The sequence below is a fragment of the Pedobacter sp. Hv1 genome, from assembly GCF_001412215.1.
Taxonomy (GTDB): domain Bacteria; phylum Bacteroidota; class Bacteroidia; order Sphingobacteriales; family Sphingobacteriaceae; genus Pedobacter.
Genome location: NZ_LLWP01000001.1, coordinates 1 through 57,671, shown reverse-complemented (window position 1 = coordinate 57,671; position 57,671 = coordinate 1). Strand labels below are relative to the sequence as shown.

Genomic DNA, 57,671 nt, shown 5'->3' with positions numbered 1-57,671 from the left:
AATATTTTTACTTCTCAGGGATACTTTGTTTTTTTACCAGATATCTCGCTTGAGAAAGGATCTCCAGGGCTTTCCGCAGCAGACTGTGTTATTTCAGCTACAAAAAAAATCATTGAAAAAGGTCTGGTAAACCCAATTAAAATCGGATTGATTGGACACTCATTTGGCGGGTACGAAACTGCATTTATTATTACACAAACGCAATTGTTCGCTACTGCGATAGCAAGCGGTGCAATAACTGACCTTAACAGTTTTTATCATACGCTAGGTCAGAGATCTGGAAGGCCTGATATGTGGCGTTTTGAAGGTGAACAATGGAATATGGGAGGAACGCCATATGAAATACCCTTGGCATATCAAGCTAATTCTCCTATAGCCCATGTTCAAAATATTCGTACCCCAGTTCTTTTATGGAGTGGGCAAAATGACCTTCAGGTTGATCCTCACCAAAGTATGGAATATTATTTAGCGCTTCGAAGACTAGGAAAAAAAAGCACCATGTTATTATATCCAAACGAAGGTCATGTTATAAGCAATCCAATTACCCAGCAGGATATTACAAGTCGAATAGAACAATGGTTTGATTATTATTTAAAAGATGAGAAGCCAGCCGACTGGATTTCAAAAGGTAGTAAGTAACAAGAATCGGTTGAGCCAAAGATTGCAAAATGATTAAACGAATAAAACTGACCAATGGCTAAATATCAAAATCTAATATTGAATTAAAATAGCATGAAAAAAAATATTATAAATCGCTGTTTACAGACAGCTAAGCTACTGCTTTGTCTTTTTGTTTTCTATTGTTCAAGTTGTAAGAGCTTAAGACGATTTGATCAAGGGGCGCTTGAAACTTCAAAACCAATATTACAAGTCGCAGTTAGAGAAAGTGACCTCCCTTTCTTTATAGAAAAAATTCAAGAACTAAATTTGGTTCCGATAGATTTTCAACAAAGAATGCCAGATACACAGAATGGGGAAACTAAAGAATTTTGGATAACATTTCGATTTTTTACAAAAAATGCCTTTTTGGTGGGACGTTCAGAAATTATGACGACTGGATTGGTGAGCAAAATAATTCATTGAGAGTGAGAATAAATTAGGTTATAATAGTTAATAGTTAAAGGGGAAACTGCCAGGATTGGTAAGTCCCTTTTTTGATAAGTTCTTTTACTTAATCCTCACCTACATGAAAAAAGCAAATTTGAATGATAAATCTTTGGTAGCCGATATTTTAACAGCTGCCTTTTTACATAACAAGAGCGTGAACTATCTGATTCCCCAAGATGGACTGAAGATGTTTCGCATTCATGAACTGATGCAGTATTCCTTTGAAATTTGCCGTCTTTTTGGCGAGGTATTTCTTTGCGACGACCGTAAGGGGTGTGTATTGCTGCTATATCCAGAATTAAAGCGGACAACATTCAGGTCGGTGTGGCTGGATCTGAAACTGATTTTTAAAGGAATAGGTCTTAGAAATGTGTTCAAGGCAATTAAACGTGAAAGCAGGATAAATGATGTACGCCCTGATCAACGAATGGCCTACCTATGGTTTATTGGTGTGGTGCCGGAATATCAGCATTTTGGCTTGGGCAAGAGGTTAATGGAAGAGGTGATCGTTAAAACTGTATCAGAAAATCGACAGATTTTCTTGGAGACTTCAACCATCGAAAACCTCCCTTGGTACAGAAAGTTTGGTTTCGAGGTTTACGACGAACTTACTTTTGGCTATACCTTATTCTTTTTGAAAAGGTAGCCCCAGTTATTGCAATCAATATGTTTTTTATCTGCCAAATATACGACTATGCTCATACCAGGAACACAAATGTTCGTTTTGACCGCTATTATTATTTCTTTAGAACTTCTCTTTTTCTTTCATCAGTTCATTTACTATTTATATCGACCATCAGAGAAATGCAGGTTCTGGTATCTGATTTTGCTTGGTCTACTTATCTTCTATAACACAACGGGCGGATTTTTCCCTGATCCAAATATCAGATTTATTTCAGTTCAGTTTCAAAATATCATTGCCTACGGTGCTGGATTTTTGATGGCATCCTATTTCCCGTTTTTCTTCTACAAATGTTTCAACCTGAAAAGCCTCCGTTTCCATGCCCTATATGGGGTTCCTCTTTTTCTATTGCTTCCCTACCTGATCTTCTTCGGGGTAATATACCTTGCTAAGGGCGATCTGGAATATGCCATACGCTATGGAATGATTGTGCCGTTCTTCTATTCTTTTGTGATCATTATAGCCATCTTGAAAGCGATCAGAAGACAGTTTGCCGCATATAATGAAAAGGGATATGTAATAGACAGGTTGGAAATCATAGCGGTATACTGTGCGGTTATTCCCTGGGTAAGTATGTCGGTTTTCGCTTATTTTCATGTTTCCCAGCTCATAGAAGCTATTGTGACCAATCTTGGTTTTCTACTGGTTACGATAATATTTTTTGTCAGATCAGTTCGACGGGCAAGAATTATTGACTTAAGGCTGAAGGCTGGTGAGCTGGCTATTCCTTATGAGGAGATTTTCGAAAAAAATCTATTGAAATATCCATACACGCCAAGAGAAATAGAGGTCATTAGATTACTTAGACAAGGTCTGACCAAGGAACAGGTTGGAGAAAAATTGTTTATTGCAACTTCTACGGTTTCCCGCCATGTACAAAATATCCACTACAAAACCGATGTTAGTAACAGACTTGAGCTGATGCGGAAATTAGAGACCGAATAGTTTTAGCAATTTTCTTTTAAAATTCTAATAGTTTGGATGGTTCGACTTCCAAACCCTGCGCCAGAGCCACGATGGTTGTTAGCGCCAAATCAACTTGCCCTTTCGATATTCTCTGCACTTGACTATATTCCAGATCTGCCCTCACAGAGAGTTGCCTTAACGATGGTTTTACTTTATTTTTCTCACCGTATTCAGCCAATAATTTGAGTAGGTGATTTCCAAAATTAAGTTTGGTTTCCTCTTTCCAGTCCATGATGGAAAATTCGCACAACCCTTGCGATTTAATGACGTATGTACATACGTCAAATAAAAATTATTATTTAGAATTCCAATTTTAATCGTCAAAAAATATAAGGAGAATGATCTGAAAATGCGCTTGGTATTGGTTTAAAAGAGCCTTTTCATAAAATGCTTCCAAAGATGTAGTGGAAATACACCCTTTTGTGTAGGGATTTTTAGGTCTTACCGGACACATTTGCCATACCTCGATGAGGTTGTAATGAGCGGTTTAAAAACAAAAAGGCCTATGGTTAAATGATACTAATTTTCTGCCGATCGGTTAGGGCATTCAGGTGAAATGTCCATCGGCGGGGCTTACTTAAATTTATCCCTATGCGTAAAAATAATGCAAAGCAATCCTTCCGTAACCTGCGTTCAAGGTTAAAAACGATCACTAGCTCCGATAAGCTCGGCCTTGTTGAAAAGTTTAGCCAGTGCCTCAGTTTGATCAACGATTTTTTGTTGGAAGTCCGTTTGGAAGTGACTTCGGTAGCTTTCAAGGACAAAATGGAAGAGATCTATTTCTTCAAGTTTGAAAAACCTGAATATTATGCATTAAAAATTTACCATGTTTCTCTTTTCACCCTGCTTCACCAAAAGCCCGTGGGTACAGATGATCAGCTTCGTGAATTCTATCTGGAGGAATTGCATTTTATCGGCAGGTTCTTCCGCCAGCACGCTTTCCATTACCAGTATTACAGAGCTGGGTATACTGAAATGGACGATACCCTTTTTCTTCGTGGAGTAGAGACCAAGCCATTTTACCTTTCTGAAATCCCAGAACTTGATCCCGATTTTTCAACCAATGGCGATTATCTCTTTGCGCAGTTCATTGCCTACGAACTTTTGCAGGAGTATATCCTTGAAGCTATAAAAAGCCTTGATAACGAAGTAACTGGAAATGTGACTTTACCCTTAAACAGAGGTAAAAAATGGTTTGACTGGACGGGAGAAATCGTCAATCTGGTTGAACTCGGTTATGCCATATATCTATCTAAACAGGTAAATGACGAAAAGGCATCGTTAGCGGACATCTTTCGCTGGCTAGAGGAAAGCTTTGGTGTAGAAATTGGCATCCCGGCCAATCGGTTCCGTGAGATCAAGCGGCGCAAGCGCTTAAGCCGTACCCATTTTCTGGAAATTATGCAACGGGCTATGATCTCCTACATGGAAGAGGATGATCATATATGATCGATTCTAAGCTTTTAAAGCTGGTTTTAAGATTTATTTATCACTACTAGAGATAAAGGATTTTTGGGTCTTTGAACCTTTGCTTTCACAATTCCCGTGGCAATGAAGCTGCGGGAAATAAAGCAAAATAGTATGATAAATTTATTTTCATCGCAGACCTGTATACTGGCTGCGGTCATCATCGGACTACTCTGGCTGTTTCTGGTCTGGCTTTTTTACCGAAAGAAATCAACGGATAGTTCTCATTCACTTCCACATAGGTGGGATAGCAAAGTAGACAAGCTGGAAGCAGAAGAGCTGATGGGTAAAAGAGCACTGGAAGATGGCGTTAGCGTAGTGGAAGCAGATGATTTTAGCTTCGTTATTGCTGATGATCCTAACAAGGCTGAAAAGCTTGGCGATCTGTCGGATGTACAACAGGAAATCAAAGAAATCTGCAAAGTACTGGAAGAACAAGATGGTGGCAAGGATGATTTTCTATCCATGTTTAGACTGGTCAGGGAGAAATACCCTAAAGTGGCGGAAAGTAATTCGGTTGGGCTGTTGAATGAGTTTATCCGTGAACACGTACCCTTTCATCTTTCTGCCGAGGAGCTTGAAAACCTCTGGCACTAGCAAGCTAATTTTTTATCCATTCACCTTAAATCTTTTCAATGAATAGCAATATCAATAACCAGCATAGCCCTCAAAAAAAGAATTTCGCCAAGTTCCTGCTTTTTTCGTTTATCCTTGGTGCCTATAACCTGCTTTGTAGCATTTCCCTTTTTGCCCAGGATGGAAATTCTGGCATACAGGAAGCAACTAATAAAGTAAAGGGATATTTTGATTCGGGATGCGACCTGATGTATGCCATCGGTGCAGTAGTGGGCGTGATCGGGGCAATTAAGGTTTTCAATAAGTGGAACGCTGGAGAACCCGATACCAACAAAGTTGCCGCTTCTTGGTTTGGCTCCTGTATATTTTTAGTGGTAGTGGCCACCGTACTTAAATCATTCTTCGGCATATAAATTCATAACCCTCGATCTTCTATCGCTTTGGATTACATAGCGCATGATCCCATAAATTCTATAAGCCGTGTTGTAGGTCATTGCGGTAAGATCAGGGATTTAAAACATAAAATATGAGTTCAGTATATCAAATCAATAAGGGCGTAAATAAGCCCATCGAGTTTCGGGGATTATATGGGCAGTATATTGCCTATTTGGCTGTAGGTTTAGTGATGCTACTGCTTATCTTTGTGACACTCTACATCTCCCACGTACCGTTGTATGTGATACTACCAACGATACTAGGTCTCGGTAGTGGTCTTTTTTATACCGTATTCGGCCTATCTAAACGCTTTGGTGTACACGGCCTATTAAAGTGGACAGCAAAACGTGGACTCCCCAAATACATCAGGTTCAGTTCAAGAAGGGTTTTCACTTCGTTAAAATACAATGGGAGGACTGGGATATGATAGATATCGAAAAAATCCTACCAATATGGAAAGTTGAAAACGGTACGATGATCTCCATGCAAGGTGATGCAACGATTGCTTTTAAGCTGGAGCTGCCAGAAACCGGAACACTTTCAGCCGATTCCTTTGAGGCGGCACATCAGTCATTTGTAAAAGCAATCAGGGTCTTGCAGGCTGGAATGATCGTTCACAAAGCGGACTGGTACCTAAAGGCAAAAGTAAAGGCGGATTTTATTTCAGTCAGTGAAAGTGCATTGTCTTTTGCTTCAGAAAAGCATTTCAATGAAAGGCCATATCTGGATCATAGCTGTTATATTTTTTTGACCCAGCAGCCATTAGACCGCAAGCTTGCTACTTCTGCTTACTGCAATATCCTTCGCAAATCGGTTGCACCTGCTGGGTTAATGGATGATCGGCTGTTTAAGAATTTTCTTTCCTGTTGCGGTCAGTTTGAAAGTATATTGACAGATAGTGGACTTTTTACCTTGAAAAGGCTTAACGATGATGAGTTGGCGGGCTCGGCAAATTCGCCAGGAATCATCGAAAAATATTGCTTTTTGCTTGGTGCAAATGAAGCCCCAATGATCCGTGATGTACATATCAAAGATGGTATTCGTGTTGGGGATAAACAGGTAGAACTCTATTGTCTTTCTGATGCGACTGACCTGCCCACTTTCTGTGGTAGCCGTATCAATTATGATAAATATTCGACCGACAAGACCAAATACAGTATCGGTTTTGCTTCACCATTAGGGCATTTTTTGGACTGTAACCACATTTTTAACCAATTTGTATTCATTAGTGATGGTCAAAAAACACTAAAAGCGCTGGAAGCCAAAAAGCTCCGTTTACATTCCCTCTCTGCTTATTCAAGAGAAAATTCGATTTCCCGTGATGCCTGCAACGATTTTCTAAATGAGGCCATCGGTCAGCAGCGTTTGCCCGTAAAGGCTCATTTTAATGTGATGGCCTGGTCGGATGATCCTACGGAACTCGCTGGACTGAAAAACAAGGTGGGTTCTGCAATGGCGGCTATGGATGCAATCTGTAAACAGGAAACCGATGGAGCGGCGCAGCTCTGGTTTTCAGCAATGCCAGGCAATGCAGGTGATTTCCCAATGAACGACACTTTTGATACGTTCGCCGAACAGGCCAGCTGTTTTTTCAACATGGAAACCAGTTACCGTTCTTCCATATCCCCATTTGGCTTGAGGCTCGGTGATCGTACTTCGGGCGTACCACTTCAAGTGGATATTTCAGATGAACCGATGAAAAAAGGGTTCACCACCAACAGGAACAAGTTTGTGATCGGTCCGAGTGGTTCGGGAAAAAGTTTTTTCACCAACCACATGGTGCGAAGTTACTACGAACAGGGTGCCCATCAGGTAATCGTCGATGTTGGTCATAGCTACAAGGGGCTGTGCGATCTGGTCGGAGGTTATTACTTTACCTATTCAGAAGATAATCCGATCCGTTTCAATCCATTTTTTATTGGAGAGGGCGATGAACTGGACACCGAGAAAAAGGAAAGTATCAAAACCCTTTTGATCACCCTTTGGAAAAAAGACGATGAACCTTATACCAGGGCAGAATATGTTGCGGTTTCCAACGCTTTGACCCTTTATTATGAATACCTGAACCTGCATAAAGAAGTATTTCCATGTTTCAATTCATTCTATGAGTTTTTGATGGAGGAATACTTGCAGGTACTGGAAAATGGAAAGGTACAGCAGCGCAATTTCGACATCGATAATTTTCTGTACGTGCTTAATCCATACTACAAGGGTGGCGAATTTGATTACCTGCTCAATGCGACCGAGAATCTTGACCTATTACACCAAAGGCTAGTCATTTTTGAAATTGATAAATGTAAAGACCATCCTATTTTGTTTCCGGTCATTACGATCATTATCATGGAAATGTTCATCAGCAAGATGCGAAAACTGAAGGGCATCCGTAAAGTGCTACTTCTGGAAGAAGTATGGAAAAGCATAGCAAAGGATAGTATGGGTGCCTATATCCAGTATCTTTTTAAAACAGTGCGCAAGTTTTTTGGCGAGGCGATCGTGGTTACTCAGGAGATCGAGGATATGCTCAGTTCCGCCATTGTAAAAAAGGCGATCATCGGTAATGCGGACTGTAAGATACTGCTTGATCAGAGCAAATACCAGAACAAATTTGATGATGTACAGGCGCTATTGGGACTTAGCGATATGGAAAAGGCTTTGGTTATGTCGATGAATAAGGCCAACGATCCCACCAAAAAGTACAAGGAGGTATTCATTTCACTCGGTACACAGTGCTCCAAAGTTTACCGAACAGAAGTGAGTTTAAATGAATACTTAGCCTATACGACCGAAGAAAGCGAAAAGATGATGGTGCAGGCCTATGCCGACAAGTACGGCGATATCGCCCGTGGCATCGCCGTACTTGCGGCGGAGCTCCTTAGCGGAAAAAAGATTTTTTAACCATTTAATTCTATCAATCATGGAAACATTCAAAAACAAATTCAAATCAATCGGCTCTTTTACGCTTATTGTTTCAGCTCTGTTATTTTTTGTCCGTTGTGCTGGAAGTCCCGATCAGCAAATGGCAGGTATCTATGTGAACTCGGCAGGTAGCGAGGCAAGTACCGCAAATGATACCCTTCGCGTGGAATTGGATCATGACCAGCAGTATAAAATTTTCAGAAGTACGGGGTTCCGTCTGATCGATGACGATGGTAAACAGGGAGAACTGAAGCATGAAACCGAAATATGGACTGCAAGCTATGATCCTGCAACACAAGTGATGACCGAAAGCCGTAATGGCAAGGTAATCACCTTTGATGGGCATAAAGAAGTAATGACGGTTGGGAAACGCAAATACAAACGAATTAAAAACGATTAGCCAATGCTATGAAAAAATTTAAGAATATGATAAAAACCTATATGGTCGTACTGCCTTTAAGTGCGACGGTCTTGCTTACCGCTTTGCCCACTGGGGCAAATGCGCAGTTTGCGATTGCCGAGGTGATTAAGGCGGGCGTAAAAAAAGTGATCAAGGCGATCGACCTAAAGGTTCAGCGCCTCCAAAATGAAACAATCTGGCTACAGAATGCTCAAAAAGTAATCGAGAACCAGCTCAGTAAATTCAAACTGGACGAAATTTCGGACTGGACAAACAGACAGCGCAACCTCTATGCTGGATACTATGATGAACTGGTCAGGGTAAAATCAGCCATCTCTACCTATAAACGGGTGAAGGATCTGGCAACAACACAGGCGGAAATCCTGCAGGAATACAAATGGGCAATCTCATTGTTCAAGCGAGACAAGCATTTTTCTGTTGATGAAATTCTGCATATGGAAGAAGTCTACAGGGGTATTTTGGAAACCAGTGTAAAAAATCTGGATCAGGTATTTATGGTAGTGAGTTCTTTTAAGACCCAAATGGACGATGCCAAGAGACTGGAACTGATTGGCGAGGCGGCAAGCAGAATGGATCAGAATTTTTCTGATTTGAAGCAGTTCAACGACCAGAACATTACCCTTTCCATCCAACGGGCAAAAACGGCAATCGAAATTAAAACCTTAAAAGAACTTTATGAAATCAATTAAAAAAACAAGTATTGCACTGTTATCCTTCCTGTTTTTAACGGCATCAATGACCAGTGCAAATGCACAAAATTTTTCGGAATGGTTCAGGCAGAAAAAGACCCAACAGAAGTATCTTTTAAGCCAGATTGCTGCGCTTCAGGTCTACATCGGTTATGCAAAGAAGGGGTATGAAGTGGTAGGTTCTGGACTTTCTACCATCAAGGATATTTCTAGTGGTGAGTTTAACCTGCACAATGCCTTTATTTCTGGGCTAAAAAAGGTCAGTCCCGCAGTTGCAGGTGATTTCAGGATTGCAGAAATACTGGCTTACCAGCTGGAAATCGTCCGATCATTTAATACATTGCGAAGAAACGGCCAGCTTGGAACTGAACATTTAAGTTATCTCTCGCTGGTTGCAGATGGCATTATTGACGCCTGTTACAATGATCTGGGAGAACTATTGTTGGTAATTACCTCGGGAAAACTTGAAATGGAAGACGGTCAACGGATGCAGAGGATTGCTGCAATCCATGAGAGAATGATGGACAGGTCGGCTTTTACGCAGGATTTTTGCAATGATGCTACTCTTTTAATCAAACAGAAGCAGATCGAACAACGTTCCATCGAAAACTTGAGGAGGTATTATGAAATCAATTAGCTATCTATTTATGTTTTTGGTGATATTTTGTATTAACCTATGTTCTGCCCGTGCGCAATCACAGGAAGCACAGCAACTGTTATTGAACGTAGAGAAATTGGCGCAGCTCAAAAACATTCTTTCTGATATGAAGAAAGGGTATCAGATCGTTTCTAAGGGCTACAATTCGGTCAAGAATATTGCGCAGGGTAATTTCTCTTTGCATGAGGTCTTTCTGGATGGACTGATGTTGGTCAGTCCAGAGGTTAGAAAATACTACAAGATTGCAGAGATCATTTCCGATCAGAAGGATATGGTATCTGAATACAGGTCGGCCTTGAAACGGTTTAGTTCGGGTGGTAATTTTAACGCAACAGAACTGAATTATCTGGGTAAGGTTTATGGCAAACTGGCTGACGAAAGCTTGGATAATCTCGATTTGTTGGCAACTGTGATTACTGCAAATAAATTGCGAATGGATGATGATGAGCGCTTGCAGGTCATCGACAGGCTCCACGCCGATACGCAGGATAAACTCATTTTTTTAAGAAGTTTTAATCGAAAGACGAGTATCCTTAATGTTCAAAGGCAAAGGGAAAAACTTGATGTTTCGGGGCTTCAGCAATTCTATAAACCTAAATAACCAGCTATGAAACGAACAATTAAAATAACCGCATTACTTGCGGTTCTAGCCATGCTTTTGCCCAGTATTTCTAATGCGCAGGGTGTTGCAGGTAGTATATCTGGAATGCAGTCCGTTCTTGACAGGGTGTACAACGAGATGTTGCCACTGTGCGGCAAACTGATTGGTGTTGCAAGGGGGCTAGCTGGTTTTGGTGCGTTATGGTATATCGCTAGTCGGGTATGGCGCCACCTTGCCAATGCCGAACCTGTTGACTTTTACCCATTGTTGCGCCCCTTTGCACTCGGCCTTGCGATCGTGCTATTTCCAATGGTGATTGCTGTAATGAATGGTGTACTCCAACCAGTTGTTTCTGCAACTGGAAGTATGGTCAAGGATAGTGATAAAGCGATTGCCGCCCTTCTCAAACAAAAGGAAGAAGCAGTCAAAAAATCGAAGGCCTGGCAGATGTATGTGGGGGACAGTGGAAATGGAGATTCTGATAAATGGTATCGGTATTCACATCCAAAAGATCCGGATCGGCAGGAAGAAGGTATGTTCGAGGGATTGGGCAACGATATCAAATTCGAGATGGATCGAATGAGCTACAATTTCCGTAATAACATCAAACAATGGATGTCAGAAGTCTTGCAGGTCTTATTCGCAGCTGCCGCACTTTGCATCAATACCATCCGAACTTTTTACCTGATCGTGTTGGCCATTCTCGGCCCATTGGTGTTCGGGTTTGCGGTTTTTGATGGCTTTCAGCATACGCTAACAGTTTGGATCGCCAGATATGTCAATATTTTTATGTGGCTTCCCGTAGCCAACATCTTTGGCAGTATTCTCGGTCAGATCCAGCAGAATATGTTAAAGATTGATATTTCACAGATCGGCGAGCAGGGCGATACCTTTTTTAGTTCCAGCGATAGCGCTTATTTGGTGTTCATGGTGATTGGTATCGTAGGCTATTTTACCGTTCCCAATGTGGCCAATTACATCGTCCATGCTGGCGGAGGCAATGCCATGCTGCAAAAGGTCAACAGTTTGGTTACTGGCGGAACAAGTACAGCTATTTCTGGTGCTCAAAGTGGAGCTGGAATGATCCTAGATCGATTTGATAATGCCAAATCTAACCTGTCCGAAGGGATGGCAGAGGCTTCGGGAAGTAATTATTTCAAGGATAAAATTAAATCTTAGCTATGTTTAAACAACTCAAAAATATTGATACCGCTTTTCAGCATATCAAAAGGTTCAGCCTATTTCTTATTGCTGCCTGCGTTTTGGTTTCGGGTTTTGCGATCTGGAAAAGCTTTGCAATGGTGCAGAGCAGCCAAAAGCATATTTATATACTGGCTAATGGTAAGGCTTTGGAGGCTTTTTCTGCCGAAAGAAAAGACAATGTAGCAGTTGAAGGCCGTGACCATGTTAAGATGTTCCACCACTGGTTCTTTACCCTTGATCCCGATCAAAAGGTGATCAATACGCACATTAACAATGCGCTGAACCTAGCTGATGAAACCGCCAGAAAAAGCTATGAAAACCTGAAAGAGGCGGGATATTATAACAATATCATTTCCGCCAATATTTCACAGGAAATCGAGGTGGACAGCATTCAAGTAGATCTTGCAAACTACCCTTATTATTTCAGGTGCTTTGCTACCCAAAAACTCATTAGATCTAGTTCAACAGTTGTCAGAAAATTGGTCACCCAAGGCTATTTGCGCAATGTTTCCAGATCGGATAACAATCCGCACGGTTTTCTGATCCAAAAATGGGAAACGGTAATGAATACAGACTTGAACACGAAAACCGATTTCCATGAACCTATTTAAAAAACAGAAAGGAAAGAAGCTGGCAGAGCGGCAGCAAAAAATAGCTAAAGGAATTGCTGGCCAAATTCTTAAAATCCAGCGAAAAGTTGCCGATTACCTTAATCGTAAAAGCAGCAACTGGACAGATCTACGTTGGAAGCTTCTATTGACAGCCTTTTGCCTAAGCTTTGGTAGTTACTGCATTTACCTGCTCTGGCAGGCATTCTATTAATTATTTACTTAAAACATTCAGATATGAACACAGAAAAAGAAGGTATCGAGGAGCCATTGAAAGAACCTCAAAAAAAACAAGTCCGATTAAAATTTGATAAAAAGAAACTGATTGTGCTATTGCCCGTACTGGTATTGGTTTTAGCTGGTCTGGGTTATTATTTTTTTAAATTTAAGGGCGATAAAAGCAAAGGTGAAATCCAGGCGCAGGGTATCAATACCAAATTGCCAGAGGCACAGTTTAAAAATAACCAGCCCACCGATAAGCTTGCCATTTATGAGCAGGATAAGGATGGAAAAGCTGATACATCAGGCTTGAATACCATTTCTAAAAGGTTGGGTTTTGATCAGCAGGAGAATTTGCAGACCAAACAGATCGATGAGAAACTAGCGGCGATCAACAAACAGATCAATGCTCCTTATGTTGCCCCGAAGCAGGTTTCCACTGATGGTTATAGGGGAGCCAGTTCTTCAGATGCAGGAATGTCAAGGGATGTTGCCAAGCTGGAGTCACTGATGAAAAATATGCAAAGCAGTAAGGATGAAGATCCCGAAATGGCACAGCTCAGTTCGATGATGGATAAACTTATTGCCATACAAAATCCAGAATTGGCGAAGCAAACGTTAAAAGTTGGTATTTCGTTGCCCGATAGCCTTTTCAGGGCAATACCTGCCGTCATTGCAAACAACCAAAAAGCTAGGCAGGGATCGGTGGTGGAACTTCGACTTTTAGATACGGTAAGCATCAACGGGCAGGTAATCCCCAAAGGCCATTCGGTATTCGGCCTTGCCGTTTTTTCCAACCAGCGGCTAAACCTTGAAATTAGGAATATTAGGCTTGGCACTTCGGTCATTCCAGTAAATCTAACGGTCTATGATAAAAGGGATGCTATGACAGGGATTAATGCACCTGAAGCCCTGCTCACCGATGCGGTTAATTCGGGCACAACCGATATGATCGGCGGTTTTGGAATGACTGGCTTTGATCTCACCACCCAGATTGCTGGTGCGGGCATCGATGCGGCAAAACAGCTGTTGACCAAAAAAATTGGCAGGATCAAACAGAACCTCAAAGCTGGATATCCACTTCTTTTAAGGGATAATACCAGAAAAACAAAATAGGAACCGCCATGAAATTTAGGAAAGATGATTTGTTGAGCACAGCGGAATTTCTGAATGACGTATATCAGGAAGGCTATGAGTACATCACCTATCCAAGGGATAGAGATCTTTATACCGGTAATGAAATTATGGCATTTTATGAAAAAGAAAATGCCGAGCGACATGCAACGGTAAATGGCGACTGGTATGTAGAACCTATCGAACCTTTCCTAAAGAACATGTTAACTGCCTCAAAGGGTAAGGAACTGCCCGAAATCATCGAAACAGGTCATTATTATTATTTAAAAGATACAATCAATATGAACAAAAACAATCTTGAAAATCTTCGTGGCGAACTTAAAGCCCTGAAGTTTGATGATCATTTCATCAAAGAAATGGAAGAAAAAATGGAATTGAACTTGCCTTCCTTTGAGGTAAAGGGTAGATTGCCATCTGATAAGGGGCAGCTAGATGTGAACCTTCACTTTAAGCAGTCCAGCCAGTCCGACTATTACTATTTTAATCGCTATGACCTGGCTTTGAGCAAGGCGAAACCATTGGAAGAAGGATTGAAATATTTTGTGATCTCCAAAGACCCAAATTCAAAAAGGGAGATCGATAGCCCGACAGAGGCGATAGATTATTTCAAGTCCAAAAAGGGCAATGTAGAACTAGCGATCAGCAAAGACCTGAAATCCAAGACTACACTTGCCACCATGAAAGATGGTAAAGTGGATTTTGTGGAAAAGGAATTCGCCAAGACTTATTACAGTCCAGCGTTGACCAATTCTTTGTACGTCGATAAGGGCGTTGGTTTCAATGTGGTGCAGTCTTCCAATATGCTTCAGGGCCGAGCGGTTTACCGTGATGATATGGTAAGCCGAGCAGGTGAACGCTACAAGGCTTGGAGTGCTATTGATTTTAAAGAGCCAAAGGACAAGTATGGCAATTATAAATTGAGGCAATATAATGAAAATTATGGCTTTGATCTGGGCAAGGAATTGGAGAACTACAAAATCAAGGAACTTGACACTCCCGAAAAACTGGCTTCGGTGATTGCTGGTATGAAAGATGGTAACAGGCCAATTGTGACCGTTGAAGGCGTAGATGGTAAAGACAACAAGATGCGCATTGAAGCGGTTCCACGTTATGGGAACGTCAATTTTTTTGAGCTTAACGGAAAGCCATTAAAAAGGGAGGATTTTCAAAAGGAACAAAAATTGGATATGAACATGGGTAAGGAAAAAGGCCAGGTAAAAAACAAAGAAATGGCAGAGGGATTGGGGATGTAATAGGATTTGGGCGATTTACCTCAAATCAAGATCTTCACCCTTTGACTAGATTATTAACTTAAAAACATAAAGCAAATGCAAAAATTTCAGCAGGTAAAAGACCTCGTGGCATCCATTGAGGCAGATGTAGTAAAATTCTATAACCAGAACAACGGTGCCGCTGGCACTAGGGTTCGTAAAAGTATGCAGGACTTAAAAGTGCTGGCAGGTGAAATTCGTAAGGAGATTACGGAGAAGAAGAATAGCAAGTAGAAATTAATTCTTAGGATTACCCCTGATCGGAAACGGTCAGGGTTTTTCAGTATTATTTTTTGAATCTGTTGATCCACCTTTTGTTTTCATAAAGTGTTGAACGATTTATCCGACTACTTGGATCGCCTCTTAAACCTCTTAATTAATTTTTAATAGTGTTATATATCGGTTGTGGCATATGCTGGCTAATCGTTATTCGTCTAATAATATCCAAAGTAATATCAATTTCAAAGAATGTATCCTCTGTATTGTTTTCTACGATTATTCGATATTCCTCTTCACATCTATACGGCCAACGCTTTGTAAAAGGCATTTTGTCAATGTCGATAATTGTATCCCTTTTCTCAATTTGAAGGAGTTTTCTATAAGAAATTTTATCGTGACGTAAACCAGGTATTTTATCTATAATATCAAAAAGTTTTTCTGCATCGAATTCAATCAAACAGCCACTTATGCCGTCAGAAAATGTTTTCCAGTGATGCACCGTTTCATCGCCATGGGCCAAGCAAACGGCAAATAAATTTTTGATACCTTTCTTTTCTTTATAGGCAAGAATTACTTCTGAATCATTCTTGTCATCCCATAATTTTGGATCTAAAAGCGTAAGTTTTTTTCTCTCCAATAAATCAAGAAGAACTGGTAACGTGGTAAACCTATTGAGCTTTTTTATTTTCTTTACTGCCATCTTTAACTTACAAATTTTGTAGCGTGCGATTCGCAACAGTGTGGAACTTACCAACTACCATATCACTTTTATCTAATTCGTCGGTTATATAAGAAGTTGTATAGATGACCTGATATGATGAGGGATCGAAATCTTTAAGACGATTGATAAGTATTTTTTGAAAATTTTGGGCTCGTTTCTCCTCAATTCCTTTATCTTCCATATTATCCGCTAAAATAAAACGAGGATATCTCATTTCTGGGATTGAAAGCGAAGCCAAGAACAAGGCAAATCTAGCTGAAATTTTAAGGTAAAAATTTGAACTCGCTGAGTATTTGGCATATTTACTGGATAAAAAAGCAATATTATTCGGGAAATCTATGTGGAAGTCATTAGCATTTTTGAATTCATCCTGACGATGAAAATCATTCGTTAAGAAATATAAAGCTTCCTTTTTGATCTGATTCTCAACACGGAATTTCAGAGTATTCTGCTGTCTTTCGGTTTGTTTTATAAAAGCGTCAATTTGATCTCTTTCCCGTATCAACAAATCTCTTTTTTCGAGTAATCCTGTGTAAAACTGCGCATTTTCAAGCATCGTTCTAAATTGCATGATTTCACCCTCTGCAACGCCTTTATCTGTAGCTAAATTTTCAATTTGTTCTTGTCTACTGGTATTTACGTCTTCTATTTCGCTGTCAAAAAGCTTTTGTAGATCCTGCAGTATTCCAGCCTCTTTTTTTATTTGAGGGACAAGGCCTTCTAGTTCTTCTTTTAATATTTTTTGAATGCTATTTGATTCAATAATTTGAAAATTTATTTCCTGCTGCATTCGTCTGGCTTGTGTAAGACCGTATGTTGAGTCTATAGTTTCCTTACATAATTTGCAGGATTCTTTACCATCAGGTTTGATATGAGGTTTAATTTCAGATAAGCACTCTGGACAGTATTCCAACTGAAAATTATTAAGAAATTCTCTTGTAACGGTTGAGTTTTTTAATGCCTTCAATTTTTCATTTAGTGAACCTATAAAAAAATCGTTATCCGAAATTTCATGTTGAATATTAGCATAATTATCCTTTAAGTTAGTTACGACTATTCTCTGTTTCGCAATTTCAGTAGACAATTGTTGATACCTAAACTTATCTGCCTTTATGGTTTTAACCCTATCCGCAGCCTTCAAATCAGAAATTTGCTGTTCTATAATGCCAATCCGCTTTTGTACATTCTCAATCTTAACTTCGATATTTGCAGGGTTGAGAAGTAATGCGTCAGAGAAAAAGCCTTTTGTTGCCTTAATTTCACTTTTAATATCATCTATCTCTTTATTCAATTCAATTAATCTCTTTTTATTTTGGTAGAGCTCATCATTATAGATACCAAGTAAAAGATCCGCGGTAGTCTCCCTTGTGATTTGGGAATCAAATTGTTCATATACAAACAACGAACTAGTAGGTGACTCCTGATCTATATACATTAACCGCAACAACTGGTGTATAGTGATATTACTATCACCTTTAACTACCGGAATGTTAAGGTTGTCGAAAATTACATTTGAAAAGCTTTTAGTTTCAGGATATGAGTTATATCCAAATTTCTGCCAGTGTTTATCAGGTGGCGGATTTCTAGACTCTTCATAACTACCCCAGTAGAAATAAATTGAAGTCCTGGTTTTAACCTTACGATTTTCATCCAACTCGATTTGCCTTCTTAGCGTTATCGTTGCACCATTCATTTCTGTTTCAGCAAACACCTCAGAACATTTTTTTGCTTCTGGGACAAAATCTGTAAACTCTCCACCTAAGATATAAAATATAAAGTTCGAGACTGTCGATTTTCCACTACTATTATCGCCACGTATTATATTTACACCTTTGTGAAATTGCTCATCATACGCAACAGATCCGTTCAGCGCAATAACGACTAATCGATTTACAAAAAGGTTATTGGTAATCATATTTGCTAACCATTAATTTAGTTCTACTTTTTAATCCATCGGTGCCAAACATTGATATGGATGAAAAGTGATAGACCATCATTGTAATAATATTTTGCTCGGTGTAACTTAATTCTTCAAAACGCCCTTCATAATCTTTCAAAATTTCCCTTGAGATTATAGAAACCCGATTTTCTTTCAATAAATCTTTGTTTATTATTCCATATGATGCAAGACACTGTAATGCTGTTAACTGATATGGGCGTAACTTCTCAAATACCTTCTTATTGTCAAACACCTGATTGTATGGATTATTTCTCTGCTTTACAAACCTAGCCCTCAACTCTTTAATATCCTTATCTCCATCTTTCAGTGTTATTGTGTGTATTTGTTCTGGAAACAATAAATAAAAGTCCCAAATACGTAGCCGATCAAGTTCAACAAAATCATCTTTCTTAACATGAGTAAGTAACCTTATCATACGATAAATTGCATGATAATAATCAAATGCCTGATTATATACTATCATAGACCGCCCAGTTTAAATGACATTTACCAGTAAGAAAGAAGATCATACCGTAGATTTCTTCTGTAGTGTAGTTTAGGAAAGTATCATCTTTTCCATCCTGATTGATTAGATCGATAATAGGTTGAACGATTTTTTCAAGAACAGCCTGCTTTATCACAGTTTTTGCTGCACCTTCTTCTATCAATGGTTCAATATAAGTTTCGAAATAAAGATTGATCAGACTGAAAAGTTCCATATCGATAAGCTGAGCAGTTTCATAAAGCTTATTTTTTTCCAGCTTTTTGCTGTACATATGTTTTCTTTTAGTTGCCCGAAAAATTTCAAGATTACTAAATCCACCATCAGTTAACTTATCAGGCATACTTTTACCATCCAATTTGGTATTGTAATTTTTGAAATCTTCCATGAAATCGGATAAATGGATATCCTTTTCGACCTCTTCCTTTAGACGTTTAAAGCGCTGGCCAAGTCTACTGATATTACTAAAGTCAATTGTCCCATTTAATTGGCCAACATTAATCTGCTTATCTATAGGAGCATCGTTGTTAATATTCTGATGTTCCAGCATTACATGTTAATACTTCCGGTATTTGTTTGAATATTAATCTGCTTTTCTACCTTGTCATAAGAATTTATATTCTGCTGAAAATTTCCACTTAGAAGATTTTGCGATTGATTGACAAGATTGCTTAGCTGTTTTGCAAATTCTTCATCTTGATGAAGATGTTGCTCCAACTCTTTTTTAAATTGTTCCTCATCTGTGATGGCAAGGTCTTCTGTATGATCTTTACCCTTTTTTGTAAAGGGCATTTTGATCAGATTCCAAATATCCTCGCCAACTTTTCGGGCTACACCCTCTTGGGTTTTTTCGAGAAATGGCTTTGCGAGAATAAGAGCTGTGGATGCTAGCGTTAAAATATCCATAAAGTTTTAGTTTGGTAGGTAAATTTAGAAAAAAATTAAGTTATAACCATATGAGGTGTAACTGATATGCTATTTTTTTCGGAATCCAGCTTATTCGTACCGCTCGACCAAAATTTTAGACGTTTCCTAACAATATCTTGATCTATTAATACTTACAGGTTTTTTAAGATTGATAAACTGGTTTTAGGCTGTTTGTGTGGCAAATATCTGATTCGCAGTGATCACTTAGTCAAGGCTGAACCCTTCGGGTTTTGGAAAAAAAATCTCCACACCTCGCTGCGCTTCGGGTCGTATTTTTTTACTCAAAAGCCTTGCCTGTAATCCCTGCTTGATCAGGTGAGGTTGCTTAACAAAAAGCCAGAAAAGGCTCCTGCCCAAGGGTAGTAAGCAGGGAGTACAAATTTAAAACCCATAGAAAATGGAAACGAAAGAAAAAAACAACGGACAGGTTAAGCAGGCTAACACCGTTAAAGACGACAAAAAAGCACCACAATTTGTGGCTGGAAACCCAGTTAACACCGTATCCAAAAAAGCAGAGGAACAGACCGAAGCCAAAAAACCCGAAGCAGACAAAAGCGGTTTTGTGAACTTGAATGAGCAAGTAAAGGACAAACAGGCTGGAACTCCAAACCCAAAGGAAGAAAAAAAGGATGAGCCAACTAAAAAAGAAATCAAGGCAAATTTTGAGCAGGAAAAACCTGCTCCGAATTTAGAGCAGACCCTTAGAAAAATCAAGGATTTACACCGTCTTTCTAACCAAAGGGAAAAGTTATTGGAAACGATCGAAACCTTAGATGCTTTTGAGGTGGCACAGTTGGACGATGCAGAGGAAACCAACCTTAATCATTTTCAAGGCTGTACGCTGACCATCAAAGACGATACAGGCAGGGCATTTACCACAAAAAACCCTTTTATCATCGACCAGACCGCAAAAAACATCAATACGCTTTGCGTGGATAAACTGGCGGAGGTTGAGGGGCAAATTTCAGTCACACTTTAACCGAGCAAATGCCCCTCAAAAAGGGGCATTGCTTTAAACCTAAAATCATGGAAGAAGTATTTGCAGAATATCTTGACCAGCTTTTTTATAAGGGGTACGCCGAAAAGTTTAAGGACGATAATCCCAATGCGTATGAAAGCCAATTAACCGAATTTAAGAACCTCTATAGCATTCCCAAACATGAAACATCAATTGTATATAATGGTACGAATAGAAATCGAAACCGTTCTACCGCTACTAAAATCCGTAACGGAATTAGAAGAGCAAACAAAATGTAGCCTGTCCGATACCAAGAACATCAAGATAGTTGAAACGGAAATTTTAAAAAGCGGCTTATGAAATGGTTTAAAGATTGTAAAACGGTTGACGAAGTAAAGGCGACCTATAAAAAATTGGCTAAAGAATTTCACCCCGATTTGGGCGGTGATACTGCCACCATGCAGGAAATCAACAAAGAATATGCCTTTGCCTCTGCTAAAGCGATCAAGGGCGGTAATCTATCGGAAGAAGAGGTGGAAAATGAAATCCGTTTTTCTGAAGAATATAGACAAGCTATTGAAAAAATCATCCATTTGCAGGGCATTACCATTGAGATTGTCGGATACTGGATTTGGGTTACTGGCAACACCTTCGCTGTAAAGGCAGTTTTAAAGGAAGCAGGTTTTTTATTTGCATCTAAAAAATTAGCCTGGTATTTCCGTACAGGCGAATACAAAGTTAATAAGGGCGGAAAAAAATCGCTAGATGAAATTCGCTCAAAATATGGGAGTGAGGTTATCAATGGAAATAAGGCCTCAAATCGATACATTAAGGCGTAATTAAATTCGCCTGTAATCCAAAGGGTTGCCCGAGCCGCTAAAAACAGCGGGCGGCCCTATCGGGCATAAATCTTAACAACAATCGAAAAGTATTATAAATGATTTTAGTGTGATTAGCGTAAGATATCTTAAAACCTCATATAACAGTAAAATACTGTCATGAGAACTATAGTTCCTTAATCAATAAGAAGCTTTTTTTAATATATTAGCAGATTATAACTCCAGATTTTTGGAAGTTAGGCCAAAAACTCTCCTCTAGAAATGGATAATAATAACTAACTTATTTACAAACGATTAAAATATAAATGGCTAAAACCGACAATACGACATTTGAACAAAAACTTTTTAAAGCTGCAGACAAACTTCGCAAAAATATAGATGCTGCCGAATACAAACATGTTGTATTAGGATTAATCTTCTTAAAATACATCTCCGAATCCTTTGGTGAATTGTATGACAAATTGAAAGATGACGAATATTCAGATCCCGAGGACAGAGATGAGTATTTAGCTGTTAACACGTTTTTTGTACCAAAACAAGCAAGGTGGCCCCACATACAAGCTAATGCCAAAATACCAACTATTGGACAAACGATTGATGAAGCGATGGAAGCCATTGAGCTTGAAAATAAAGAGCTAAAAAACGTTTTACCACAAGTATATGGCAAAGCAAACCTCGATAAAACGGCGCTAGGTGAGCTAATTGACTTAATCTCCAATACTGATTTACAAGTTGAAAATGGCAAATCGAAAGACCTCTTTGGTAGAGTGTACGAGTACTTTCTAGGTGAATTTGCCAATGCCGAGGGTAAAAAAGGAGGACAATTCTACACTCCCAAAAGTATTGTAAAATTGATGGTAGAAATGATTGAACCTTATAAAGGCAGAATATATGACCCTGCTTGTGGTAGTGGTGGTATGTTTGTGATGAGTGAAAAGTTTGTGACCGAACACCAAGGTAGAATAAATGATATTACGGTCTACGGACAAGAAAGCAACCAAACCACTTGGAAACTATCCCGAATGAACCTTGCCATACGCAACATCAATTCTAAATTTGTGGCTTGGAATAGTGAGGGTTCTTTCTTAAAAGATGCTCACCCCGATTTGAAAGCTGATTATATCCTAGCCAACCCACCATTTAACCAGAGCGAATGGGGCGTTGATATTTTGCAAGAAGACGGGCGTTGGAAATATGGCGTACCTCCGAGTGGCAACGCTAACTACGGTTGGTTGCAACATATGCTTTACCACCTAGCACCACGTGGAGTGATGGCGACTGTATTAAGTAACGGTTCATTAAGCAGTAATACCAGTGGTGAAGGCGAAATACGTCGTAATTTTATAGAAAATGATCTGGTAGATTGTATCGTAGCATTACCCAAACAATTGTTTTACAATACTGGAATACCAGCTTGTATTTGGATAATGCGCCGTGAAAAAAGTCAGCATCACAAAGAAGTCTTATTTATAGACGCAAGCTTAATGGGCTTTATGAAAGATCGTGTACATCGTGAGTTAGGAGATGAAGATTTAGGCTTGATTACACAAACTTACCACAATTGGCGAAAAGGCGGAAACTACCATAATGTAAAAGGTTTCTGTAAAAGTGCAACAATCGAAGAAATAGAAAAACATAGCTATGTATTAACCCCTGGACGTTATGTTGGATTAGAAGCAGTAGAAGATGACGGCATTCCGTTTAGCGATAAAATGGAAGCACTTACCACAACGTTAAAAACACAAATGGACAAAGAAGCCGACCTAAATGATGAAATCGCTGCACAATTAGCTAAAATCGGGTTTGCATTATGAGTGAAGTGATAAACATTCCTGATGGTTGGGTGGAAACCACTTTGGGACAGGTTACAGAATATATCAATAGGGGTATATCACCTAAATATTCAGAAACAGATGGTATTTATGTGCTTAACCAGAGATGTATTAGAGATAGCAAAGTTTCGTATGAAAATGCGCGACTTCATAATATAAAAATAAAAAGTGTTTCCGCTGAAAAATTTCTTCAACATTTAGATGTTTTAATTTGTTCAACGGGAGTTGGTACATTAGGAAGAGTTGCGCAAATTAAAGATTTGATTAGCCCAACTACTGTTGATTCGCATGTTTCGATTGTTCGTGGAAATTCAGAAATTGATAAAAATTATTTAGGATTACTACTGAGAGGCAAAGAAAGAGAAATTGAACATCTAGCTGAAGGAAGTACTGGACAGACTGAATTGCCAAGAAAAAAACTAGATATTTTTTCCATTTGTATTCCAAAAGAGATTCAAGAACAAGAATCCATAGCAAATATACTAACATCATTTGATGATAAAATAGAACTCCTACAATCCCAAAACAAAACCCTTGAAGAGTTAGCACAACTTATTTTTACAGAATGGTTCAGTAAATATAAAAATGGAGAAAAATTACCCGAGGGATGGCGTATTGAAAAATTAGAAGAAATTGCAAATCATAGCAAATCAAATATAAAACCTTTTGATAATCCAACTACTGAATACTATCATTATAGTCTACCATCTTATGATAATGGTTTAATACCTATCATAGAAAAAGGTGAAATGATAAAAAGCAATAAATATGTTGTAGAAAGCAATTCTTTCCTAGTTTCAAAATTAAATCCATTCACACCGAGAATATGGACGATTTTTGATTCCCAAAATAACTTTATTTGTTCAACAGAATTTCAAGTTGTAAACCCTAAAGAAGAATTATTTTTCTCACTAATACATTGCTTTTTAAATTCAAATGAATTCACTAGTGAACTGTCTCAAAAAATAAAAGGAACTAGTAGTAGTCATCAAAGGGTAAATCCTCAAGATATTTTTGATGTTGAATTAGTAATACCAAATGAAAAGGATTTGATCAGTTTTAATTCAATAATTTATCCCTTAATATCCAAGAAAAATATTAATCATCAACAAATTCAAACTCTTTCACTCACTCGTGATGGATTATTACCAAAATTGATGCGTGGAGAAATAATAGTAAACGAATTTAGCAAGTAAGTATGAAAGAAAAAGTAATCTTTGATACCAATGTGGTAAGGAATCCAGAAATTAATACTTTTTTGGGTGGACGTGAAATATTAGAACGCTTTTTAGATGAGGCAGATATTGTTATACCAGATACAGTAATTCAAGAAATTAAAAGGCAAAAACGTAGTAGTCTAGTAAGTAATAAAACTAAGTTTTTAACGAATCCATTTCATAAGTTAATCGGTGTTGATGAAGCGAATACAAAATCATTTGATGTTGAAGTTTATATACAAAAATTATTAGACGAAGAAACAATTCCTTTTGAAACAATTGATTTAAAGGATCATAATGTTTTAGCACAAATAAAGGAATTGGCAATTCTTAAAAAAGCGCCTTTTGAATCAGGAGAAGGTACAGATAAAGGCTTTAAGGATGCGTTAATTTATTTTTCGATATTAGAATATTTACAAGAAATTCCTAATAAATATGTTTTCGTTTTCGCAAAAGATTTAAGATTTAGAGAAGCATTAGCCAACCATCCGAATATTATAATTATAGATTCCTATGAGGATTTTAAAAAGTATGGAATCTCTCAATTTTATGATGATTATTTTATTGGAAAAATCAATTCTGAATTAGGAGTCAACATTTCAAAAGATAATATTAAAGAATACTGGTATAATATCAATGACAACATAGTGATATTAATTGAATTTGAAGAACAGGAATATGTTATTGAAACTGATTCAGGAGAAATCGTAAGTTCTTGTGCTAGGAATGAATATATTTCATTAATAGATAATATAGTAATGACTTCTAGTTTTAATCAAACCGATGAAATTGTAGATAAACTATTACCTTTTACTGCATTTTTGAATAATGAAGAAATTCTAAAAATTCTAAACGCATCTTGGAAGAATAACCAAATCAGATGGATTATCGAAAAACCACAATTAAAGGAATTGCTTGGGCCGTTGTTTGAAAGTCGAAAAGAAATTATTGATGATGCGGAAGTATTATCTTTTTTAAAAGAGAAATTTGAATAGCAATATAAATAATGAGTATAGAAGTAACAGGTAAACAAATTGCAAGCGATAAAATAACCATAAAAGATGTCTTCGGAGAGGACATGTGGTTTACAATACCCGATTATCAGAGACCTTATGTTTGGGGTGACGATCAGATAAGTACACTACTTGATGATATCTCGCACGCTGCCATTAACACCCCTGATAGTCAATATTTTTTAGGTTCATTGGTATTACATTGTCAACCTAAAACATTTAATGGCACAACCTATCAAGAAAATAGCGTATTAGATGGGCAGCAAAGATTAACGACTTTGTATATTCTACAAGCTGTTATTAGGGATGTAACTTCGATTGAAACAAGAAAAAATACCTGCGCTAAAGCTATTTTTCAAGAAGGAAATCCTGATGATGGTATTCCAGAACGTTTACGTATTGAGTTTGCTATTCGTAAAGATGTTGAAATTTTTATAAATAATTTTATAAAAGGAGAGGGTGGAACTCAAAAAAGCGAGGAATTACAAATTTTAGCAAATACTTCTGAAAATGTATCCATAAGAAATATGGCGAATGCTATCTTGATTATCAACAAATGGTTTACAAATGAAGATAATCTGGAAATTGATACTTTCTTTCCCTATTTACGCAAATTTGTTATATTGGTATATGTTGCCAGTAGCGAATTAGAGGATGCTTTCCGCTTATTTACGGTTTTGAACGATAGAGGAATTAAATTAAGAAATAGTGATATTTTAAAAGCACTCAATCTAAAAGAAGCTAGCAATGAAACCAAACAAACAGAATATGCTAAATATTGGGAAGAGTTAGAAGGAGAATTGGGCGAAGACTTCGACTTATTCCTATCCTACATCAGAACTATTTTAGTGAAAGAAAAAGCTAGGCATAATCTATTAAAAGAATTTGAAGATAATATTTACAATCCTAAAAAGTTTAATTATAGTACTAAAAAACAAGAAAGCGGAACTCCCCTTTTAAAAAAAGGTGATGAAACTTTCGAGATAATAAAAGCTTATAAAGTGCACTATGACTCGATTTTTAGTGGTAATAATTATAGTATAACCCACAATTGGGCTTTTGACAATTTGATAAGCGTAATGAACGACACTGCCTTATCAGATATATGGATTCCTCCATTATTAGTGTACAGACATAATTTTGGCGACTATAAAATACTAGACTTCTTAAAATTGCTAGATAATAAGTTTTCAGGCGATTGGGTGGGTAGAGAAACTCCTACTACTAGAATTGAAGCGATGAACACCATAATAAAAAAAGTAGAAGAGTTTGCAACAATAAAAGACAAGACAAGAGACGAAAAATTAAATTTATTATTTAACGATAACATTTTTATATTCAACACTTCATTTTTCTTATCAGACCTTGATGACAATTCTATCTACGGTAGGAGGTTTGCTCGCTACCTATTAAGAAAAGTAGATTTTTTATTAGATGCACCTTTATATTCAGAAAAAAGAAGTTCATATAATGAAATGTCAGTTGAACATATTTTACCTCAAAATCCCGAAGACGGAAGCCAATGGAATCTAGATTTTAATCCAGATGATAGAGAAGAATGGACACATAAATTAGGTAATTTGGTGTTAATTAGTAGAAGGAAAAATTCTGGACAAGGAAGATTAGATTTTGCAGATAAAAAAACAAAATATTTTACCTCAAGTATTGAGTCGTTTCCAAACTCTTTAAGAATTATGCAAAAGCCTGTATGGACAATTGCTGAATTGAAAGAAAACCACAAACAATTGATTGCAAAAATCAAAGCACATTATAGTATCTAATCCGTATGCTGTCTGAAAACGCCATCGAACAATCATTAGTCGCCCAATTGCAACAGCAAGGTTATACGTATTTTTACGGACCAAGCATTGCACCTTATAATGATAATACACAAAGGGAAAACTTTGCTTCGGTTATTTTAGAAAATCACTTTAAAGAGTGTTTAAAAAAACTCAATCCTATTTTACCAGAATCGGCACGAGTAGAAGCATTTCAAAAAGTAATCAATTTGGGTACAGAAGATCTTATGGAAAACAACGAGCGTTTCCATAACCATCTTACCAATGGTGTTACGGTAGAATATACAAAAGGCGAAAACACGATAGGTATTCCGGTTACTTTATTAGATACAGAGAACATCGAAAATAATAGCTTTTGGGTTGTCAATCAGTTAGTAGTAAAAGAAAACAATAATGAAAGGCGTTTTGATATAGTTATCTATGTCAATGGTTTACCTCTAGTTTTTATAGAATTAAAAAATGCTACTGACGAAAAAGCAACTGTATTAAAAGCATTTCAGCAAATACAAAATTATAAAAATGCAGTTCCAAGTATTTTTTATTACAATGCACTTTGTGTTATTTCTGATGGTATTGATGCTAAAGCTTCGAGTCTTTCCGCTCCTTTTTCAAGATACTTACCTTGGAAAGCTCCAAAACAAGAAAAAGTAGAAATTAAAACTGAATTGCAAATTCTAACAGAATATATGTTAGATAAAAAAACATTGCTAGAATTGATACGCTATTGTACTGTTTTTGAATCAGAGGAAAAGAAAGACCAAAAAACAGGGCTGATTTTCCAAACAAAAGTTAAAAAAGTAGCTGCTTATCATCAGTATTATGCCGTTCAAAAAGCAGTTGCACAAACCATACGAGCAACACACAGTACCGATGGAGATAGAAAAGCAGGTGTAGTTTGGCACACACAAGGAAGTGGAAAATCGCTAACAATGGTTTTTTATAGTGGACAAATTATTACGCATCCACTCATGGAAAACCCAACAATTGTAATGCTAACTGACCGTAACGATTTAGACGACCAACTATTTGGGACGTTTGGTAATTGTATAGGTTTGTTACGTCAGAAACCCATTCAAGCCGAAAATAGAGAACATATCAAAGAATTGTTGAAAGTTTCAGGTGGTGGTGTAATTTTTACCACCATCCAAAAATTCTCTCCAGAAACTGGTAATGTATATGATACTTTATCAGAACGCACTAATATAGTTGTAGTTGCAGATGAGGCACATAGAAGCCAATATGGCTTTGCTGGTAAAGAATTTGAAACCAAAGAGGGTATGGAAACACGTTATGGTAATGCTAAATACTTGCGTGATGCGTTGCCAAATGCTTCTTATATAGGATTTACAGGAACACCAATAGAAAAAGAGGATAAATCAACCCCAGCCGTTTTTGGAGATTATATAGATGTTTACGACATCAAACAAGCGGTTGACGATGGTGCGACTGTACCTATAAGTTATGAATCACGTTTAATAAAAATTAAATTAGACGATGCAACTACAGCCACTATTGATGCTGAAATCAATGCGATTTCAGAGACTACAGAAGAACAATTAGAAAAAGCCAAACAAAAAGTAGCTACTATTGATGCTGTTGTTGGGCATCCTGACCGATTACAAGATATTGCCAAAGACATTGTTTCTCACTTTGAAAAAAGGCAAGTAGTATTTGAGGGTAAAGCAATGATTGTATGCATGACTAGAACGATTTGTGCTAAATTGTATCAAGAAATTACAGATTTAAAGCCCGAATGGCATAATTCTGATATAGATAAAGGAAAGATAAAGGTTATCATGACCAGTTCTTCTGATGATATAGCTTTGTTGCAGCCTCATCATACAACAAAAAAGCAACGTAAAGATTTAGCAACAAGAATGAAAGACTCTAATGATGAACTAAAATTAGTTATTGTTAGAGATATGTGGCTCACTGGTTTTGATGCTCCAAGCTTAAACACGATGTACGTTGATAAAAAAATGCAAGGCGCTAATTTGATGCAAGCAATCGCAAGAGTAAACCGTGTATATAAAGACAAGCCAGGTGGATTAATTGTGGATTATATCGGAATTGGACAAGATTTAAGAAATGCAATGGCAATCTATTTACAAAGTGGCGGTGAAGGAACACCAATATTTGATATAAAAGAAGCGATTGCAGGAATGAAAGAAAAGCTTGAAGTCATAGAGCAAATGTTTAATGGTTATGATTTTAAAGCCTATTTTGGTTCAGAAACAGCCCAGAAATTGCAAATATTATTAGGTGCTCAAAACTTTATATTATCGAGCGATACTTTAAAAGACCGATTTATAAAAGAAGTCACTTTGTTATCGAGACTATTCGCAATGTCTATCCCAAGTGTAGATGCTAATAACATTAAAAACAGTGTAGCATTTTTCCAAGCTGTAAAATCAAGAATAAATAAGTTTAACAGCAGTGGTGTAAAATCAGATTTTGAAGTAGAAACTGCCATTAAACAAATTGTAGATGAAGCCTTATCAAGTGATGGCGTAATCGATATTTTTGAAGCAGCAGGAATAAAAGCACCGTCTGTTAGTATATTATCAGACGAGTTTTTGTTGGAAGTAAAAAATATGCAACAAAAAAACCTTGCCTTTGAATTGCTTAAAAAATTATTGAGTGATGAGGTAAAAATTCGTAAGACAAAGAACCTAGTTCAAGGTAAAAAGTTCTCTGAAATGTTAGAATCAGTTGTGAAACGGTATCATAATAATCAAATAGATTCGGCGCAAGTACTTCAAGAGCTTTCGGAAATAGCAAAGGACATGCGTCTTGAAGATAAAAAATCAAATGATTTAGGATTGACACCAGAAGAATATGCATTTTATAGTGTTTTAAAAGAAAATGATTCTACTTCATTTTTAGATGACACAAAGATGAAAGAGCTCATTAACACCATAGTCGAAATTGTTAGGAAAAACGCTACAGTAGACTGGAGTAAACGTGATGATGTAAGAGCTCAATTAAGATTGACGGTTAAAAAAGTTTTGATGCGCTATGGTTATCCACCAGATTTAGCTAAAATTGAAGCGGATCGGGTGTTGGCTCAGAGTGAATCCTTGGCCATTTTCTTTTCTAGTGTAAATTAGATAATAATTCGTATTCATAGTGTATATTGAATTTTAAAATTAAGATAATCAACCTAAAGCTCTATTCTAATTTAAATAGCTACTAGTGATAAATCATCCAAAAAACATCCCTAGTAGTGAACTTTGAAACTTCTCTACTAGGGATAAAAACCATTCAATGGCTGATGGTACGAAAATGTGCACTAAAAACGCTGATTTATGAGTTTTCCGAGTTCTTCAAATTCTTTCATTCGACGTGGCATTTCGGCCAACCGCTTCAAATCAGCCACAAACTTGGCAGTAATTGGTACCATCAGCCACCCCTAGTTTTAAAGCAGTTCTGAAAAGAGCTGCTTTTTTTGTTTAAGATGGTTTACGCTTTCTTAATGATTATCTATATCACAAGCGAGACGCTTGCACTAGGGAATGGGAGGGGCTGTTATGTTATTACAGTTGCTTCTTGATAACTATCTGTTACTTAATTGTTAACTATAACAATCCTTTCCTCAAATGTTATGTAATGGATATTCGACTAATGAAAACTAACTAAGTTTGGGAATCTATTGAACATTGATTAAAATTGAAGTGACATAGTCAACGCAAATTATCAATGAAACCTACAAAACGATTACTTAAAATTATTATACCCATCATTGCGATAGTTTGCATAATTATATTTACACCTTGGAAAGTAGTGGGATTATGGATGACACCATTACCAGATAGGGTACAGGAACAGGTTAACGTTGCAGTGGATCAAGGTCTCGACGGTATTATTGTTTACGTAGATGGAGGTGGGCATGCCCCCGAGCTTTACACTGCAGGTTGGAAGGATAGAGCACATAAAATGCCAGCTGATCCGCATGCATTGTTCAAGATTGCTAGTATAAGTAAATTATATATTTCTGCTGCTGTTGCCAAAATGGTGTGTAATAAAATTTTATCACTGGATAGAACCTTGGCTGATTATTTTCCTGAACTTGCAGAAAGAATTGAGAATGCAGATCAGATTACCTTGAGAATGATGTTGCAACATCGTAGTGGTATTCCTGATTATATTGATTCCCCCAATCTGCCATGGTCTAATCTTCCTGCAGATGCTAACAGATTTCTGCAACTGATATTAGATAAAGGCGCTGATTTTAAACCAGACAGTCGTTATCAATATTCCAATACAAATTATCTGTTGATCGGTAATATTATTGATAAAGTATTGGGCTACAGTCATCGGGAATACATTAAAAAAGAAATTCTAAACCCACTTAAATTGACGCATACGTATGGTTTGCTTAGTGAAGTGCACCTGAATGAAGTGATGAGCGGGCATTATATTGGATACGATGGAGATTTAAAAACACAAAATTATGTAAGCCCTGGCGGATCAATGGTGGCAACAGCAAGCGATGTTGGGATTTTTTTAAGGGCATTGAATGATGGCTCGTTATTAAATAGCAAGGAACAAGCCATTTATTCAACGATCTATAAGTATGAACACACTGGTTTGTTGCCAGGATATTCCAGCATTGCACGCTATTACAAGGATATAGACAGGGTTGTCATCCAGTTCGTAAATACTAGTGGTGGAGATTCTTGGACCATATCAGAGATGGTATACAACCGTATTGTTCGGATGCTACGTAAACAATCCAAAAAATAATAAAAGATTGTGACGTTTAGGATTATGGTTAAATCAATTCAAACTCACATTTATTATTTACCTCTTAAGGCCTTTTAATAGTAGTTTTTTAAACAATGAGGGATTATCGATCCAGCTATTGTGTCCAGCATTTGGGATAACGTAAAACTCGATATTCTTATGGTCTTCCAATAGTTTTTTAAAAGTCTCCCCGTTGAAGTCAAAAAAGTCAAATTGTCCATTAATAATTGTTGTCTTGTTATCCAACAAAACCCTATAGTCATATTTCCAATTTACTGTTTCAGTCATTACAGCGGCAATTTGTTTGTAATAAGCCCTTCCACCTTTTAGCAGGTCTACCTTACTCATGTCATAAATATTGGCTGCAGCGAAGTTGACTCTCCAGTATGTGGTTAAATCTTTATGAGATAATTGAGAACGATCTATATCTTCAATAGACTTAAGGCTATCAATCCCCTTGTTTTTGTATTGCTGTATCAAATCTGTCACTTCTTTTCTCTTCATAAGAAATTCTATTTGCCTTTGATGTCTTTCGGAGAATATGCTCTTCAAACTGTCAGACTTTGGTAGTACCGCTCCTGCAAGCACTAGATTTGACACCAGGTCAGGATGTTGTTTGAGAAATTCCATTCCTACGAGCGTACCCATAGAATGGCAAAAAAGTTTGACCTTTTGTAATTTCAATGCTTTAACTAGTGCATACAGATCATCCACATTTTTTTGAAAAGTTAGGTTTTCTTTTTTTGTGGCCGATAACAGGGATCCTCTTTGATCATAAAAAACGAAGTGAAACTTATTACCTAAACCATTTATTGCATCAATCATATAATCATGATTTGCTCCAAACCCACCATGAACGACTATTACCGTGTCCTTACCGGTACCCATTTCTTTAACAAAGATATCGACATCATTTCTTTGTAAATACCATTCGCTATAGCTTTTGCTTTGGGCAATTGAATATGTTGATTGAAGGAAAAGAAACAGGATTAAAACAACTGCCTTTTTTAATCTTGTATTATAGAAGTAAATCATATGTAGAAATTTATTTAATAGAGGTATGTTTGAACCATTTTCAGGCATGCCAAGCGATCGACTTGGTGAACAGACTTTCTGCTAGTGCCAAAAAAACATAGGACGACCTCCAAGGGATGTTGACAACAGTCTGAGATTTCGAAATAAAATAACCCATTCTTTGTTTGTTTCACGTTCGGGAATACATTTGATTGGATAAAGCAATGAAAAAAACAACAAAGATGGAAGATAAAATACACGAACGTCGCAAAATGAATGATGAACGTTATGGTTTGACTAATGAAGGTCGTTAGCAATGGAAATCGTGGGCTAAATCAATAGGGCTTTTGTCAATTTTAAAAGGTTCATTTCGAAAGATTTATAGACTATATTTATACATAGAAAAGCTATGAAGTATGAATATTAAAAATCAAAAAATTCCTGCCCACTTATTTGAACAGGAATTTAGATGCTAAATTTCTTTTGGGAGAAGTTTTAAAGGTTAACCGTTCTGTTTATTTTCCTTTGCTTCGAAAATTGTAAAATTGAACCTGCAATAAATAAAACCAATAGTACCAATAACGTTTGACCAATAATTGGATCAGTAGGGCCTTTTGCTAAGGGTTGCCCAAGTGGCACACGGGTAAAGGTTTCGTTAATAGTAGGTACCCACGATAGAAAAAAACTGAAGGAGAGTAGGAAATTCTCTATATATCGGTTGCGGTTATTGCCTTGTTTGCGGCTGAAAAGGAAATAAGCTCCGACAACCAAAATCAGGATAAATATGGAGAACACATGGCCTATATTAAAACCGCCGTGTTTTGAAATGCCTAGCGCAGTTAATGAAGTGATGATGGTGCTATAAGCATATATTTTGCCTGATGTTTCTGCTAAATTGATTTTTCCGTATTTAATGTAGGAGATGATTGCGGCAACAATGGCCGTTACTCCTATAATGGTATGAAATATTCCTAATGATAATAATCCCATGATTGCTCTCTTTTAATTAAACCAAAAGATATGCTTCAGAGTTGATTGGAATACTCAATACTTTAGAGATCAAGCAATTTTTTTCGGCATCTTTGGTAATCGATTCAAAGTCTGCAGCACTTAAACCATCTACCTGACCAGTGATGTAAAGATGTACGCTGGTGATAGACAAACCTTCCATTTGTACTGTTGCTTCTGTGTCTAAAGCTTGTGCAGTTAATCCCTTCTCGGTTAGGGCTGCACTTACCGCCATGGTAAAACATCCCGCATGTGCGGCTGCTAATAATTCTTCTGGATTGGTTCCTGTTTCTTCGCCTACAAAACGAGTTTTAAAACTATAATTGGTGTGGTTTAAAATTCCACTTTGTGTAGTGATGTCGCCTTTACCTTCTTTTAGGTTACCAGACCAATGTGCTTTTGCTGTACGTTTCATGTTTTCTATTTTTTAAATGTTTTGTCGTTATTGACAATGCAAATATGGGGTAGAAAACAAAAAAGCTTTTTGCGATTTGGTTCAATTATTTGGCAATTTGGTTCAACCTGTAATTGCTGGGGGTAATGCCAAATTTATCATGAAAACTCTTAGTAAAATTAGCCAATTCGTTAAAGCCACATTCAAAGGCAATATCCGTAATCCGCATATTGGAAACCATTAAGAGTTCAGCCGCTTTTTCTAGTCGCTTGCTTTTAATGTAGTTGGCAGGCGTATCATTGTAGTGTTTGGCAAACTCTCGTTTAAAGGATGATAAACTCAGGTTGCAATAATCGGCCAGTTCATTAAGCGTGATGGCTGAGAACAGATTAGCCTCAATAATTTGTTTGAAAGAATAAATGGTAGGGGAGAACAACTGCGCCAAAATCATTTGAACTGCTTCGGCATTTTTAGTCTGCGAAAGTAAAATGATAATCTCCTTTAATTTCAGCACCAGGATATCTTCATTCACCAACAGGGGATTTTCGAAATAAAACAACAATCCTTCTATGTATTTCTGAATTAAAAAGTCATTGTTAATTCTTTCGCTGGTTTTGTTCGATACAGCATTTTTTGGCTGTTGCAAAAGCTTAGGCAACTCTCTATCGTATATTTTTTTTAAAATATCAGGATGGAAATGTACAATGATCAACTTGTTTTGGCTGGCAGAACTGATACTGCTCATGTTGTTGCCAACCGTTCTGCAATTGAGCAATACCGATTCTTTTTGACCAACATTTACCTGCTTCTCATCAATTTTATACTGCATTTCATTTTCTAGCATATAATGAAAACAGGCATTTTCTGCGGCAGGCATCTGGTAGGTAAAAGGCGGCTTTAAAACCAAAACTTCTAATAGTGTCTTGCCAAATAAGTCGTATTGTTGGTGTTCGCTGATCATCTGTTGTTGAGCTTCATCAAATATAGTGATATTAGTGTTGATGTTAAGTTCACGATCTAGAGTTACAACCTACGAATGCTATTCAGATTACCTAGATAAAAGAGCGCAATAGCAACTTGCATCGCACTTGCATTTCCTTGAGTGGGCATTTTCGCTAACATGCATCAACCCCATATTTTATTTACAAAGTTTACATTTTTATTTACAACTTTTTACACTGTATCGACCGGAATAGGGCATAAGTTTGCTCCGATCAATCACAATCCTTTTTAATCTTTATATCAATCAATTAAACTCATGATGAAATATCTGTACACCTTGTTCCTCATTTTCCTTTGTCAAGGATTATTCGCAAAACTTTACGCTCAAAACAAGAAATATACTCCTGAAATAGAGTTGAAGATAAAAGCAGTAGAAAATAACCTCGGTCTTCAAATCCACATTGATGGGGTACCTAATCCTACCCTGAAAGAAAGAATGAATTTTTATCATGTCAAGGGTGTTACTATTGCTGTCATTAAAGATTATCAAATAGAATGGGCAAGAGGTTATGGCTGGGCTGATAGTGTTGAACAACGTCGTGTTGGCACAGGGACCTTATTTCAAGCAGGTTCAATCAGTAAATCTTTGAATGGTGTTGGTGTTTTAAAGCTGGTGCAGGATAAGAAACTAAATCTCCATGCTGATGTGAATGATTATTTAACCACATGGAAGTTTCCTTATGATTCATTAGCAAAAAACAAGAAAATAACTCTTGCCAACCTGCTTAGCCATACTGCGGGTTTAAGTGTGCATGGTTTTCCGGGGTATGAAAAAGGAGATACCATTCCTACACTGGTACAAATATTGAATGGCGAAAGACCTGCAAATACGGGCGCTGTTCGTTCGGTATTTGAACCCGGATTGAAATATCAATACTCAGGTGGCGGAACTACCATTGCTCAATTGATTGTACAAGACATTACCAAAAAACCTTATGATGCATTTATGTGGGAAAATGTACTAAAACCCATGGGGATGAAAAATAGCTTTTATACCCAGCCTCCATCTAGGGATAAACAAAAATTTTTGGCAGCTGGATATTACAATGATGGAAAAGCTGTAAAGGGGAAATATCATATTTATCCGGAACAAGCCGCTGCGGGATTATGGACCAACCCAACAGATCTGGCTTACTACATTATAGAAACGCAGTTGGCATTACAGGGGAAATCGAGCAAAGTGCTTTCGCAAGAAATGACTAAATTAAGGCTCACCCCATACGTTGACAAATCTTCAGCGTTGGGTGTATTCCTGACTAAAAGAGGCGAACAAACTTTCTTCCAACACACTGGGGCTGATGAAGGATTTGTTAGCCAGTATTATGGCAGTATGGAAGGGGGAAATGGCGTAGTTGTGATGGTAAATAGCGATAATGGAGCCATTACAGAAGAAATCATAAATAGTGTTGCAACTGTTTATGACTGGAAAGATTTTTACAATCCACTACAAAGGCCAAAGATCATTACTGTCCCACAAACCATCTTAGCAAACTATGTGGGTGAATATAAGCGTAAGGCTGATGATAAATTTTATATCAAAATTAGCCTAGTGAATGGACGATTTTTTTATTCAGAGCCAGGTTGGGATGGATTTGAACTGTACGCTGGTGCTGAAAATGATTTCTTTTCGAGAGAATTTCCTGTTGGGATTACCTTTGTAAAGGATGCAGAAGGCAAAGTTATTGAACTGGAATATCATCGCGGTTCAAGAAATGAAAAATTTAAAAAAACGAAGTAGTTGATGGTTCGTCTATTCTTTAAGATACACATTTCTATTGAATTTTTAGTAAAATGATGCGAGTTCTGCCAAGTTACTGATATCAAGTTTTAAAAGCAGTTCTAAAAAGAGCTGCTTTTTTTGTTTAAACTGTTTTTATTAATATTTCAATGATCCTACAAGGGGGGCGCTTTTGCTAGGTGGGGTTTATTATTAGGTGCTCCAATATATATCAGTTTTTTCATCACAGTAAAACCCTTCAAAGGGATGCTTAGCCAAGATATTTTCAACTGTATTTTTGTTAGAGCACAACAAGGTAAAGTGGCTATCCCAATGTGTAGTATATAGAATTTCATTGTGAGAAGTATACCAATTCTTTTCTGGTCCCCAGGTTAAGAGCATATCGGCTTTACCCTCTAACGCATCTTGAATATAACAGAGTTTACGTTCAAAGCCCCATTCATCCCCAATGTACATGTATTGGTGTCCTTGTTCCTGTAAACTTTTGAGCATTTCTTTATCAAGTGTATCTTGAAAATTGCCTTCTGAAGGAATCCACAAATCGTGTAAGTTAGAGGCCTGCTCTAAGATATCAGCATCTTTCTTGTTTTTATATTCTGTACGTAATCCCCCTATATAAGTTCTTAGCGCTATATCCAATTGGTTAATATTTTTAAATCCGGCAAGTGATTGAAAGTCTTTCCATGCCATTACTTGGGTAATTTTATTATCCTTGTCTAATTTGTAAAAAGGATGTAGTATAATGTAAACAGCGTCAAAGTAACCCCTATAAAACTCAAGGATAGGCATATTTTCATATGCGCAAATACAATTGTGAGGGGCATTAAAAGTCGGTTTATCCATCATAGTTTTTTATATCGGTTAAAATAATAAAAAAATGCTCTTAATATGATGATAATATGTTTTTTGGGCATTTTACTTTTTATAATTTCTTATAATTTTTTTTCGAAAAACGGCCTATTTCAATTAATTAGTGCATAAAATGGTTCGAGTTACGCACCGTCACTGACCATTAGTTTTAAAAGCAGTTCTGAAAAGAGCTGCTTTTTTATAACCAAATGCATTTCCCTCAATATTCCAAATAGTTTAAGGCAAACTTTATCCAGTCTTTGATGCTCTTGTCTACATAAAGATCTGGTTGTATACCAATATTGTCAATCGGATAATCTGGCAATCTTAACGAGCGGTAGGTAGGTAATTGCAATAGGTATTCAGGGCAACCAAAATCGAACATACGGGCTGCCGCATAATCCAGTCCTCCTGAAGTTACCGTGCCCAATATTTTCACTTTTTTACTTTGTTTAGCCTTCATTACAAAACTTTCGGCAGCGCTTCCAACCCTTTTATCAGTCAAAATCACCACATGGTTAGGACTTCTTTTTGCGGGATCTACCTTTTGTATAGAAAAAACACTGTTCTTAAGATTGACGAACTTGCCCATATTTTTTTCATAAAGTCCGATCCACCGCTTAATTGTTTCTATTTCTTCTTGCTTTTCTTTGTTGTTTTGTACTGTTTTGATATAACTTTCCAAACCATTTACCAAAGTTTGGGTAGCCAAATATTCAACTCCCATATTCCTAATTGGATTGGTGATGATGTAGGGAAAAAGTAATTCATAGGCATTATCTGTTCCTCCTGAGTTTCCCCTGATATCGATGATCAGATTTTTGCTCCCCTCTATTAAGGAGCGATTGTTTGCTACCATATCTTGGATGATGTTAACGAAAGGGTAATCAAAAGAGGGAAGGGTGATTAGCGTTGTTTGATTGCTGAGTTTTTTGACGCCAAATCCATAAAACTCGCCTATTTTTGTTCTTACTTTTTCTGGTGTTAAACCCGATTGAGGTAATTCTTTTATAAAAGCAGCTCTTGCCTCTTTAAAGTAGATGATGCTGTTGTCGTAAATTTCATAATTTCCGGTCTTTAACGTTTTGTCGAAGGTGTAAAACTCGTACTTTCCGTTAGGATATAACCTGAATTTTGTTTCGTTAGGTTTCCAGAAAGCAGAGGTAGAGCTGATCACAAAACCCACCTGTACACCATCACTATTTTTAGTCATTCCGATTTCATAGCCTGTGCCTCCAGTCCATTCAAACTTGTTCTTCCAAATTCCTTCTAATGGAACATTTGTGGTTTTTAGCCCCACCTTAAATTTTTCAATATCGATAGTAAACAAATCTGTACTGCCTGCACCAGTTGTATTTATTGAGGTTGCGGGGTATATCCAGATATGGCCATCTCTGAAAAAAGAGGTATATTTTTTTAAAAGGTCAAAGCAGTTTGTCTTATTTGTATTTGCAGCTTGTGCCGTAAGTTGTTGCTTGAAACTATCATATAAAATTTTGTCCTTGGTTTTTTCTTCAAATCCGGGATATTCGGTTTCAATTTTTTTAATTAACCGATCCAAGGCCACGCTACATTCGCAGGTACTTTGGGCATAAACTATATTGGTTAGCGCAATTATTGATAGCGTAAGAAGTATTCTGATTTTCATGTCTATTTTAATAATGTGCGACAAAGAAAGACATTTACAAAGATTAAAAATTGTAAAAATCGTGCAGTATTACGATCTAAAAAATACATCAAATGAGCTATCTATTGCAACATATTGATATTTCGCATGTCTCTTTAATAACGTAAAAGAATAAGCTAAGTTTGATCAGTAGTTAAGACCCATCTATGCATACAATAATTGTCCCTGTTCGGCATTCGGTATTGAAGCCTTATATTCAATATTTTATTTTTTTTAATCATCATGCTCAGGAGCAGTTTTCTTACCAAACTTTTCCGAATACCAACCTTTGCCTAACCATATATAAGAATAATAAGGTCGACTATAAACGGAATAAGAACGAAAATCACTGCACGATAACTACCAGTCAACATACATTTTCGAGCCGTTTGTTCGGTTTTCATGAGCAGCCTTTTAAAGTTGATGTCAATCACACGCTTGATCAGGTCTGTATTTTGTTTCATCCGGCCGGATTAAGGGCATTTACTAAAGTGCCATATGCAGAACTGCTTAACGAATCAGCGGTTTTTGAGTGTATTTTTGGAGATCAGACTTTTATGCTTGAAGAATTGTTTGAGCACAATGATCCTCAACGAAGATCGGATTTAATGGAGGCTTTTTTAATGGAAAGGTTAAAGACAACTGACATTGACTATAGAACACAATCTGCGCTGGATTGTATTTACAAGACCAAAGGAAATATCTCTGTTTATGAACTGTCTCGTTCCCTAAAAATTAATGAATCAACACAGTACCGTTCTTTTAAAGCAGATATAGGACAAAGCCCGAAAGATTTTATTCAGACGGTGCGGTTTAGAAATACGCTTAAATTATTGTTGGAACAAGATTTTATGAACTTTACTGAGCTAAGCTATAAGGCGATGTTCTATGATCAGGCGCATTTTATCAAAGACTTTAAACGACGTTCTGGTATGTCGCCCCATAGATTTTATCAAAATATACTGCTCGAGCAGCGTTTACTTGCCTGGGTGATAAAAAATTGAACTAGATTTAGAAGAAAATAAAAGAGATTTAAGGTGTTCTTATTCTTTCAAAATTCTCGAAAAATGGTCTGTTTTAATTAATTTTCCCTTTGATGGAGTATTTATGGTAAGAAGGTTCAATTTGGCAATATTTCATATACACTTTAGAAGTGAATGATAAATATCCAACGCAATCCGATCATTATAGGTTTTTAAGTGGAGATACCAACAAATTTGATGCCTTCCTCATTCCTTAAAATTTAATTAATTTGTTGTATTTTCGCCGAAAAGGGTACTTATGAAAAATGTCGTTATTTTAATGCTTATTGCTATTGTTATATTCGGATGTAAAAAGAAAAAGATTACTCCACAAGAACCTGCTACTGAAACAATTTTTCCGAATCTGGTAAACGGCATTCCGGATAAACATAAGGTTTTGTTAATAGATGAAGATTTCAATAGCAATAATAACGCCTGGAGAATCTTCTTCGAACCTAACAATTATTATGACTATATGAAGATTGAAAAAGGGTATTATAGTTTCTATAATAATGGAAGTGGTTACATGCTTAATCATTCCAATGGCTTTAATTTTGATCAGTCAAAAGATTTTGAAATTGAGACAAAGTTGAATGCGACAACTAAAAAATATGGTCTTTGGTGGGCATCTAATGATTTGGCTCACCCCTACTATGGCTCTTATCGATTGGAGTTTAAAGAAGGTAAAATGGATTTTGTAGATGGTTCAACTACTTTTGGTGAAGTTTATGTTGTGAGGGAAAAAACCGTTGAATCGACTACTAATGCAGTGATAAAAATTAGGAAAATAAAGAACAAATATTTCTTTTTCTTGAATCAAACTTTAGTATATGAGGGCCCTTATCTACCTTCAAAAGGGCAGAGTATAGGGTTTTCCTTTATGGGTAAAGGTAATTTTGACGCTGATTATCTGAGGATATCAAGATTGGATATTTAGGTTTGGAATTTATTTCATCTTTTACATTTTTATTGAATAATATGAATTCGCCTCTTTTGTTTTGAAGCTACTTTTTACGCATTATGAGCATTAATGTTATTTTCGCACTCAAAATATAATTATGAAGTATCAAGGTTTTCTGGTCGTCTTGTCTCTGGTTTTTTTATCACTAATCAATCTCTCTTGTAAAAAGAAAGGTAACCTTTTACCAGATCCTAAAGCTATTGTTTATACTCTCAGCCTAGAACGTCAAAGAGATGATAATGCCGATGGAGCATTTCTCTCTATGTCAGCCACTACCGATGGTAATCATTTTTATGTTTCTGGTGGAATGAACGATTCTGATTTATTTATCTATACGCCAAAAACTGCACAATGGGTACAGGTTCCATTGAGCTGGAAAAGATCTTATACTAGTTCAATTTATTTCAAAGGTAAGGTTTTCGTCGCTGGTGGGAACACCAATATAGCTGATCAATATCGAATAGATATTTATGATGAAGTTACCAAAACTTCCAATTTTGTACTTTTTGGAGATTACCAATATCATCATCCGACATTTTCTGCTATCGTTGATAATAGATATGTGGTCTTTTATGATTATAATTATCTATATGCGTACGATTCTATAACAGATAGATGGCAAACAATTGATAATCCAATTCGTACGAGAGTTACTACTACAGGTATGGTAGTGATCGGCAATAAGTTGTATTTCAATGACATTCATTACCCTGATTCTATTAGAATATATGATTTTAAAAACAATGCTTGGTCAACAATCTCCTCTTTTCAGCATCAATCTCATACCAAACTGTTGGCATTGGATGAACACATCTATTTCTATGGAAATACGTCTTTTATAACACTTGATTATATTGATGTATTGGATGTAAAAACGGGACTTTGGTCAAAGATTATGTTGCCAAGTGGACGTACAATGTATGAGATGAGTATCGATCCGAAATCTAGAAGCTTAGTCATCACAGGTGGAAGTGTCTCTGATGTAGATGTGAATGGTTATACTTACCTTAAAACGTCAAATGACCTGCTAATTTATCATATAGATAATAAGGATTGGCAACAGGCTAAACTCAAGTTTACTCGTTATGCACATACGACTCACTTTGTTGGGGATTACTTTATAGTTCATGGAGGCTCAGCTAGCAATAGCTCATATCCATTAATTAAGTTGCCAACAGAGGTATATTTGGTCAAATACAAAAAAGCTACTAATTAATTAATATATGTTTTGGAAAACAGTCGAAATGGGAAAGTATAGACTATTTGTTAGCAATTTTAGTTTAATGTTGGTTTTGATATTGTTATTAGCCAGTGGCTGCAAGAAAAATAAAATATACCCTGTTCAACCAGACCCCATAGTTAAGGAACCAGAAACACCGAAACCGCAAGCGTTTCGGAACGATTGCCGGCTGGAGAATGTGTTGGTCAACTATGGGCACTATACTGACAGTATGGTTTACACTTATATGTTAGATAAACCAGTAAAAATTTCTTACTATTATGATAAGGTAAATGCACTTGATATTTCGATATCCTATCCTTCGATGGGGGAGGTGAAATATGAGGTTTTTCGCAAAGATTTAGGTGCAGCACCGGTCATTAAAGGTACTGCTGTACTAGATGGAGGCTTGATCAAGCAAATACGGGAAGATGGGTATGGAGATCATATAGTTTACAATATGCAATATACCAGCGAGGGACAACTACTGAGAATTCGGACTGGTGAACCCAACCAAGGATTATCAAATTTTCAGGATTTTGAATACAAAGATGGAAATTTGGTAAAGGTATATCAGTCAAACTCTTGGCAGAATATTTACACCACAATAGAATATGATCAAGAACTAATGCAACCAGAGCTGGCGGATGGTTTTGTGCCTTTTATTTATAATGTATTTGATATGAGGCAGGCCTTTCTGGCGTTTTATCGACAAGGTTGGTTTGGTAAAAAAACTAAAAATATGCCGATTAAAAGAACACATCATTTATATGCTAAACCCAATTTAGTAGAAAGCTATAACTATAAGAGAAATAGTGCTGGAAATATTATGTACTTGACTAAAAAAGTAGAAAATCTTGATCGCCCAGAATTCAATTATACTGGCTTTACATCCATTAATTATCTATGTAAGTAACCTTTTGAATAATTGATAAGATAGTTGAAGCAACGATAGAGCAATTTTTACTCATTAGAATATTTTCTATTTGCCTTACATATCTGGATATTTCATTGAATGTGGTCAATCACTCCATAATTAGGGTTGTTCTGATATGGAGGGATAGAAAAATAAACTTGCACGAAATAGAGCTTCCTTTTCCTATAAAATTAAACATCTTTCTAATTGATTAATTTGGATTTTTTTATAAATTTCACAAATGGTTGAAATTTGTGAAGCCCTGATTTTTCAAGCCAGATAAACTTTATCTTCAGCCTAAATTTATCATATCTCCATAGCGGTTATGCGTAGAAACGAGAGTAACAGTTCGGTATCGATGATCAGCATTCAAGGGTTTAGGGAGGGCCAGTTTGCTGGTCGTGAAGAGATTCTATTTAATGAATTACATGGGGAAAGAACTATCGAAATTCCACATACACATGATTTTTTTACCATCAACCTCTTTGATCAGGCGAGTGGGGTGCATTGTATCGACTCTGTAGATCACCCAATTGGCAATCATCAAGTGCATGTGTTATTTCCTAAGCAAATGCACAAATGGAATATCGCCGCTGGAACAATTGGCTATCAATTGATGATTGAGCGTACTTTTTTTGAAAAATTTGCCCCTTATTTCAGGTTTTCCTTTACCAATTACCAAAATCACCCGGTTATACAATTGTCTAACCATGCTTTCGAGCTATTGCATTATGAATTTGATGCCATTAAAAATGAGCTGAAACGAGCCGATTCTTTGGTGCACCTGATCAGCGCTCGAGCAGCAGTAATAGCAGCAATTGTGAGCAGAGAAGCCGAACATGTTTTTAAGGAGTTTAAGGTCTACCAGTCCAATGAAAGATTAGCTGCATTTAATATGCTGATAGATGAATTTTTCAAGGAGAAGAAGTTTGTAGTCTTCTATGCCGATAAACTAAATATTTCTGCCAATTACTTGAACATCCTTTGTAAAAAGCATTTGAAAATATCGGCAACGCAGCTGATACAGCAAAGGGTAGGGATTGAGGCTAAAAGATTGTTACAAAGTAGCAGTTTATCCATTAAAGAAATTGCTTTTGAACTGGGTTTTGTAGATCATGCCTATTTTTCTAATTTTTTTAAAAGTCAGACAGGAATTTCACCAACTGAATTTCGAGAGAAGAGATAAATTCTTCAAGTAACTGCAGAAATTCTTCAAGCCTTTTGATTGAGCAGTTGTGTACATTTGAAATGGTTATTTTGTTTCCTTCAAAAAACAAGGAATTTTGATCAAATCAATAAGGTAGATTATGGAAAAGTCAGGGATATCACGTAAAGATTTTCTTAAAAATTCTGGATTAGGTCTGGCAAGCTTGTCACTTATTCCAGGAATATTGCAAGCACATGCCGTTAATGAGGTGGAAGATAAGGCCATCGGGGCGGAGAGGAGTACTTATCTGTTGAAAAACGTGCTTTTAGAAACCGGTTTTGAATATGATGGTGAAGAAGTAGTTGCCACCAAAACTGGACTTTTTACTGTAGAAATAGCCAACGGAAAAATAAAAAAAGTAGGGCCTAACCAAATTGGGGCAAAAGCCATTGATGCTAAAGGCATGTTAATGCTCCCTGCATTTAGGGATATGCACATTCATTTGGACAAAACCTTTTATGGCGATAAATGGCAGGCCATAAGAAGAAGAACCGGGGGTGTAAAAGGGATGATTGCATTGGAACAGCAAATCCTCCCTGAAATGTTGAAAAAATCAACTTTTAAGGCCGAAAAGATGATTGAGCTTTTGCAATCTAAAGGTACCTCATTTGCACGGAGCCATGTGAACATTGAACCAACCTCTAAACTACAATCTTTAAAAAACCTGCAAATTGCTTTAGCAAACAAGAAAAAGGTTTTCGGAGCTGAACTAGTTGCTTTCCCACAACATGGGGTGTTCTATACCGATTCGGTTCCCTACCTCAAAGAAGCGGCCAAAATGGACATTGATTTTATTGGTGGCCTAGATCCTTTTACGATTGATGGGGCGATTGAAAAAACGATGGATTTTACCGTACAATTGGCATTGGACCACAACAAAGGCATTGATATCCACTTACATGAATCGGGCGAATCTGGTTTGAAAACAGTGGAGTACTTGATTGCTAAAGTAAACGAAAATCCAATTTTAAAAGGAAAAACCTTTGTGAGCCACTGTTTTATATTGGGTAAATTAGATAAAACTGCACAAGAGGCAATAGCAGAAAAACTGGCCAATGCAGGGATTGGCATCAATTCTACCATTCCTATCGGTAGCTTGATCATGCCTATTCCTACCTTGATGAAACACGGGGTAAAAGTAATGACAGGCAACGACAGTATTGTAGACCATTGGAATACCTTTGGAAGTGGAAGTGTTTTGCAAAAGGCTAATCTTGCAGCCCAATTGTATGGCTACTCTACAGAATTTGGCTTATCTAGAATGCTGAAATTGGCCACTGCAGGCCCAGTGCCTTTGGACGATAAAGGTGTGCAGCAATGGCCAAAGGCAGGCGATGTTGCCGATCTGGTTTTTGTTGATGCCAGTTGTTCTGCAGAAGCAGTTTCCCGTATATCGGATGTGAAATCGTTAATCCATCAAGGAAACATTGTTTTTTAAGGTGTGAGTACTTATTTTCTAAATAAATCTGCTTTGATTTTTGTTAACTGACCTAATAAAGCGGTAGTTGGAACGGTATGGTTGCCAGACTTTTTGGCTACTTTTTCTATAGCAAAATTTAATGTTTCAATTTCTGTTTCCCTACCATTTAGAATGTCTTGATAAGTTGATATCTTTTGCCCATCAGACATTTTACTAATGGCTAACATGTTTTGAAGTACCTCATCTTCGGTAAGTACGATACTATTTTCGGTAGCAACCGCAACACATTCGCTAATCACAGTCTTTGCAAGTTGGAGTGCCGCTTCATTGCGATGAAACACCCCGTTATCAATTTCCAGCAATGGACAAATGGAGTTGAACACACAATTAGTAATTACCTTTTTCCAAATTACAGCCTGAATATTTTCTGCTGCACCAAAAGTAAAGACATCGGTAGAAATTTCATTAACAATGTTTTGCAACACATCTGTTGAACCTTTGATCGTACCGATTGGTGATGTAGCTACAATCCTAAACCTAACTTTAGTTGCTGAAATAGATTGGCTGGTTGCAAACAGTACGCACCTGTAAAGTTGGCTAAAGCCTAGCTCCATAAAACTGTTTTCGATATGTAGACCATTTTGCAAAAACACGATAGGGCAATGCTGGGCTTTATCTTTTAGCTTTTGGGCCAATTGTTCATTCCCAAACGATTTGTTGGTTAAAAGAATCATTCCATCAAGCTCAGGATGATTGCTTAAGGTGCTGATGCTTATTGCTGCTTTGAGGGTTTCATTGCCTATTTCTACCTCAATCACTTCGCTGTAATCGGGCTTTTCGTCAATACTACCTCTAAGAATGGTTACTTTTTTTCCTTTTAAGGCAAGTGCAACCGCTAATGCTTTTGCAATTACCCCGTTACCAATAATGTAAATGTTGCTGTATGATGATCTCATGATATCATTGCTGGAATTTGATGGTCTTCTTTGCTGAACTAATAGTTGAGCAAAAAATTACCGTTTGGCAGTATATTTTCTTCTGATTCAATCAACTTAAAGCCTGCTGTTGAGATAGTAGGATTGTCATCAAAGATAAATCAAAGTTGACAAAGTCCATTGTATTTGGTGCTTTTTTATTGGAGCGCAGCAATGGTTTTTAATATCAAAACTGAGTGACTTGTGCTAGGGGTGCAACAAATTTTGTTGAAAATATAAGTTTTAGTCAAGTATTTAACAGAACTGAGCATAGGAAGTACTGAAAACAAAGCAGTTGCAACCTTTCAAAATATTTGATCGTCTTGCTTATCAAACGATTAAGATTTTAATCACCATAGATTTGAAAACATACACACTATTAAAATGATAATGATGAACAACACAACAAAAACTCCTCCTCTTCAACAAAAATATTTAATAAGAATATCTAGACCAGTTTTATCATTGGTCTTTTTGATTACAATTTTTAGCAGTTGTAAAAAAAGTATACTTAAAGAGCCAGAAATACCACAAACCAAAATGATCAAGTCAATTAAAATAGTGAAAGATCAATTAGAACAAAATTACATCGTCAATTACAATGAAAATAAGCAAGTGTCTTATTTTGGTTCGGCAGATTTTAAAACTGGGTACAACTATTATTATATGGGTACAAAGATTAATCGAATTGAACACCATATTGAAGGTTTCCTGTATACGCTGATTTTAAATTATTCGAATGATATACTTTTAGATGCAGAATTTAAAGTTAAAACCGCCTCTGGTACTGTCTTATCTTTTCCATTAACCTGTACGAAGACTGGAGACATGACCACCATAGCTACGAACAGTAATGATTTAACTTATCTTAAACTTCAGGTAAGCGATGGAAAATTGATGAAAGCACTAACCGATGCCTTTTATTTAAAAACCTCCATCAATTTTCAGTACAATGAACAAGATCATAGGGTTTATGGTAATTCGATTCCTATTTATAAGTTGAAAAATCCATTTTCACAAGATACTGCAGCGTTGGTAAACGAACTTATTTCTCTTTCATTACAGTCCCTTTCTCAGAAACAACTTGTCGCTTTCCAATCTTTAAGATCTTCAGCAACTTTAAGTTATACTCACAATTCTGGAAATGTGGTTGGCATCAAATGTCAAAGCGATGAGCTAGATACCGATGGCAATTTTGTTGAAAGTGTTCAAACAAATATTACCTATAGCTATTCGAACTAAATTTTTCACTGCACCTTAAGGGTTGCTAAATTTGTCATCCATGCATAACTAAATGTCCAACGTGGGCCGTAAACGCCAATGTTTACGGTATAAAGACCAGCTTTTGTGGGCGACCAAGCGAAATGGAGTTGTTTGGGCGCTGTAGCATTGAAATTCAGCTGCTCTGCTTGTTGCTTATATACACTTTTACCACTTTCGTCCCAGATCTCCATTTCAACAAGGCTATTTGCGATGTCTTTGCCTTGATTGCGTATGGTAATGTCAATTGGAATTTTCTGGTCTCCGGCAACAATTTTTTCGGGCACTGCAACCTGAATATGGAGTGGGGGTGGTGTTAATTTCGGGTTCAAGATGCCAACAGCTTTGATGGCCAGAGATTCTAATGATCTGTTATCCAAATTGCTCAAGATAATTAAGGTTAGCCCTTCATTCGGAAAACGTTCATAATCTGCACGGAAACCCGGATATTGCCCATCGTGATGAATGCGAGGTGTACCAAGAAAAGGTTCGGCATACCAGCCCATTGCATAATTAATAGGTGCTTCGTTATTGAGCTTGGCTGGCTTCCATAGTAAATTCTTATTTTCTGGAGAGAGCAGACGTGTAGTGTCAAGAAAATGATCCCATTTTACCATATCTTTTATGGTTGATACCAATGCACCACTAGGACGAATAGCGATCCATTTTTCTGTATTGATCAATCCTTGCTTGGTGTAATTGTAGCCTGCAACACGACCAGGAATGATTTCTGAAACCGTACCCGTACGTGTTTTAGTCATTCCGGCAGGGATAAATAGTCTATTGGTGATGAAGGTATCCCAAGGCGTACCACTCACACGGGTGATGATTTCTGCCAGCATAAAATAACCTGCGTTTGAATAAAGCCATTGATCCCCAGGCTGAGAGTTTAAGGGGATGGTATACATTGATTTGATCACATCCATCACTGTTTGCTTATCGTAAGGATGATAATTCTCAGGGTCTCTAACCAGTCCAGAAGTATGCGCTAGTAATTGGTAGATGGTGATTTTATTTAAAGGATCAGGAAGTTCGGTAATGTATTTAGCAGCAGGATCTGTTAATGAAAGTCGTTTCTCTTGTTCGAGCAGTAAGATGGCAAATGAAATGAATTGTTTGCTTAGCGAAGCGATCATAAAAACACTTTCGTCTGTAACAGGTACACTATTTTCTATATCGGCTATGCCATAAGTTTTAATTTCTGCCAGCTGTCCAGGTTTAAGGATACCAAGGGCAAGCCCGGGTGTATGCGTATCTGCCATCCATTTGTTGATCAGACTGTCTGTTCGAATATCAGTTGATACCTTGTTTTGTTGTGCTACCACACTGCTGCTCAAAAGTACAACCAGTGATAGGGTGAATAGTTGTTTCATGATATGAGTTGTTTGTTGGTTAAATGTGAATTACAGCAGGCACGTCGTTTCTGAGCAATTCAGCTAAACGACGTACAAAAAATAAAAACGTGACAATAATTAAATTTTTTGAGACGATTTTTGGTTGTTATAGGTATAGAAAATCAATCAGTTAGGTTTTGTAATAACCTTCTGAATGCAGCAGTGTGCCAATTTTCTTAAAACAGCTATTGAAAAGATTCGAATTATAATTCTATCACAAGCGAGACGCTTGCGCTAGATGGGAAATACGATCAATTATACTCGATATCAATGAATGGAGCGATATAGGCCCCACTTTTTCCCGCTGATTTATTTTGTTCGCTTGGAGCAATTACTAAAGACAGTCTTAATTTATATTTTCCTGGCGATAAGCTTTTGGCAGGCTTAAGAAAGCTATTTTCTTGATCTTCTGGTGTTTCAACTTGTTTTACATTCTTAATTATCAAATTGATTTTCCACTCACCTCCAGCGGGAATATCAATAAATTCCATTTTTTTTATGTCGCTCTTTTCTATTCTCCCATTGATAGACACTTGGTCGTCTGGAACAACTGTTTCCGAGCGAAATCTCCATTTACGATCTTCAGCACGTCTATTAATTATATCTGGATTTGTATTGGGGATAGAAATATTAAATCCACGATCATTGTATAAGCTTACAGTTAATCGATCTATAATGTTTTTCAAGGAAATAGCATTGTTAGCATTATTTTTTACAACCAATGTAAAATGAATCCCATTGCCAGCTAAAGGTTGTTTAGCATTGATTATAGTACTAACAGTTATCAAATCTTTCGAAGTACTCGAAGAATTGCCTAATATTTTAAATTTAATCTCAGTGCCTGTTTGAGCATTAATTGAATTGCTGCTTAATAACAGTACAAAGCACATTATAAAGAAGTAGTTTATTTTATTTTTCATGTATTCAAAGCCTTATGTTTTTCTCCCCAATTTTCCAGTTGATGAATAACTGCTTTTAGCTCGTAACCAATTGGTGTGAGTTCATATTCTACCCGTGGTGGTACTTCGGCATAAACGGTTCTTGTAATGAGTTTATTCTCCTCTAGCTTTCGTAATTGTAAGGTCAGCATTCGTTCAGTAATATTGGGTATCAGTTTTTTGAGCTCGCCAAATCTTAGCTTTCCGTTTATTAACCAAGAGCAGATCACTAATGCCCATTGGCCACCAATAATATTTGCAGCATATACTTCAGAACATTCATCTGCCAAGGCCTTTTTATTGATAAAGTTAGTGGACGTTTCTTTAATATTAGACATTACTTACATTTTTTATAGTACCCTACAATTGGTTGCTAATGTACATATTTTAAGCAAGCTCCCTTATTTTTGTGGCTATAATTTAAATACTGATCAAATGAAAACACTCGTAATCGTTATTCACCCAGATATGAAAAGCAGTTTGGTGAATAAAAGATGGATCGAAGAACTTAATAAGTTTCCGGATAAATATCGTGTTCACCAATTGTACGAAGTTTATCCCGATGAAAATATTGACATCCTTGCAGAGCAAAAGCTAATTAAGGAGCACGACAGGATTGTATTCCAGTTTCCTTATTATTGGTTCAACTGTCCTTCGCTTTTAAAAAAGTGGCTGGATGTTGTGCTTACACACGGTTGGGCATATGGCAGTAAAAGTGGTTATCAGATGGCTGGAAAGAAAATTGCCCTTGCCATTTCATTGGGGGTTGAAGCGCATGAGCTGAGCAGTTCAGGAATATACAAGTATTCTTTAGAAGAACTTACTCGACCCTTTGAGCTTTCTTTTGACTACATTAAAGCAGATTACAGACCCTTGTTTGCCTATTATGGAATTGAATATAATTCTTCGGCCGACTGGATTGAAAAAAGTGTTCCCTTATATCTGGATTTTCTAGATTATCAACTTTAAGGGGACAATTTTTTTCGATGTGATCAAATTTAAAGCTTTATGATCAGTCATTTTTGTTCATTTCGATGAGTGAATCCATATTGGGAATCACAACAGACCCCTCGTTCTTGAGTAATTCAGTTAAACAACGTACAAAAAATAAAAACGTGACAATAATTAAATTTTTAGCTACGATTTTAGAAAGAACCTTTTTTGTTACGCACTTATTTTTCTTCTGCTAATGATCTGTACCTTTGTTGGTAATGACAAGCAGCGATTTATTCAAACAGGTAGCGTTTATCAAAGAAATTGATAAACTAAAGTACATTCAGCGCAAAACCAGGTTGTTCAATAGCGACAGGCAAGAGAATGATGCAGAGCATAGCTGGCATTTAGCGGTGATGGCCCTAATTTTGGCAGCACATGCCAATACCTCAATTGATCTACTGAAAGTAATCAAAATGGTTTTGATCCATGATATTGTGGAGATTGATGCTGGCGACACCTTCATTTATGATACCCAAAAAAACCATACCAACACCGATGAGGAGCTCATTGCAGCCCAGCGTATATTTGGTATCTTACCCGAAGCGCAAGCGCAAGAACTGATCTTAATTTGGCAAGAATTTGAAGAGGGGATTACAGCCGAAGCAAAATTTGCCAGATCAATGGACAGGTTTGAACCCTTATTGCAAAACACCTCAAATAATGGGGGTACATGGGCCGAATTTAATGTAGATTATCAAAAGGTTTACGATAAGAAAAAAGTAATTAAAGAAGGCTCCAACACCATCTGGAATTATGCAGAAGGTTTAATTGAAGAGAGTGTGCAAAAAGGTATCCTTAAAAAAAGTTAATTCTAGTTGATTAGGGTTAATAGATCGTGACAATTGACTTTGATGCTTTTGTCTGTTTAATTTTGTTAGCGGTATGTTTTTGTTGCGGTTTTTCAGTTTTCTTTCCTTTTTTCAACCAAATGATCAAACCAGTTACTGGTAAAGTTGCTGCAATAAGGCTAGCAAAAAAGGCCAATAACTTTCCAAATAGTCCTAAAGCACTTCCAGTGTGTAAATCGTAATTAAGGGCAACAAGTTTGGCCGAGAGTGCAGTGCTGGCCATCGGATTGGAAGTTTGAATTAATTTGCCATTGTACTGGTCAAAACGGTATTGCAGACGATCGTATAAATGGGTATTGCTTTGATAGGCCGAAAGGTTTACTGTTCCGCTCTTTGTAGCTGGAAAATTATATAAGAAATAAGCAGTTTTGGGCGATTTCGCTAATGCCTGTGTTAAAATTTGATTTGCAGATGCTTTGGTGGTTAGTGTGGTATCTGAAAGCACTTTTGATTTTTTATCAGTAGTGAGCTTGAAAGACCAGGCAAGGCCCGTGAGGGCGATAATGAGCAAAGGGAACAAAACATAAAAACCAAGCACATTGTGCAAGTCGTAGTTGAGCCTTTTAAACTTGCTGTTCCATTTAACGGCAAAGTTTTGTTTGAGCTGTTTGCGTTTCCATTTTTTTGGCCACCAAAGTACAAGTCCCGAAAGGAGCAACAGACCAAAACACACAGTAGACCATTGCACAATAAAATGCCCGATACCATCTCCTAATAATAAATTCATGTGAAGTGCAAGCACAATGGTAAAGAACTCTTTACTTGCATCTTCTTTAAACAATACTTTTCCTGTATAGGGATCGATGTAAACCTTTAGGTAATACTGATAATAGTTCCAGTAACCTGTTCCATCTTTATTGATTTTAAAAGCTCGAAACATGTAACTGCGGGTTGGATCTTGTGAAAGTTCGGCCCTGGTAATTTTGTGCTTTTCGCCTAATGATTGTCTGGCAATGCCTAAAAGTGTATCCAATGGGAGCCTTTTATGGTTAGGTACCGTACTTACATAACGTCTGTCTTTATAAACGATGTCTTTAATATCGTCAGAAAAGGTATAGATGGCACCAGTTAGTCCCAATATCAACACCACTAGCCCGGAGCTTAGTCCGAGCCATAGGTGTAATTGTGCGATGAGTTTTTTAAGTGTCAAGTTTAAAATTTAAAAGTAAGACCTGCAGCAACTGTTCTTGGTGGCTGTACACTCAATGTTCCTTGCCCTGTAAAATAGCGTTCATCAGTTAAGTTATCTACTTTTAAACCAATGCGGTATTTCGGTTTGTCGAAGAAAAGGGTAGAGGTTACAAGGGTATAGCTAGGTAATGTAAATACATTGGTAACTGCAGAATTTGAACTCATGTGTTTGCCAATATAGTTCACACCAGTACCAAAACCAAGGCCTTTGTAAGTGCCGGTTGGAATGGTGTAGCTGATCCATGAATTGATCAACGTAGCTGGTCCAGCCGAAGGCGGACGTCGGCCTTCTAATGCTACCGTAGATTTGGTTAGTTTGCTATCATTGTAACTGTAACCAGCAATAATGTTTAGGCCTGCTACTGGGTTTGCAATCAGTTCGAGTTCTAGACCCTTACTTTTCTGCGTTCCGTTCTGTACGGTTACCATGTAATTTGTTCCTGCAACATTTACTTCTTCTGCACGGGTCATGTTGGTTACCGAAATATCATAATAGCTAGCTGTAAAACTTAGTTTTCCTTGGAAAAGATCGGTCTTTATTCCTCCCTCGTATTGGTTGGCGTGTTGTGGTTTAAGTGTGCCCGAAACATTTGACCCTGCTGGTTGTGTTACTGGTGGTACATTGGCAAAACCATTCGAGTAGTTTCCGAAGATGGAGATGCGATCTGGAAGAATTTGGTACACCAAGCCCAATTTTGGTGATATGGCGGTTTGCATATACGTTGAATTGGGCATTATACTGTTAGTGGCCTGGTTTAAGGTACCACGGTTTTGGAAACGGTCTACACGGAGACTGAGCATGGCCATTAACCGATCAGTTACATTCAACACATCAGAAGCGTAGGCACTATAGATATTGCTTTTGGTGCTTGTTTTGGTAGGTGCTGCTGTTGAAGCTGCAATTTTGGCCTCTACTGCTGCTCTAGAAATCTTCACATAATTCGGATCTGCAGGGTTACGCCCACTCACATTATCGAAAACAATATATGGAGAGTTATCGTTGTTAACGGTTTGGTTCAGGTAATCAATTCCCACTACCATTCTGTTGCGTAGCCCCAATAATTTAAAATCACCAATAAAGTTCTGTTGAAAATCTGTAACCGTATTTGCTGTATTTTGAAACGATACATTACGCTCTATCATTTCATCGCTGGTTGTTCCTCTAAGAAAACCATAAACATAAAATCCATCCGATCGGGCGGTATTGGCCGAATAAATGGTTTGCGAGCTCCAATTGTCAGACAGTTTATAGTTGATTTGCCCTTTAATGTTTACTGTTGGGTTTTTCATCACCAAATCATTGCTGGTAAATGAACGTTTCCAGTCGAAATTGAGCTCTGATGGATTAGTTGCAATAAAAGGACGTGCACGGTTAAGGAATATGGTTGATGGTGTAGTGCCTTCTAATGAATAGAAACCTGCCGTTAAGCTAATGTTTAGCCTTTCGCTGGCACGATATTCTATGGTAGGGGCAATGAAAATAGATCTTTTGAAGCCTGCATCCTGAAAAGTGCCTTGACTCTGATAGGCCGTATTTAAACGGAAGAGTAGTTTTTTTTCATTGTTTACAGGGCCATAAATATCGGCACTTAGGCGGTTTAAACCATAACTACCAGTAGTATAGTTCACTTCTCCACCCAATGTGTCGAAAGGTTTTTTGGTCACGATGTTGATCAATCCCCCGAAAGAAACCACGGCACCTCCAAAAAGTGTTCCCGATGGACCTTTAATGAGTTCTACACGCTCGATATTGGCAGGTTCAATTTCTCCATTGGTTTGCGAAGGAACACCATCCACAAAAGCGGCTTCAGTTCTAAATCCACGCATGGTATAGGCAGATGCACCACCCAAATTTATTCCCCTATTGTTTTGAATTTTGTAAACCCCCGGAGAGTTCTTCAGCGATAAGCTGAATTCGGTAACCATCTGTTCGGTTAAAAGCGTTTTTGGAATGGTGGTATAAATCTGCGGGTTTTCTAAATTACCCAATGGCATCTTTGCCGAAGTTGTCGTTTTCTTTACCGAAAATTTGTTGGTACTTCCACCATTCACCACAACTTCATTTAATTGTTGGTTGCTTTCTAAAAGGACAAAATCATGTATTTGGGTTTCGCCATCCTTAAGGGTAATTTGGCGCTCTTGCTGACCTAGGCCAACATAACTAGCAATAAGAGTATAACTGCCCGATTTCAGTTCTTTAATTAAGTAGTTTCCTTTGGCGTCTACTTGAGCAGCCTTATTTCCTTTAATGGTTACGGTTACGAATTCTGCGGGTTTTCCATCCTTTGTTTTAACAGATCCCTTAATGCTGGCGCTACCAGTGCCCTGTTGCCCAAAGCTGGCCAAATGGCTAAGCATAAGACAAAAAGCAAGTAAGAGCTTAAATGTGGTTTTTCTTTTTGAGGTACGAAGTTTGTACATACTTTTGTAATTGTTGATTGATGCGAAATTGGTTAACAATAATGCCCGGTGTATAGGTTTGGCGACTGAGCACCGGGTTTTTTATTTTTCATCGTTCGTTTTTTCAAGCGCTGAAAAATTTTTGACAAAAGTATAATTTTAATTAGATTAATTCTAAATAAAGATAAAATACATAAAAATGGTACTCGTGGTAAGATAAACCACATCGGTACATAGCTTTCATTGTCTAAGACTTGGGTGCCTTGGCTAGTATTTAAATGAGCTCATATTGGATGATCACTATTAAGACTTTTAGTTTTCCTCCAGTGATTACCTTCGTTCCTTTATGTTCATTAATGGAATTAGGTACATAGATTTTCCTTGCCTTTAGCTAAGGCATTTTAGAAGTGGTTTTTAGAGCTGAACCCTACAGGTAATTACACCTCGTTTGCCAGTCTAGCAAACTTATTTCTGTATTCAATAGGAGTAAGCCCTGTCAGCTTTTTAAATATATCTCTAAACGATTTGGTATCTGTATAACCTACATCAAACATAATTTCGGTCACATTTTTTCTCGACGCTTCAAAGAAAGTTTTGGCTGCTTCTATTCTTACTCTTTGGATATATTCTAAAGGGGTATTGTTGGTGGCTTCTTTAAACCTTCTTTCAAAAGTTCTACGGCCAGAGTTAATTAACTTTGCTAAAGTTTCTATAGATATTTTATCGCTATAGTTTTTTTCGATGTAATCCTGTACTTTTTGAATATCCTCGTCACCATGATTTCTCTGACCTTTAAATATGGCGAATTGAGATTGACTATCTCTCCCAATATCCAATGCAAAGTATTTGGAAACCATTACTGCAATTTCTCTATCCGAAAACTTTTCGACCAAGTATAAGATCAAATTCCACAGACTGCTTGCCCCGCCACTGCTGTAAATGTTATCGTGTTCTGTGATGATGGCTCCATCTTCTACGCCTACAGTCGGGTATCTTTCTCTAAATTCATTGATATAAGCCCAATGCGTAGAACATTTTTTGCCATTGAGTAAACCTGTTTCAGCTAAAAGAAAAGCACCAATGCACAAACTGGCAAGACTTGATCCGTTATCGTGCAACTTCTTAAAATGAGGTATGGCAGCCGCGTTGGCTTGAATGCCCTTAGTGGTATCGCCAAATGTTGGTGGTATAATGAGTAAGTCTGTTTCGGTCACATCTTTGAGCAAGCGATCAGTTTTTACCATGTATTCGCCATTGTTGGCAGGTACATATTCATTTAAGCCTACATATTCGACTTTAAAAATGGGTTTTTTGCCAAATGCTGTTAAAAACTCATTGGCGGTATTGAAGGTCCTGAATGGTGGTGTTATGGCTTCAATTACCCCATATTCGGGTACAAACACAGAAATCTGCATATGAATTAAATAAGATTGAACTGCAAGTTAAAACTATTTTGTCACAATTCACCCCTTATTTGTCGTTTTCGCAATCGCTCTCTTTTTACCAGCTGCTGTATTTTTGAATTGTAAAAATTAACATAGAAAAAAATGGAACAATTAGCAAAAATTACGGTAGAAGCAACAGTAAAT

57 protein-coding genes (1 of these 57 running past the window's edge) are annotated in these 57,671 nt (G+C 37.1%); 38 read left to right on the top strand and 19 right to left on the bottom strand.

The window, feature by feature from the left end:
• The 4 genes from AQF98_RS00285 to AQF98_RS00270 all read left to right on the top strand — a co-directional run.
• Positions 1-639, top strand: the 3' end of a protein-coding gene (locus AQF98_RS00285; protein WP_055129915.1) for a S9 family peptidase. 2,007 nt of this gene lie to the left of the window's left edge; only the last 639 of its 2,646 coding nucleotides appear in the window; its start codon lies beyond the left edge, outside the window; its stop codon occupies positions 637-639.
• Between the two features lie 93 nt (positions 640-732).
• Entirely contained in the window at positions 733-1,083 is a 351-nt protein-coding gene (locus tag AQF98_RS00280; RefSeq protein WP_055129914.1) for a hypothetical protein, read from the top strand.
• A 103-nt stretch (positions 1,084-1,186) separates the two neighbouring features.
• A complete protein-coding gene (locus tag AQF98_RS00275; protein WP_055129913.1) occupies positions 1,187-1,753 on the top strand; it encodes an N-acetyltransferase in 567 nt (188 codons plus the stop codon).
• 48 nt (positions 1,754-1,801) lie between these two features.
• Positions 1,802-2,734 (top strand): LuxR C-terminal-related transcriptional regulator, encoded by a 933-nt coding sequence (locus AQF98_RS00270; RefSeq protein ID WP_055129912.1) that lies wholly within the window; start codon positions 1,802-1,804, stop codon positions 2,732-2,734.
• Between the two features lie 16 nt (positions 2,735-2,750).
• Here AQF98_RS00270 and AQF98_RS00265 read toward each other — a convergent pair whose 3' ends face one another.
• A complete protein-coding gene (locus tag AQF98_RS00265) occupies positions 2,751-2,987 on the bottom strand; it encodes a helix-turn-helix transcriptional regulator (RefSeq protein ID WP_055129911.1) in 237 nt (78 codons plus the stop codon).
• A gap of 359 nt (positions 2,988-3,346) precedes the next feature.
• On the opposite strand from AQF98_RS00265, the gene AQF98_RS00260 reads away from it, so the two are divergent.
• The 15 genes from AQF98_RS00260 to AQF98_RS00190 all read left to right on the top strand — a co-directional run bounded on the left by AQF98_RS00260 (position 3,347) and on the right by AQF98_RS00190 (position 15,187).
• Positions 3,347-4,204: an RteC domain-containing protein gene (locus AQF98_RS00260; RefSeq protein WP_055129910.1), complete on the top strand. Its 858-nt coding sequence runs from the start codon at positions 3,347-3,349 to the stop codon at positions 4,202-4,204.
• A 102-nt stretch (positions 4,205-4,306) separates the two neighbouring features.
• Positions 4,307-4,819, top strand: a complete 513-nt coding sequence (locus tag AQF98_RS00255; protein WP_055129909.1) for a hypothetical protein — start codon at positions 4,307-4,309, stop codon at positions 4,817-4,819.
• Between the two features lie 38 nt (positions 4,820-4,857).
• On the top strand, positions 4,858-5,211 hold the full coding sequence (locus AQF98_RS00250; RefSeq protein ID WP_055129908.1) for a DUF4134 domain-containing protein: 354 nt from the start codon (positions 4,858-4,860) through the stop codon (positions 5,209-5,211).
• 113 nt (positions 5,212-5,324) lie between these two features.
• A complete protein-coding gene (locus tag AQF98_RS00245) occupies positions 5,325-5,660 on the top strand; it encodes a DUF4133 domain-containing protein (RefSeq protein WP_055129907.1) in 336 nt (111 codons plus the stop codon).
• Entirely contained in the window at positions 5,657-8,128 is a 2,472-nt protein-coding gene (locus AQF98_RS00240) for a TraG family conjugative transposon ATPase (protein ID WP_055129906.1), read from the top strand. The genes AQF98_RS00245 and AQF98_RS00240 overlap by 4 nt, the downstream gene beginning before the upstream one ends.
• A gap of 19 nt (positions 8,129-8,147) precedes the next feature.
• Complete coding sequence (locus AQF98_RS00235) at positions 8,148-8,549, top strand: hypothetical protein (protein WP_055129905.1); 402 nt, start codon at positions 8,148-8,150, stop codon at positions 8,547-8,549.
• 8 nt (positions 8,550-8,557) lie between these two features.
• On the top strand, positions 8,558-9,259 hold the full coding sequence (locus AQF98_RS22080; protein WP_235524154.1) for a conjugal transfer protein TraI: 702 nt from the start codon (positions 8,558-8,560) through the stop codon (positions 9,257-9,259).
• Positions 9,246-9,896: a hypothetical protein gene (locus AQF98_RS00225; protein WP_055129904.1), complete on the top strand. Its 651-nt coding sequence runs from the start codon at positions 9,246-9,248 to the stop codon at positions 9,894-9,896. The genes AQF98_RS22080 and AQF98_RS00225 overlap by 14 nt, the downstream gene beginning before the upstream one ends.
• Complete coding sequence (locus AQF98_RS00220) at positions 9,883-10,518, top strand: hypothetical protein (protein WP_055129903.1); 636 nt, start codon at positions 9,883-9,885, stop codon at positions 10,516-10,518. Before AQF98_RS00225 ends, AQF98_RS00220 begins: the two co-directional genes overlap by 14 nt.
• Before the next feature lie 6 nt (positions 10,519-10,524).
• Complete coding sequence (gene traJ, locus AQF98_RS00215) at positions 10,525-11,697, top strand: conjugative transposon protein TraJ (RefSeq protein ID WP_055129902.1); 1,173 nt, start codon at positions 10,525-10,527, stop codon at positions 11,695-11,697.
• Positions 11,698-11,699: 2 nt separating this feature from the next.
• Positions 11,700-12,332: a conjugative transposon protein TraK gene (gene traK, locus AQF98_RS00210; RefSeq protein ID WP_055129901.1), complete on the top strand. Its 633-nt coding sequence runs from the start codon at positions 11,700-11,702 to the stop codon at positions 12,330-12,332.
• The gene (locus AQF98_RS00205; protein ID WP_055129900.1) at positions 12,319-12,543 is read left to right on the top strand and encodes a hypothetical protein; all 225 of its coding nucleotides are present in this window, start codon (positions 12,319-12,321) and stop codon (positions 12,541-12,543) included. The genes traK and AQF98_RS00205 overlap by 14 nt, the downstream gene beginning before the upstream one ends.
• Before the next feature lie 23 nt (positions 12,544-12,566).
• Positions 12,567-13,664, top strand: a complete 1,098-nt coding sequence (gene traM / locus AQF98_RS00200; RefSeq protein WP_082434858.1) for a conjugative transposon protein TraM — start codon at positions 12,567-12,569, stop codon at positions 13,662-13,664.
• Between the two features lie 8 nt (positions 13,665-13,672).
• Positions 13,673-14,935 (top strand): hypothetical protein, encoded by a 1,263-nt coding sequence (locus tag AQF98_RS00195; RefSeq protein WP_055129899.1) that lies wholly within the window; start codon positions 13,673-13,675, stop codon positions 14,933-14,935.
• A gap of 75 nt (positions 14,936-15,010) precedes the next feature.
• Entirely contained in the window at positions 15,011-15,187 is a 177-nt protein-coding gene (locus AQF98_RS00190; protein ID WP_055129898.1) for a hypothetical protein, read from the top strand.
• Positions 15,188-15,329: 142 nt separating this feature from the next.
• Here the strand turns inward: AQF98_RS00190 and AQF98_RS00185 are convergent, their stop codons facing one another.
• From AQF98_RS00185 to AQF98_RS00165, 5 genes are read right to left on the bottom strand one after another with little or no spacing between them, the layout of a single operon-like run.
• Positions 15,330-15,872 (bottom strand): hypothetical protein, encoded by a 543-nt coding sequence (locus AQF98_RS00185; RefSeq protein ID WP_055129897.1) that lies wholly within the window; start codon positions 15,870-15,872, stop codon positions 15,330-15,332.
• A 7-nt stretch (positions 15,873-15,879) separates the two neighbouring features.
• A complete protein-coding gene (locus AQF98_RS00180; protein ID WP_055129896.1) occupies positions 15,880-17,808 on the bottom strand; it encodes an ATP-binding protein in 1,929 nt (642 codons plus the stop codon).
• Positions 17,795-18,316 (bottom strand): ABC-three component system middle component 5, encoded by a 522-nt coding sequence (locus AQF98_RS00175; RefSeq protein ID WP_055129895.1) that lies wholly within the window; start codon positions 18,314-18,316, stop codon positions 17,795-17,797. The genes AQF98_RS00180 and AQF98_RS00175 overlap by 14 nt, the downstream gene beginning before the upstream one ends.
• Positions 18,303-18,884 (bottom strand): ABC-three component system protein, encoded by a 582-nt coding sequence (locus tag AQF98_RS00170; RefSeq protein ID WP_055129894.1) that lies wholly within the window; start codon positions 18,882-18,884, stop codon positions 18,303-18,305. Before AQF98_RS00170 ends, AQF98_RS00175 begins: the two co-directional genes overlap by 14 nt.
• Positions 18,884-19,240, bottom strand: coding sequence for a hypothetical protein (locus AQF98_RS00165; RefSeq protein ID WP_055129893.1), 357 nt, complete (start codon positions 19,238-19,240; stop codon positions 18,884-18,886). The genes AQF98_RS00170 and AQF98_RS00165 overlap by 1 nt, the downstream gene beginning before the upstream one ends.
• A 418-nt stretch (positions 19,241-19,658) precedes the next feature.
• Here AQF98_RS00165 and AQF98_RS00160 point away from each other — a divergent pair, with 418 nt between their 5' ends.
• The 9 genes from AQF98_RS00160 (at position 19,659) to AQF98_RS00120 (ending at position 31,665) form a co-directional block, all read left to right on the top strand.
• Positions 19,659-20,240 (top strand): hypothetical protein, encoded by a 582-nt coding sequence (locus AQF98_RS00160; RefSeq protein ID WP_055129892.1) that lies wholly within the window; start codon positions 19,659-19,661, stop codon positions 20,238-20,240.
• Positions 20,241-20,287: 47 nt separating this feature from the next.
• Positions 20,288-20,518, top strand: a complete 231-nt coding sequence (locus AQF98_RS00155; protein ID WP_055129891.1) for a hypothetical protein — start codon at positions 20,288-20,290, stop codon at positions 20,516-20,518.
• A 57-nt stretch (positions 20,519-20,575) separates the two neighbouring features.
• The gene (locus tag AQF98_RS00150) at positions 20,576-21,058 is read left to right on the top strand and encodes a J domain-containing protein (protein WP_055129890.1); all 483 of its coding nucleotides are present in this window, start codon (positions 20,576-20,578) and stop codon (positions 21,056-21,058) included.
• Positions 21,059-21,363: 305 nt separating this feature from the next.
• Positions 21,364-22,872, top strand: coding sequence for a class I SAM-dependent DNA methyltransferase (locus tag AQF98_RS00145; RefSeq protein WP_055129889.1), 1,509 nt, complete (start codon positions 21,364-21,366; stop codon positions 22,870-22,872).
• Positions 22,869-24,086 carry a restriction endonuclease subunit S gene (locus tag AQF98_RS00140; protein ID WP_055129888.1) on the top strand — a complete coding sequence of 406 codons (1,218 nt, stop codon included), beginning with the start codon at positions 22,869-22,871 and terminating at the stop codon, positions 24,084-24,086. The genes AQF98_RS00145 and AQF98_RS00140 overlap by 4 nt, the downstream gene beginning before the upstream one ends.
• A gap of 2 nt (positions 24,087-24,088) precedes the next feature.
• A complete protein-coding gene (locus AQF98_RS00135; protein WP_055129887.1) occupies positions 24,089-25,102 on the top strand; it encodes a PIN domain-containing protein in 1,014 nt (337 codons plus the stop codon).
• A gap of 11 nt (positions 25,103-25,113) precedes the next feature.
• On the top strand, positions 25,114-26,901 hold the full coding sequence (locus AQF98_RS00130) for a DUF262 domain-containing protein (protein WP_055129886.1): 1,788 nt from the start codon (positions 25,114-25,116) through the stop codon (positions 26,899-26,901).
• Between the two features lie 5 nt (positions 26,902-26,906).
• Complete coding sequence (locus tag AQF98_RS00125) at positions 26,907-30,029, top strand: type I restriction endonuclease subunit R (RefSeq protein ID WP_082434857.1); 3,123 nt, start codon at positions 26,907-26,909, stop codon at positions 30,027-30,029.
• A 685-nt stretch (positions 30,030-30,714) separates the two neighbouring features.
• Positions 30,715-31,665, top strand: coding sequence for a serine hydrolase (locus AQF98_RS00120; protein ID WP_200911825.1), 951 nt, complete (start codon positions 30,715-30,717; stop codon positions 31,663-31,665).
• A gap of 57 nt (positions 31,666-31,722) precedes the next feature.
• Here the strand turns inward: AQF98_RS00120 and AQF98_RS00115 are convergent, their stop codons facing one another.
• The 4 genes from AQF98_RS00115 to AQF98_RS00100 form a co-directional block, all read right to left on the bottom strand.
• The gene (locus AQF98_RS00115) at positions 31,723-32,700 is read right to left on the bottom strand and encodes an alpha/beta fold hydrolase (RefSeq protein WP_161805825.1); all 978 of its coding nucleotides are present in this window, start codon (positions 32,698-32,700) and stop codon (positions 31,723-31,725) included.
• 474 nt (positions 32,701-33,174) lie between these two features.
• A complete protein-coding gene (locus tag AQF98_RS00110; protein WP_055129883.1) occupies positions 33,175-33,669 on the bottom strand; it encodes a hypothetical protein in 495 nt (164 codons plus the stop codon).
• 16 nt (positions 33,670-33,685) lie between these two features.
• Positions 33,686-34,102 (bottom strand): OsmC family peroxiredoxin, encoded by a 417-nt coding sequence (locus AQF98_RS00105; RefSeq protein WP_055129882.1) that lies wholly within the window; start codon positions 34,100-34,102, stop codon positions 33,686-33,688.
• An 85-nt stretch (positions 34,103-34,187) separates the two neighbouring features.
• Positions 34,188-35,042, bottom strand: coding sequence for an AraC family transcriptional regulator (locus tag AQF98_RS00100; protein WP_055129881.1), 855 nt, complete (start codon positions 35,040-35,042; stop codon positions 34,188-34,190).
• A gap of 297 nt (positions 35,043-35,339) precedes the next feature.
• Between AQF98_RS00100 and AQF98_RS00095 the strand changes: the two genes are divergently transcribed.
• The gene (locus tag AQF98_RS00095; RefSeq protein ID WP_055129880.1) at positions 35,340-36,821 is read left to right on the top strand and encodes a serine hydrolase; all 1,482 of its coding nucleotides are present in this window, start codon (positions 35,340-35,342) and stop codon (positions 36,819-36,821) included.
• A gap of 192 nt (positions 36,822-37,013) precedes the next feature.
• Here AQF98_RS00095 and AQF98_RS00090 read toward each other — a convergent pair whose 3' ends face one another.
• On the bottom strand, positions 37,014-37,610 hold the full coding sequence (locus AQF98_RS00090; RefSeq protein WP_235524153.1) for a DUF2711 family protein: 597 nt from the start codon (positions 37,608-37,610) through the stop codon (positions 37,014-37,016).
• A 280-nt stretch (positions 37,611-37,890) separates the two neighbouring features.
• Complete coding sequence (locus AQF98_RS00085; RefSeq protein ID WP_200911824.1) at positions 37,891-39,318, bottom strand: S41 family peptidase; 1,428 nt, start codon at positions 39,316-39,318, stop codon at positions 37,891-37,893.
• A gap of 185 nt (positions 39,319-39,503) precedes the next feature.
• Here AQF98_RS00085 and AQF98_RS00080 point away from each other — a divergent pair, with 185 nt between their 5' ends.
• From AQF98_RS00080 to AQF98_RS00055, 6 genes are all read left to right on the top strand, one after another.
• Positions 39,504-40,340 carry an AraC family transcriptional regulator gene (locus tag AQF98_RS00080; protein WP_055129878.1) on the top strand — a complete coding sequence of 279 codons (837 nt, stop codon included), beginning with the start codon at positions 39,504-39,506 and terminating at the stop codon, positions 40,338-40,340.
• A gap of 277 nt (positions 40,341-40,617) precedes the next feature.
• A complete protein-coding gene (locus AQF98_RS00075) occupies positions 40,618-41,295 on the top strand; it encodes a hypothetical protein (protein ID WP_055129877.1) in 678 nt (225 codons plus the stop codon).
• A 121-nt stretch (positions 41,296-41,416) separates the two neighbouring features.
• On the top strand, positions 41,417-42,535 hold the full coding sequence (locus AQF98_RS00070; RefSeq protein ID WP_055129876.1) for a kelch repeat-containing protein: 1,119 nt from the start codon (positions 41,417-41,419) through the stop codon (positions 42,533-42,535).
• Positions 42,536-42,542: 7 nt separating this feature from the next.
• Positions 42,543-43,454, top strand: a complete 912-nt coding sequence (locus tag AQF98_RS00065) for a DUF4595 domain-containing protein (RefSeq protein ID WP_055129875.1) — start codon at positions 42,543-42,545, stop codon at positions 43,452-43,454.
• A 325-nt stretch (positions 43,455-43,779) separates the two neighbouring features.
• On the top strand, positions 43,780-44,640 hold the full coding sequence (locus AQF98_RS00060) for a helix-turn-helix domain-containing protein (RefSeq protein WP_055129874.1): 861 nt from the start codon (positions 43,780-43,782) through the stop codon (positions 44,638-44,640).
• Between the two features lie 121 nt (positions 44,641-44,761).
• Positions 44,762-46,099 (top strand): amidohydrolase, encoded by a 1,338-nt coding sequence (locus tag AQF98_RS00055; RefSeq protein WP_055129873.1) that lies wholly within the window; start codon positions 44,762-44,764, stop codon positions 46,097-46,099.
• An 11-nt stretch (positions 46,100-46,110) separates the two neighbouring features.
• Here the strand turns inward: AQF98_RS00055 and AQF98_RS00050 are convergent, their stop codons facing one another.
• Positions 46,111-47,037, bottom strand: a complete 927-nt coding sequence (locus tag AQF98_RS00050) for a 2-dehydropantoate 2-reductase (protein WP_055129872.1) — start codon at positions 47,035-47,037, stop codon at positions 46,111-46,113.
• Between the two features lie 579 nt (positions 47,038-47,616).
• Here AQF98_RS00050 and AQF98_RS00045 point away from each other — a divergent pair.
• Positions 47,617-48,297, top strand: a complete 681-nt coding sequence (locus AQF98_RS00045; RefSeq protein WP_235524152.1) for a hypothetical protein — start codon at positions 47,617-47,619, stop codon at positions 48,295-48,297.
• Positions 48,298-48,302: 5 nt separating this feature from the next.
• Here AQF98_RS00045 and AQF98_RS00040 read toward each other — a convergent pair whose 3' ends face one another.
• The 3 genes from AQF98_RS00040 to AQF98_RS00030 all read right to left on the bottom strand — a co-directional run bounded on the left by AQF98_RS00040 (position 48,303) and on the right by AQF98_RS00030 (position 50,985).
• Complete coding sequence (locus AQF98_RS00040) at positions 48,303-49,688, bottom strand: serine hydrolase (RefSeq protein WP_055129870.1); 1,386 nt, start codon at positions 49,686-49,688, stop codon at positions 48,303-48,305.
• A gap of 272 nt (positions 49,689-49,960) precedes the next feature.
• Positions 49,961-50,629 carry a hypothetical protein gene (locus AQF98_RS00035; protein ID WP_152969593.1) on the bottom strand — a complete coding sequence of 223 codons (669 nt, stop codon included), beginning with the start codon at positions 50,627-50,629 and terminating at the stop codon, positions 49,961-49,963.
• Entirely contained in the window at positions 50,626-50,985 is a 360-nt protein-coding gene (locus AQF98_RS00030) for a helix-turn-helix domain-containing protein (RefSeq protein WP_055129868.1), read from the bottom strand. Before AQF98_RS00030 ends, AQF98_RS00035 begins: the two co-directional genes overlap by 4 nt.
• A 97-nt stretch (positions 50,986-51,082) precedes the next feature.
• On the opposite strand from AQF98_RS00030, the gene AQF98_RS00025 reads away from it, so the two are divergent.
• Together AQF98_RS00025 and AQF98_RS00020 are read left to right on the top strand one after the other, a co-directional pair.
• Positions 51,083-51,616, top strand: coding sequence for an NAD(P)H-dependent oxidoreductase (locus AQF98_RS00025; protein WP_055130675.1), 534 nt, complete (start codon positions 51,083-51,085; stop codon positions 51,614-51,616).
• 242 nt (positions 51,617-51,858) lie between these two features.
• The gene (locus AQF98_RS00020) at positions 51,859-52,452 is read left to right on the top strand and encodes an HD family hydrolase (protein WP_055129867.1); all 594 of its coding nucleotides are present in this window, start codon (positions 51,859-51,861) and stop codon (positions 52,450-52,452) included.
• Positions 52,453-52,468: 16 nt separating this feature from the next.
• On the opposite strand, the gene AQF98_RS00015 is transcribed toward AQF98_RS00020, so the two are convergent.
• The 3 genes from AQF98_RS00015 to AQF98_RS00005 form a co-directional block, all read right to left on the bottom strand.
• The gene (locus tag AQF98_RS00015) at positions 52,469-53,641 is read right to left on the bottom strand and encodes a PepSY domain-containing protein (protein WP_161805823.1); all 1,173 of its coding nucleotides are present in this window, start codon (positions 53,639-53,641) and stop codon (positions 52,469-52,471) included.
• Between the two features lie 2 nt (positions 53,642-53,643).
• The gene (locus tag AQF98_RS00010) at positions 53,644-56,040 is read right to left on the bottom strand and encodes a TonB-dependent receptor (RefSeq protein WP_161805822.1); all 2,397 of its coding nucleotides are present in this window, start codon (positions 56,038-56,040) and stop codon (positions 53,644-53,646) included.
• A gap of 479 nt (positions 56,041-56,519) precedes the next feature.
• A complete protein-coding gene (locus AQF98_RS00005; protein ID WP_055129864.1) occupies positions 56,520-57,497 on the bottom strand; it encodes a GlxA family transcriptional regulator in 978 nt (325 codons plus the stop codon).
• Positions 57,498-57,671: the final 174 nt, after the last annotated feature.

Bases quoted from the DNA above. Each gene is read 5' to 3' on its own strand.
- AQF98_RS00280 (WP_055129914.1), top strand. From the start codon at position 733: ATGAAAAAAAATATTATAAATCGCTGTTTACAGACAGCTAAGCTACTG.
- AQF98_RS00275 (WP_055129913.1), top strand. From the start codon at position 1,187: ATGAAAAAAGCAAATTTGAATGATAAATCTTTGGTAGCCGATATTTTA.
- AQF98_RS00270 (WP_055129912.1), top strand. From the start codon at position 1,802: ATGCTCATACCAGGAACACAAATGTTCGTTTTGACCGCTATTATTATT.
- AQF98_RS00265 (WP_055129911.1), bottom strand. From the start codon at position 2,987: ATGGACTGGAAAGAGGAAACCAAACTTAATTTTGGAAATCACCTACTC.
- AQF98_RS00260 (WP_055129910.1), top strand. From the start codon at position 3,347: ATGCGTAAAAATAATGCAAAGCAATCCTTCCGTAACCTGCGTTCAAGG.
- AQF98_RS00255 (WP_055129909.1), top strand. From the start codon at position 4,307: ATGAAGCTGCGGGAAATAAAGCAAAATAGTATGATAAATTTATTTTCA.
- AQF98_RS00250 (WP_055129908.1), top strand. From the start codon at position 4,858: ATGAATAGCAATATCAATAACCAGCATAGCCCTCAAAAAAAGAATTTC.
- AQF98_RS00245 (WP_055129907.1), top strand. From the start codon at position 5,325: ATGAGTTCAGTATATCAAATCAATAAGGGCGTAAATAAGCCCATCGAG.
- AQF98_RS00240 (WP_055129906.1), top strand. From the start codon at position 5,657: ATGATAGATATCGAAAAAATCCTACCAATATGGAAAGTTGAAAACGGT.
- AQF98_RS00235 (WP_055129905.1), top strand. From the start codon at position 8,148: ATGGAAACATTCAAAAACAAATTCAAATCAATCGGCTCTTTTACGCTT.
- AQF98_RS22080 (WP_235524154.1), top strand. From the start codon at position 8,558: ATGAAAAAATTTAAGAATATGATAAAAACCTATATGGTCGTACTGCCT.
- AQF98_RS00225 (WP_055129904.1), top strand. From the start codon at position 9,246: ATGAAATCAATTAAAAAAACAAGTATTGCACTGTTATCCTTCCTGTTT.
- AQF98_RS00220 (WP_055129903.1), top strand. From the start codon at position 9,883: ATGAAATCAATTAGCTATCTATTTATGTTTTTGGTGATATTTTGTATT.
- traJ (WP_055129902.1), top strand. From the start codon at position 10,525: ATGAAACGAACAATTAAAATAACCGCATTACTTGCGGTTCTAGCCATG.
- traK (WP_055129901.1), top strand. From the start codon at position 11,700: ATGTTTAAACAACTCAAAAATATTGATACCGCTTTTCAGCATATCAAA.
- AQF98_RS00205 (WP_055129900.1), top strand. From the start codon at position 12,319: ATGAACCTATTTAAAAAACAGAAAGGAAAGAAGCTGGCAGAGCGGCAG.
- traM (WP_082434858.1), top strand. From the start codon at position 12,567: ATGAACACAGAAAAAGAAGGTATCGAGGAGCCATTGAAAGAACCTCAA.
- AQF98_RS00195 (WP_055129899.1), top strand. From the start codon at position 13,673: ATGAAATTTAGGAAAGATGATTTGTTGAGCACAGCGGAATTTCTGAAT.
- AQF98_RS00190 (WP_055129898.1), top strand. From the start codon at position 15,011: ATGCAAAAATTTCAGCAGGTAAAAGACCTCGTGGCATCCATTGAGGCA.
- AQF98_RS00185 (WP_055129897.1), bottom strand. From the start codon at position 15,872: ATGGCAGTAAAGAAAATAAAAAAGCTCAATAGGTTTACCACGTTACCA.
- AQF98_RS00180 (WP_055129896.1), bottom strand. From the start codon at position 17,808: ATGATTACCAATAACCTTTTTGTAAATCGATTAGTCGTTATTGCGCTG.
- AQF98_RS00175 (WP_055129895.1), bottom strand. From the start codon at position 18,316: ATGATAGTATATAATCAGGCATTTGATTATTATCATGCAATTTATCGT.
- AQF98_RS00170 (WP_055129894.1), bottom strand. From the start codon at position 18,884: ATGCTGGAACATCAGAATATTAACAACGATGCTCCTATAGATAAGCAG.
- AQF98_RS00165 (WP_055129893.1), bottom strand. From the start codon at position 19,240: ATGGATATTTTAACGCTAGCATCCACAGCTCTTATTCTCGCAAAGCCA.
- AQF98_RS00160 (WP_055129892.1), top strand. From the start codon at position 19,659: ATGGAAACGAAAGAAAAAAACAACGGACAGGTTAAGCAGGCTAACACC.
- AQF98_RS00155 (WP_055129891.1), top strand. From the start codon at position 20,288: ATGGAAGAAGTATTTGCAGAATATCTTGACCAGCTTTTTTATAAGGGG.
- AQF98_RS00150 (WP_055129890.1), top strand. From the start codon at position 20,576: ATGAAATGGTTTAAAGATTGTAAAACGGTTGACGAAGTAAAGGCGACC.
- AQF98_RS00145 (WP_055129889.1), top strand. From the start codon at position 21,364: ATGGCTAAAACCGACAATACGACATTTGAACAAAAACTTTTTAAAGCT.
- AQF98_RS00140 (WP_055129888.1), top strand. From the start codon at position 22,869: ATGAGTGAAGTGATAAACATTCCTGATGGTTGGGTGGAAACCACTTTG.
- AQF98_RS00135 (WP_055129887.1), top strand. From the start codon at position 24,089: ATGAAAGAAAAAGTAATCTTTGATACCAATGTGGTAAGGAATCCAGAA.
- AQF98_RS00130 (WP_055129886.1), top strand. From the start codon at position 25,114: ATGAGTATAGAAGTAACAGGTAAACAAATTGCAAGCGATAAAATAACC.
- AQF98_RS00125 (WP_082434857.1), top strand. From the start codon at position 26,907: ATGCTGTCTGAAAACGCCATCGAACAATCATTAGTCGCCCAATTGCAA.
- AQF98_RS00120 (WP_200911825.1), top strand. From the start codon at position 30,715: ATGACACCATTACCAGATAGGGTACAGGAACAGGTTAACGTTGCAGTG.
- AQF98_RS00115 (WP_161805825.1), bottom strand. From the start codon at position 32,700: ATGATTTACTTCTATAATACAAGATTAAAAAAGGCAGTTGTTTTAATC.
- AQF98_RS00110 (WP_055129883.1), bottom strand. From the start codon at position 33,669: ATGGGATTATTATCATTAGGAATATTTCATACCATTATAGGAGTAACG.
- AQF98_RS00105 (WP_055129882.1), bottom strand. From the start codon at position 34,102: ATGAAACGTACAGCAAAAGCACATTGGTCTGGTAACCTAAAAGAAGGT.
- AQF98_RS00100 (WP_055129881.1), bottom strand. From the start codon at position 35,042: ATGATCAGCGAACACCAACAATACGACTTATTTGGCAAGACACTATTA.
- AQF98_RS00095 (WP_055129880.1), top strand. From the start codon at position 35,340: ATGATGAAATATCTGTACACCTTGTTCCTCATTTTCCTTTGTCAAGGA.
- AQF98_RS00090 (WP_235524153.1), bottom strand. From the start codon at position 37,610: ATGCCTATCCTTGAGTTTTATAGGGGTTACTTTGACGCTGTTTACATT.
- AQF98_RS00085 (WP_200911824.1), bottom strand. From the start codon at position 39,318: ATGAAAATCAGAATACTTCTTACGCTATCAATAATTGCGCTAACCAAT.
- AQF98_RS00080 (WP_055129878.1), top strand. From the start codon at position 39,504: ATGCATACAATAATTGTCCCTGTTCGGCATTCGGTATTGAAGCCTTAT.
- AQF98_RS00075 (WP_055129877.1), top strand. From the start codon at position 40,618: ATGAAAAATGTCGTTATTTTAATGCTTATTGCTATTGTTATATTCGGA.
- AQF98_RS00070 (WP_055129876.1), top strand. From the start codon at position 41,417: ATGAAGTATCAAGGTTTTCTGGTCGTCTTGTCTCTGGTTTTTTTATCA.
- AQF98_RS00065 (WP_055129875.1), top strand. From the start codon at position 42,543: ATGTTTTGGAAAACAGTCGAAATGGGAAAGTATAGACTATTTGTTAGC.
- AQF98_RS00060 (WP_055129874.1), top strand. From the start codon at position 43,780: ATGCGTAGAAACGAGAGTAACAGTTCGGTATCGATGATCAGCATTCAA.
- AQF98_RS00055 (WP_055129873.1), top strand. From the start codon at position 44,762: ATGGAAAAGTCAGGGATATCACGTAAAGATTTTCTTAAAAATTCTGGA.
- AQF98_RS00050 (WP_055129872.1), bottom strand. From the start codon at position 47,037: ATGAGATCATCATACAGCAACATTTACATTATTGGTAACGGGGTAATT.
- AQF98_RS00040 (WP_055129870.1), bottom strand. From the start codon at position 49,688: ATGAAACAACTATTCACCCTATCACTGGTTGTACTTTTGAGCAGCAGT.
- AQF98_RS00035 (WP_152969593.1), bottom strand. From the start codon at position 50,629: ATGAAAAATAAAATAAACTACTTCTTTATAATGTGCTTTGTACTGTTA.
- AQF98_RS00030 (WP_055129868.1), bottom strand. From the start codon at position 50,985: ATGTCTAATATTAAAGAAACGTCCACTAACTTTATCAATAAAAAGGCC.
- AQF98_RS00025 (WP_055130675.1), top strand. From the start codon at position 51,083: ATGAAAACACTCGTAATCGTTATTCACCCAGATATGAAAAGCAGTTTG.
- AQF98_RS00020 (WP_055129867.1), top strand. From the start codon at position 51,859: ATGACAAGCAGCGATTTATTCAAACAGGTAGCGTTTATCAAAGAAATT.
- AQF98_RS00010 (WP_161805822.1), bottom strand. From the start codon at position 56,040: ATGCTTAGCCATTTGGCCAGCTTTGGGCAACAGGGCACTGGTAGCGCC.
- AQF98_RS00005 (WP_055129864.1), bottom strand. From the start codon at position 57,497: ATGCAGATTTCTGTGTTTGTACCCGAATATGGGGTAATTGAAGCCATA.